Annotated in this window: 52 protein-coding genes and 1 riboswitch (2 of these 53 cut by a window edge); of the genes, 35 read left to right on the top strand and 17 right to left on the bottom strand. The window is 69.7% G+C overall.

The features are described 5' to 3' along the window. Nucleotides 1-201, top strand: partial view of a response regulator gene (locus AC068D_RS15475; RefSeq protein ID WP_478823523.1) — the 3' portion only. Its footprint begins 486 nt before the window's first position; the window shows 201 of its 687 coding nt (coding positions 487-687); its start codon lies off the left edge, out of view; the stop codon is at nt 199-201. Nucleotides 202-349: 148 nt separating this feature from the next. Beyond that, on the top strand, nt 350-3,499 hold the full coding sequence (locus AC068D_RS15470) for an efflux RND transporter permease subunit (RefSeq protein WP_478823522.1): 3,150 nt from the start codon (nt 350-352) through the stop codon (nt 3,497-3,499). A gap of 379 nt (nt 3,500-3,878) precedes the next feature. Here the strand turns inward: AC068D_RS15470 and nadA are convergent, their stop codons facing one another. Further along, nucleotides 3,879-5,099, bottom strand: a complete 1,221-nt coding sequence (gene nadA / locus AC068D_RS15465) for a quinolinate synthase NadA (RefSeq protein ID WP_478823521.1) — start codon at nt 5,097-5,099, stop codon at nt 3,879-3,881. Between the two features lie 300 nt (nt 5,100-5,399). On the opposite strand from nadA, the gene AC068D_RS15460 reads away from it, so the two are divergent. Then, entirely contained in the window at nt 5,400-5,756 is a 357-nt protein-coding gene (locus tag AC068D_RS15460) for a HesB/IscA family protein (RefSeq protein ID WP_005318559.1), read from the top strand. A 142-nt stretch (nt 5,757-5,898) separates the two neighbouring features. On the opposite strand, the gene AC068D_RS15455 is transcribed toward AC068D_RS15460, so the two are convergent. Together AC068D_RS15455 and AC068D_RS15450 are read right to left on the bottom strand one after the other, a co-directional pair. After that, the gene (locus AC068D_RS15455) at nt 5,899-7,338 is read right to left on the bottom strand and encodes a hypothetical protein (RefSeq protein WP_478823520.1); all 1,440 of its coding nucleotides are present in this window, start codon (nt 7,336-7,338) and stop codon (nt 5,899-5,901) included. Between the two features lie 96 nt (nt 7,339-7,434). After that, on the bottom strand, nt 7,435-7,641 hold the full coding sequence (locus tag AC068D_RS15450) for a hypothetical protein (RefSeq protein WP_478823519.1): 207 nt from the start codon (nt 7,639-7,641) through the stop codon (nt 7,435-7,437). A gap of 189 nt (nt 7,642-7,830) precedes the next feature. On the opposite strand from AC068D_RS15450, the gene AC068D_RS15445 reads away from it, so the two are divergent. Next, nucleotides 7,831-8,805, top strand: coding sequence for a carbohydrate kinase family protein (locus tag AC068D_RS15445; RefSeq protein ID WP_478823518.1), 975 nt, complete (start codon nt 7,831-7,833; stop codon nt 8,803-8,805). A 54-nt stretch (nt 8,806-8,859) separates the two neighbouring features. Here AC068D_RS15445 and AC068D_RS15440 read toward each other — a convergent pair whose 3' ends face one another. After that, nucleotides 8,860-10,227, bottom strand: a complete 1,368-nt coding sequence (locus AC068D_RS15440) for an aminotransferase class V-fold PLP-dependent enzyme (RefSeq protein WP_478823517.1) — start codon at nt 10,225-10,227, stop codon at nt 8,860-8,862. 271 nt (nt 10,228-10,498) lie between these two features. Here AC068D_RS15440 and ctaC point away from each other — a divergent pair, with 271 nt between their 5' ends. The 4 genes from ctaC to AC068D_RS15420 all read left to right on the top strand — a co-directional run bounded on the left by ctaC (nt 10,499) and on the right by AC068D_RS15420 (nt 14,966). Further along, nucleotides 10,499-11,470 carry an aa3-type cytochrome oxidase subunit II gene (gene ctaC / locus AC068D_RS15435; RefSeq protein WP_478823516.1) on the top strand — a complete coding sequence of 324 codons (972 nt, stop codon included), beginning with the start codon at nt 10,499-10,501 and terminating at the stop codon, nt 11,468-11,470. After that, nucleotides 11,467-13,197, top strand: coding sequence for an aa3-type cytochrome oxidase subunit I (gene ctaD / locus AC068D_RS15430; protein WP_478823515.1), 1,731 nt, complete (start codon nt 11,467-11,469; stop codon nt 13,195-13,197). Before ctaC ends, ctaD begins: the two co-directional genes overlap by 4 nt. Next, a complete protein-coding gene (locus tag AC068D_RS15425) occupies nt 13,194-13,592 on the top strand; it encodes a cytochrome c oxidase subunit 4 (RefSeq protein ID WP_478823514.1) in 399 nt (132 codons plus the stop codon). Before ctaD ends, AC068D_RS15425 begins: the two co-directional genes overlap by 4 nt. Before the next feature lie 120 nt (nt 13,593-13,712). Then, the gene (locus AC068D_RS15420) at nt 13,713-14,966 is read left to right on the top strand and encodes a L,D-transpeptidase (protein ID WP_478823513.1); all 1,254 of its coding nucleotides are present in this window, start codon (nt 13,713-13,715) and stop codon (nt 14,964-14,966) included. 23 nt (nt 14,967-14,989) lie between these two features. On the opposite strand, the gene AC068D_RS15415 is transcribed toward AC068D_RS15420, so the two are convergent. Continuing rightward, the gene (locus AC068D_RS15415; RefSeq protein ID WP_478823512.1) at nt 14,990-15,391 is read right to left on the bottom strand and encodes a response regulator transcription factor; all 402 of its coding nucleotides are present in this window, start codon (nt 15,389-15,391) and stop codon (nt 14,990-14,992) included. Nucleotides 15,392-15,583: 192 nt separating this feature from the next. Here AC068D_RS15415 and ctaE point away from each other — a divergent pair, with 192 nt between their 5' ends. From ctaE to AC068D_RS15385, 6 genes are all read left to right on the top strand, one after another. After that, the gene (gene ctaE / locus AC068D_RS15410; RefSeq protein ID WP_478823511.1) at nt 15,584-16,204 is read left to right on the top strand and encodes an aa3-type cytochrome oxidase subunit III; all 621 of its coding nucleotides are present in this window, start codon (nt 15,584-15,586) and stop codon (nt 16,202-16,204) included. Nucleotides 16,205-16,269: 65 nt separating this feature from the next. After that, entirely contained in the window at nt 16,270-17,079 is an 810-nt protein-coding gene (qcrC, locus tag AC068D_RS15405) for a cytochrome bc1 complex diheme cytochrome c subunit (protein ID WP_478823510.1), read from the top strand. Beyond that, on the top strand, nt 17,076-18,128 hold the full coding sequence (gene qcrA, locus AC068D_RS15400) for a cytochrome bc1 complex Rieske iron-sulfur subunit (RefSeq protein ID WP_478823509.1): 1,053 nt from the start codon (nt 17,076-17,078) through the stop codon (nt 18,126-18,128). Before qcrC ends, qcrA begins: the two co-directional genes overlap by 4 nt. Beyond that, a complete protein-coding gene (gene qcrB / locus AC068D_RS15395; protein ID WP_478823508.1) occupies nt 18,125-19,750 on the top strand; it encodes a cytochrome bc1 complex cytochrome b subunit in 1,626 nt (541 codons plus the stop codon). The genes qcrA and qcrB overlap by 4 nt, the downstream gene beginning before the upstream one ends. A 153-nt stretch (nt 19,751-19,903) precedes the next feature. Then, entirely contained in the window at nt 19,904-20,995 is a 1,092-nt protein-coding gene (gene trpD / locus AC068D_RS15390; protein ID WP_478823507.1) for an anthranilate phosphoribosyltransferase, read from the top strand. A gap of 97 nt (nt 20,996-21,092) precedes the next feature. Continuing rightward, a riboswitch (SAM riboswitch) is annotated at nt 21,093-21,210 on the top strand. 202 nt (nt 21,211-21,412) lie between these two features. Then, the gene (locus tag AC068D_RS15385) at nt 21,413-22,903 is read left to right on the top strand and encodes an aminotransferase class V-fold PLP-dependent enzyme (protein ID WP_478823506.1); all 1,491 of its coding nucleotides are present in this window, start codon (nt 21,413-21,415) and stop codon (nt 22,901-22,903) included. A 92-nt stretch (nt 22,904-22,995) separates the two neighbouring features. Here the strand turns inward: AC068D_RS15385 and AC068D_RS15380 are convergent, their stop codons facing one another. Both AC068D_RS15380 and AC068D_RS15375 read right to left on the bottom strand, forming a co-directional pair. After that, nucleotides 22,996-23,277 carry an Lrp/AsnC family transcriptional regulator gene (locus tag AC068D_RS15380; protein WP_478823505.1) on the bottom strand — a complete coding sequence of 94 codons (282 nt, stop codon included), beginning with the start codon at nt 23,275-23,277 and terminating at the stop codon, nt 22,996-22,998. Continuing rightward, entirely contained in the window at nt 23,274-24,011 is a 738-nt protein-coding gene (locus AC068D_RS15375) for a rhomboid family intramembrane serine protease (protein WP_478823504.1), read from the bottom strand. The genes AC068D_RS15380 and AC068D_RS15375 overlap by 4 nt, the downstream gene beginning before the upstream one ends. A gap of 114 nt (nt 24,012-24,125) precedes the next feature. On the opposite strand from AC068D_RS15375, the gene AC068D_RS15370 reads away from it, so the two are divergent. From AC068D_RS15370 to AC068D_RS15350, 5 genes are all read left to right on the top strand, one after another. Then, entirely contained in the window at nt 24,126-24,368 is a 243-nt protein-coding gene (locus AC068D_RS15370; protein ID WP_478823596.1) for a hypothetical protein, read from the top strand. Nucleotides 24,369-24,414: 46 nt separating this feature from the next. Continuing rightward, on the top strand, nt 24,415-25,776 hold the full coding sequence (locus tag AC068D_RS15365) for an NYN domain-containing protein (RefSeq protein ID WP_478823503.1): 1,362 nt from the start codon (nt 24,415-24,417) through the stop codon (nt 25,774-25,776). Between the two features lie 332 nt (nt 25,777-26,108). Further along, a complete protein-coding gene (locus AC068D_RS15360; protein WP_478823502.1) occupies nt 26,109-27,137 on the top strand; it encodes a C40 family peptidase in 1,029 nt (342 codons plus the stop codon). 211 nt (nt 27,138-27,348) lie between these two features. After that, the gene (locus AC068D_RS15355; protein WP_478823501.1) at nt 27,349-28,404 is read left to right on the top strand and encodes a C40 family peptidase; all 1,056 of its coding nucleotides are present in this window, start codon (nt 27,349-27,351) and stop codon (nt 28,402-28,404) included. Between the two features lie 23 nt (nt 28,405-28,427). Then, the gene (locus AC068D_RS15350) at nt 28,428-29,654 is read left to right on the top strand and encodes a hypothetical protein (protein WP_478823500.1); all 1,227 of its coding nucleotides are present in this window, start codon (nt 28,428-28,430) and stop codon (nt 29,652-29,654) included. 15 nt (nt 29,655-29,669) lie between these two features. Here AC068D_RS15350 and AC068D_RS15345 read toward each other — a convergent pair whose 3' ends face one another. Next, nucleotides 29,670-30,200: a PadR family transcriptional regulator gene (locus tag AC068D_RS15345; protein WP_478823499.1), complete on the bottom strand. Its 531-nt coding sequence runs from the start codon at nt 30,198-30,200 to the stop codon at nt 29,670-29,672. Between the two features lie 90 nt (nt 30,201-30,290). Here AC068D_RS15345 and AC068D_RS15340 point away from each other — a divergent pair, with 90 nt between their 5' ends. Beyond that, a complete protein-coding gene (locus AC068D_RS15340) occupies nt 30,291-31,616 on the top strand; it encodes an MATE family efflux transporter (RefSeq protein ID WP_478823498.1) in 1,326 nt (441 codons plus the stop codon). On the opposite strand, the gene AC068D_RS15335 is transcribed toward AC068D_RS15340, so the two are convergent. Next, on the bottom strand, nt 31,580-32,803 hold the full coding sequence (locus AC068D_RS15335; RefSeq protein WP_478823497.1) for a glycosyltransferase 87 family protein: 1,224 nt from the start codon (nt 32,801-32,803) through the stop codon (nt 31,580-31,582). The genes AC068D_RS15340 and AC068D_RS15335 overlap by 37 nt on opposite strands. A gap of 100 nt (nt 32,804-32,903) precedes the next feature. On the opposite strand from AC068D_RS15335, the gene AC068D_RS15330 reads away from it, so the two are divergent. Together AC068D_RS15330 and AC068D_RS15325 are read left to right on the top strand one after the other, a co-directional pair. Next, entirely contained in the window at nt 32,904-34,046 is a 1,143-nt protein-coding gene (locus tag AC068D_RS15330) for a glycosyltransferase family 4 protein (protein ID WP_478823496.1), read from the top strand. Between the two features lie 625 nt (nt 34,047-34,671). After that, nucleotides 34,672-36,306, top strand: coding sequence for a GMC oxidoreductase (locus tag AC068D_RS15325; RefSeq protein WP_478823495.1), 1,635 nt, complete (start codon nt 34,672-34,674; stop codon nt 36,304-36,306). A 210-nt stretch (nt 36,307-36,516) separates the two neighbouring features. Here the strand turns inward: AC068D_RS15325 and AC068D_RS15320 are convergent, their stop codons facing one another. Further along, complete coding sequence (locus AC068D_RS15320; protein ID WP_478823494.1) at nt 36,517-38,313, bottom strand: AMP-dependent synthetase/ligase; 1,797 nt, start codon at nt 38,311-38,313, stop codon at nt 36,517-36,519. A 237-nt stretch (nt 38,314-38,550) separates the two neighbouring features. Here AC068D_RS15320 and AC068D_RS15315 point away from each other — a divergent pair, with 237 nt between their 5' ends. From AC068D_RS15315 to AC068D_RS15290, 6 genes are all read left to right on the top strand, one after another. Further along, nucleotides 38,551-39,312, top strand: a complete 762-nt coding sequence (locus AC068D_RS15315; RefSeq protein ID WP_478823493.1) for a metallophosphoesterase family protein — start codon at nt 38,551-38,553, stop codon at nt 39,310-39,312. A 64-nt stretch (nt 39,313-39,376) separates the two neighbouring features. Beyond that, a complete protein-coding gene (locus tag AC068D_RS15310) occupies nt 39,377-39,832 on the top strand; it encodes an SRPBCC family protein (protein WP_478823492.1) in 456 nt (151 codons plus the stop codon). A gap of 13 nt (nt 39,833-39,845) precedes the next feature. Beyond that, nucleotides 39,846-41,108 carry an ArsA family ATPase gene (locus AC068D_RS15305; RefSeq protein ID WP_478823491.1) on the top strand — a complete coding sequence of 421 codons (1,263 nt, stop codon included), beginning with the start codon at nt 39,846-39,848 and terminating at the stop codon, nt 41,106-41,108. Nucleotides 41,109-41,169: 61 nt separating this feature from the next. Next, nucleotides 41,170-41,601, top strand: a complete 432-nt coding sequence (locus tag AC068D_RS15300; RefSeq protein ID WP_478823490.1) for a DUF5304 domain-containing protein — start codon at nt 41,170-41,172, stop codon at nt 41,599-41,601. Nucleotides 41,602-41,662: 61 nt separating this feature from the next. After that, a complete protein-coding gene (locus AC068D_RS15295) occupies nt 41,663-42,604 on the top strand; it encodes an ROK family glucokinase (RefSeq protein WP_478823489.1) in 942 nt (313 codons plus the stop codon). A gap of 216 nt (nt 42,605-42,820) precedes the next feature. After that, on the top strand, nt 42,821-43,582 hold the full coding sequence (locus AC068D_RS15290) for an endonuclease/exonuclease/phosphatase family protein (RefSeq protein WP_478823488.1): 762 nt from the start codon (nt 42,821-42,823) through the stop codon (nt 43,580-43,582). 182 nt (nt 43,583-43,764) lie between these two features. On the opposite strand, the gene AC068D_RS15285 is transcribed toward AC068D_RS15290, so the two are convergent. Next, a complete protein-coding gene (locus tag AC068D_RS15285; protein ID WP_478823487.1) occupies nt 43,765-44,355 on the bottom strand; it encodes a hypothetical protein in 591 nt (196 codons plus the stop codon). After that, nucleotides 44,348-45,127 (bottom strand): alpha/beta hydrolase, encoded by a 780-nt coding sequence (locus AC068D_RS15280; RefSeq protein ID WP_478823486.1) that lies wholly within the window; start codon nt 45,125-45,127, stop codon nt 44,348-44,350. The genes AC068D_RS15285 and AC068D_RS15280 overlap by 8 nt, the downstream gene beginning before the upstream one ends. A gap of 240 nt (nt 45,128-45,367) precedes the next feature. Between AC068D_RS15280 and AC068D_RS15275 the strand changes: the two genes are divergently transcribed. The 4 genes from AC068D_RS15275 (at nt 45,368) to AC068D_RS15260 (ending at nt 49,284) form a co-directional block, all read left to right on the top strand. Continuing rightward, nucleotides 45,368-46,177, top strand: coding sequence for a lysophospholipid acyltransferase family protein (locus AC068D_RS15275; protein ID WP_478823485.1), 810 nt, complete (start codon nt 45,368-45,370; stop codon nt 46,175-46,177). A 31-nt stretch (nt 46,178-46,208) separates the two neighbouring features. Then, nucleotides 46,209-47,429 carry a MacS family sensor histidine kinase gene (gene macS, locus AC068D_RS15270; protein ID WP_478823484.1) on the top strand — a complete coding sequence of 407 codons (1,221 nt, stop codon included), beginning with the start codon at nt 46,209-46,211 and terminating at the stop codon, nt 47,427-47,429. A gap of 2 nt (nt 47,430-47,431) precedes the next feature. Next, nucleotides 47,432-48,118, top strand: a complete 687-nt coding sequence (locus AC068D_RS15265; RefSeq protein ID WP_478823483.1) for a response regulator — start codon at nt 47,432-47,434, stop codon at nt 48,116-48,118. A gap of 137 nt (nt 48,119-48,255) precedes the next feature. Continuing rightward, nucleotides 48,256-49,284, top strand: a complete 1,029-nt coding sequence (locus AC068D_RS15260; RefSeq protein ID WP_478823482.1) for a 6-phosphofructokinase — start codon at nt 48,256-48,258, stop codon at nt 49,282-49,284. Nucleotides 49,285-49,402: 118 nt separating this feature from the next. On the opposite strand, the gene AC068D_RS15255 is transcribed toward AC068D_RS15260, so the two are convergent. Then, nucleotides 49,403-51,313 carry an anthranilate synthase family protein gene (locus tag AC068D_RS15255; RefSeq protein WP_478823481.1) on the bottom strand — a complete coding sequence of 637 codons (1,911 nt, stop codon included), beginning with the start codon at nt 51,311-51,313 and terminating at the stop codon, nt 49,403-49,405. Nucleotides 51,314-51,621: 308 nt separating this feature from the next. Further along, nucleotides 51,622-52,158, bottom strand: coding sequence for a hypothetical protein (locus AC068D_RS15250; protein WP_478823480.1), 537 nt, complete (start codon nt 52,156-52,158; stop codon nt 51,622-51,624). A 180-nt stretch (nt 52,159-52,338) separates the two neighbouring features. Between AC068D_RS15250 and AC068D_RS15245 the strand changes: the two genes are divergently transcribed. Together AC068D_RS15245 and AC068D_RS15240 are read left to right on the top strand one after the other, a co-directional pair. Next, a complete protein-coding gene (locus AC068D_RS15245; protein WP_478823595.1) occupies nt 52,339-53,685 on the top strand; it encodes a class II 3-deoxy-7-phosphoheptulonate synthase in 1,347 nt (448 codons plus the stop codon). A gap of 162 nt (nt 53,686-53,847) precedes the next feature. After that, complete coding sequence (locus AC068D_RS15240) at nt 53,848-54,120, top strand: (2Fe-2S)-binding protein (RefSeq protein ID WP_478823479.1); 273 nt, start codon at nt 53,848-53,850, stop codon at nt 54,118-54,120. Nucleotides 54,121-54,414: 294 nt separating this feature from the next. On the opposite strand, the gene bfr is transcribed toward AC068D_RS15240, so the two are convergent. Then, nucleotides 54,415-54,894 (bottom strand): bacterioferritin, encoded by a 480-nt coding sequence (gene bfr / locus AC068D_RS15235; RefSeq protein WP_478655279.1) that lies wholly within the window; start codon nt 54,892-54,894, stop codon nt 54,415-54,417. 156 nt (nt 54,895-55,050) lie between these two features. Between bfr and AC068D_RS15230 the strand changes: the two genes are divergently transcribed. After that, nucleotides 55,051-55,683, top strand: a complete 633-nt coding sequence (locus AC068D_RS15230; RefSeq protein ID WP_478823478.1) for a sulfite oxidase-like oxidoreductase — start codon at nt 55,051-55,053, stop codon at nt 55,681-55,683. Nucleotides 55,684-55,877: 194 nt separating this feature from the next. Here AC068D_RS15230 and AC068D_RS15225 read toward each other — a convergent pair whose 3' ends face one another. Both AC068D_RS15225 and AC068D_RS15220 read right to left on the bottom strand, forming a co-directional pair. After that, nucleotides 55,878-56,408: a DUF4396 domain-containing protein gene (locus tag AC068D_RS15225; protein ID WP_478823477.1), complete on the bottom strand. Its 531-nt coding sequence runs from the start codon at nt 56,406-56,408 to the stop codon at nt 55,878-55,880. Nucleotides 56,409-56,490: 82 nt separating this feature from the next. Continuing rightward, a protein-coding gene (locus AC068D_RS15220; RefSeq protein ID WP_478823476.1) for a deoxyribonuclease IV crosses the window boundary here: on the bottom strand, nt 56,491-56,919 show its 3' portion. The gene runs 420 nt beyond the window's last position; 429 of the gene's 849 nt are visible here — the last part of the coding sequence; its start codon lies off the right edge, out of view; it ends in the stop codon at nt 56,491-56,493.

Here is a 56,919-nt window from a genome sequence, read left to right as displayed (position 1 = left end):
CTGACCGGACGCGAGCGGGAGGTCCTCGTCCTCGTCGCGGGGGGCCACTCCAATGACGGGATCGCGGAGCGGCTGGAGGTCAGCCCGCTCACGGTCAAGACCCATGTGAACCGGGCGATGGCGAAGCTCGGTGCCCGGGACCGGGCGCAATTGGTGGTCATTGCGTACGAATCGGGCCTGGTACGTCCGCGGGTGGACTGAGTCTGCACCTCGGAGTACTCCAGTCGGAGTATGCGCGGGATAAGGATTTGGACCTGGGGGCGAGGGATTCACCCTCGCGAATGGCCGATCGTATAAGCGGGCGCCAGACGATGCCCGCCTCCTGCGTACGCCACAGAAGAGAGACCCCATGTCCTGGCTGTCCAGATTCAGCCTCGCGCAACGGGCCCTGATAGGGCTGATGTCCATCGTGGCGATCATCTTCGGAGCGATCGCCATCCCGCAGCTCAAGCAGCAGCTTCTGCCCTCAATCGAACTTCCCATGGTGTCGGTGCTGGCCCCCTACCAGGGCGCGTCCCCGGACGTGGTCGAGAAGCAGGTCGTCGAACCGCTCGAAAGCACCATCAAGGCCGTCGACGGCATCAAGGGCGTCACCTCCACGGCGAGTGAGGGCAACGCCCTGATCATGGCCACGTTCGACTACGGGGACGAGGGCACCAAGCAGCTCGTCGCCGACGTCCAGCAGGCCGTCAACCGCGCCCGGGTCCAGCTCCCCGAGGACGTCGACCCTCAGGTCGTCGCCGGTTCCACCGACGACATCCCGACCGTCGTCCTCGCCGTCAGCTCCGACAAGGACCAGCAGGCGCTCGCGGACCAGCTGGAGCGGACCGTCGTCCCGGCGCTCGAGGACATCGACGGCGTCGGCCAGGTCGCCATCGACGGCGTCCAGGACCTCCAGGTCTCGGTCACTCCGGACGACAAGAAGCTCGCCGCGGCGGGGCTGAACACCATGGCCCTCTCCGAGGCCCTCAAGGCCGGCGGCGCGACCGTGCCGGCCGGCTCCTTCTCCGAGGCGGGCAGCAGCCGCACGGTCCAGGTCGGCGGCGGCTTCACCTCGCTGAAGCAGATCGAGGACCTGCGTATCGCACCGGCGGCCGAAGCGGGGGACAAGGGCGGCAAGCCGGTCCGGCTGGGCGACATCGCCACGGTGGAGCAGGAGGAGTCCCGGCGCGTCTCCATCACCCGCACGAACGGGCGGCCCAGCCTCGCCGTCATGGCCACGATGGACAAGGACGGCAGCGCCGTCGCCATCTCCGACGCGGTCAAGGACAAGCTGCCCGAGCTCCGCAAGGACCTCGGCTCCGGTGCCGAGCTGTCCGTGGTCTCCGACCAGGGTCCTGCCGTCTCGAAGTCGATCTCGGGCCTGACCACGGAGGGCGCACTCGGTCTGCTCTTCGCAGTCGTCATCATCCTGGTCTTCCTGGCCTCGATCCGCTCGACGCTCGTCACGGCTGTCTCCATCCCGCTGTCCGTCGTGCTCGCGCTGATCGTGCTGTGGACCCGCGACCTGTCGCTCAACATGCTGACGCTGGGCGCCCTGACCATCGCCATCGGCCGTGTCGTCGACGACTCGATCGTGGTGCTGGAGAACATCAAGCGTCACCTCGGCTACGGCGAGGAGCGCCAGGCCGCGATCCTCACCGCCGTACGTGAGGTGGCGGGCGCCGTCACCTCGTCCACGCTGACCACGGTCGCCGTCTTCCTGCCGATCGGCCTGGTCGGCGGCATGGTGGGCCAGCTGTTCGGCTCCTTCTCGCTGACGGTCACCGCGGCGCTGCTGGCGTCCCTCCTGGTCTCGCTGACGGTCGTCCCCGTCCTGTCGTACTGGTTCCTGCGGGCGCCCAAGGCCGTACGGGACATCGACCCGGACGAGGCGCGCCGCAAGGCCGAGGAGAAGGAGGCGCGCAGCGCGCTGCAGCGGATGTACGTGCCGGTCCTGCGGTTCGCGACCCGCCGGCGCCTCACGAGCATCGCTCTCGCGGTCGTCGTTCTCGTCGGCACCTTCGGCATGGCCCCGCTCCTGAAGACGAACTTCTTCGACCAGGGTGACCAGGAGGTCATGTCGATCAAGCAGGAGCTGAAGCCGGGCACCAGCCTGGAGTCGGCCGACGCCGCTGCCAGGAAGGTCGAGAAGGTCCTCGACGGGGTCGACGAGATCAAGGACTACCAGGTCACCGTCGGCTCGTCCGGTTTCATGGCGGCCTTCGGCGGCGGCACCGGAGCCAACCAGGCCTCGTACCAGATGACCCTCGAGGACTCCGCGTCCTACGAGAAGGTCCGCGACCTCATCGACGAGAAGCTGGGCGAGCTCGACGGCATCGGCGACACGACCATCGCGGCGGGCGACGGCTTCGGCAACCAGGATCTGAGCGTCGTGGTGAAGGCCGCCGACCCGGACACGCTGCGCAAGGCGTCCGAGCAGGTGAGGGGACAGGTCGCGAAGCTCGACGACGTCACCGACGTCCAGAGCGATCTGTCGCAGTCCGTGCCGCGGATCTCCGTGAAGGCCAAGGCGAAGGCGGCCGAGGCAGGCTTCAACGACATGACGCTCGGCGCCGCGGTGGCGCAGGCGGTGCGTGGAACCCCTGCCGCGAAGGCGATCCTCGACGACAGCGAGCGCGATGTCGTGATCACCTCGGCCAAGCCGGCGAAGACGATGGCCGAGCTGAAGAAGCTGGCCCTCGGGCCGGTGAAGCTGGGTGACATCGCCGAGGTGAAGCTGGTGCCGGGCCCGGTCTCGATGACCCGGATCGACGGTTCGAGGGCCGCGACGATCACGGCGAAGCCGACCGGTGACAACACGGGCGCGGTGAGCGCGTCGCTCCAGTCGAAGATCAACGCGCTGGACCTGCCGGAGGGTGCGACCGCATCGATCGGCGGCGTCTCCGAGGACCAGGAAGAGGCGTTCGCCTCGCTGGCCCTGGCGATGCTGGCGGCGATCGCGATCGTCTTCATGCTGCTGGTCGCCACGTTCAAGTCGCTTGTCCAGCCGCTGATCCTGCTGGTGTCGATCCCGTTCGCGGCCACCGGTGCGATCGGTCTGCTGGTCGCGACGGGGACGCCGATGGGGGTCCCCGCGATGATCGGCATGCTGATGCTGATCGGCATCGTCGTCACCAATGCGATCGTGCTGATCGACCTCATCAACCAGTACCGGGCGCAGGGCCTGGGCGTGGTCGAGGCGGTCGTCGAGGGTGGCCGTCACCGTCTGCGCCCGATCCTGATGACGGCTCTGGCGACGATCTTCGCGCTGCTGCCGATGGCCCTGGGCGTCACGGGTCAGGGCGGCTTCATCGCCCAGCCGCTCGCGGTGGTCGTGATCGGCGGTCTGGTGACGTCCACGCTGCTCACCCTGCTGCTGGTGCCGACGCTCTACGCGATGGTCGAGCTCCGCAAGGAGCGGCGCCGGGCGAAGCGTGCCGCGAAGCGGGCGCGCAAGTCGGGCGACGCGTCGCCCGAGTCCACGCAGACGGAGGCCCCGGCCCCGGCCAACGCGTAACGCCGTTCGGCGCGGTTCGCCCACCACCCGGTACCGGTCACCCCGGTACCGGTCACCCCGGTACCGGGTGGTGGTCTTTGTGGATGGAGGGACGCTCGGGCAGGGCAGGGCAGGGCAGGGCAGGGCAGGGCAGGCCCGGTCGTGCACCGATTCCACGGCCTGCCGGCCTGCCGGGCTGCCTCCGGCCGTCCGTGGCGCCGTCGGGCGACGAGGAGAAAGCACGGCGGTCAGAGGGCGAACGATGCGGGTGCAGATCGGCTGCACACCGTGCGGAGCGGTGTTGTCGTGGGCGAACCCAGGGCGTGACACACCAGCGCCCCGGTCACGCGGAGCAACCGCGTGACCGGGGCGACGGGGGCCGACGGGGGAGTGCCCTCCGTTACGGCAGCGCCAGCATGCGCTCGAGTGCGAGCTTCGCGAAGCTCTCCGTCTCGCGGTCGACCTGGATCTGGTTGACCAGATTCCCCTCGGCCAGCGACTCCAGCGCCCACACCAGGTGCGGCAGGTCGATGCGGTTCATCGTGGAGCAGAAGCAGACCGTCCTGTCGAGGAACACGATCTCCTTGTCCTGGTCCGCGAAACGATTCGCCAGGCGCCGCACGAGGTTCAGCTCGGTGCCGATCGCCCACTTGGAGCCGGCCGGAGCCGCCTCCAGGGTCTTGATGATGTACTCCGTCGAGCCCACGTAGTCCGCCGCGGCGACGACCTCGTGCTTGCACTCGGGGTGGACCAGGACGTTCACGCCGGGGACCCGCTCGCGTACGTCGTTCACGGAGTCGAGCGAGAAACGGCCGTGCACGGAGCAGTGGCCGCGCCAAAGGATCATCTTCGCAGCGCGCAGCTCCTCGGCGGTGAGGCCGCCGTTCGGCTTGTGCGGGTTGTAGACCACGCAGTCGTCCAGGGACATCCCCATGTCCCGCACCGCGGTGTTCCGCCCGAGGTGCTGGTCGGGCAGGAAAAGGACCTTCTCACCCTGTTCGAAGGCCCAGTCGAGTGCACGCTTGGCGTTCGACGAGGTACAGATGGTGCCGCCGTGCTTGCCGGTGAACGCCTTGATGTCGGCCGAGGAGTTCATGTACGAGACCGGAACGGTCACGTCCGTGATGCCCGCCTCCGCGAGGACGTCCCAGCACTCGGCGACCTGCTCGGCGGTGGCCATGTCGGCCATCGAGCAGCCCGCCGCGAGGTCCGGCAGGACCACCTTCTGGTCGTCGGTGGTCAGGATGTCCGCCGACTCGGCCATGAAGTGCACACCGCAGAAGACGATGTACTCGGCCTCGGGACGTGCCGCAGCGTCCTTGGCGAGCTTGAAGGAGTCACCGGTGACATCCGCGAACTGGATGACCTCGTCGCGCTGGTAGTGGTGACCGAGCACGAAGACCTTGTTCCCGAGCTTCTCCTTGGCCGCACGGGCGCGCTCCACCAGGTCCGGGTCGGACGGCGAGGGGAGATCTCCGGGGCACTCGACACCGCGCTCGCTCCTCGGGTCGGCCTCGCGGCCGAGCAGCAGCAGGGCGAGCGGCGTCGGCTGGACATCCAGGGTGTCCCCTCCTGCGCCCGGCGCAGTGAGGGAGGGCTGGGCGGTGGTCACGTCACGCACCCTTTCTTCTCTTCGGTGAGCAGCGGCGAAGCCGCTCCAGTGGGGCCGGGTCTTGCACCGGGGAAACCTTTTCGTCTATTTGACGTTATCTATCATAACTGCTTCACGTCACTTTGACGACGTCCATTGCGTCGATGTGACGCAATTCCCGGATGTCCGGCTGTTCACATGCCCGTGCCCCGTCGGGAGCGCGTGTGCGAGCATGAAGGGGAAAGACTAGGGCTCACCCGGAATGAATCCGGGGCCCGGCCGGTTGCCAACGTCGGCAAGCAGTCTCCGTACAACCCGGGAGAGAAGCAGATGTCCGTATCGGACGAGACCACCACCGTGAGCGACGGCATCCTCCTGTCCGACGCCGCCGCGGCCAAGGTCAAGGCCCTGCTGGACCAGGAAGGCCGGGACGACCTGGCGCTGCGCGTCGCCGTCCAGCCCGGAGGCTGCTCCGGCCTGCGCTACCAGCTCTTCTTCGACGAGCGCTCGCTCGACGGTGATGTCGTCAAGGACTTCGACGGCGTCAAGGTCGTGACGGACCGCATGAGCGCTCCGTACCTGGGCGGCGCATCGATCGACTTCGTGGACACGATCGAGAAGCAGGGCTTCACGATCGACAACCCGAACGCGACGGGCTCCTGCGCCTGCGGCGACTCCTTCAGCTAGGCCGGAACGCCGGTGGGCGGCGGTCCCGGCCGATCGGCCGGGACCGCCGCCCACCGGCATGTCCCCAGGGTCTCCGACGAGCCGGCCCCATGGTCCGGACCGCTCGGAACACCAGCCCGTCCCGTCCCGCGTTCCTCAGCGCCTAACGGCGCGGCACGGCCTTGCTCGTGGCCGCGTCGACGACCTTCCGGTCGTCCAGCGGCCGGTCCAGCGTCACCTTCACGGTCAGCTCCTTGGCGATCAGGATGCAGACCTTCCCGGGATCGGGCCGCGACTCGGTGATCCGTACCTTCACCTCGTCACCGCTCTCTTCCGCCTGCCCCGCGTAGTCGCTGCACACGCCGCCCCAGAAGCGCAGGGAGAGGGTCCGGCCGTCGCCCGAGACGGCGTACGACTCGACCTTGCGGTCGGACGTCTCGGGGAGCTGTGTCGGATCGGCGGCCGACGGCGGCGCGGACGGTGACCGCTCGATGTGCTCGGGAGCCACCGCAGGGTGCGTGATCGTGAACGGAGCGGCGTCCCCCTCGGGATCCACCTCGAACAGCCAGGACGGCACGAGTGCCGGACGGCCGTCGACGGAGTGCATCGCGAGCCCGAAGACCGCCTTGCCGATCGTCACCGGCTCCGCGGCACGGTGATCCGGTTCGCACGGCGCGGCCGGCTTGTCCGCGGGTACGGGCGTCGCACAGCCGCCGATGCCGGCGGGGGTCCTGCTCCCGGAACCCTTGTTCAGCTGCTTCAGCGCCTCCTCCGCGCCGATCACCGGATACTCCGCGCCCTTCACGGGCTTCGCCAGCTGCCCGCTGCCACCGACCAGCCGGCCGTCGCCGCCGATCTGGATCCCGGTCGACCAGCCGTACGTCGGCAGTCCGCCGACCACCGGGTTCGCATTCACCACGCGGACCGCGCCCATGGTCTGGGTCGCATCCAGCCGGGCATCGCTCTGGTTCAGCGCCGCCAGCACCGGGGCGGCCGCCTTCCTGGCCGCCTCCTCGCTCACCGGGGGAGTGGCCGAGCCCGCGCCGGTTCCCGGTTCCCCGCCGCCGGGGCAGGGCCTGCCCTTGAGGCAGTTGTCTCCCCCGGGCGGTCCGAACCGGGCGAAGGTCCAGGTGCCCGGGGCGTTCCGCTTCACCTGGAGGAGCGCCTCGCCGGAGCCCTTGTCCGCGCCGATCTTCCATACGTCGCCCACGGCCCGCGGGGTGCCCGGCAGGCCGAGGGCAGCCGCCAGCCGGGTGACCTCCGGCGCGTCGACGGAACCGGTCGCGCGGTACACCGGGGCCGAGTCGGGGCCGTCCGGCAGCTCGCCCTTCGCGCGGTACTTCACGCCGGTCGGGTCCGGCTCGCCCGGGGCGATACCGGGGGCGGGGGCGCTCTCCGAGTGGCCGTCCAGGGCGAGCGGGGGCGGTGCCGGCGCCCGGCCAGTGCCCGACGTGCCGCCACCGTCGCCGGACGCGGTGGTGGCCCAGTACGCCCCACCACCCCCGGCGAGCAGAACCGCCGCGGCCACCGAGGCGACGACCAGCGGAGAACGCCGGGGGCGTGTGCCGTCGACGGACTTGTTGGGCCGCTCCGTGCTGTTCACCGCATCGCTCCTTATCAACCCGTAACAGGGGACACCCCTGTGACGGAGAGGGGGAGCGCGCGGTTCCCTCGGGCGGCGCGGGGGGCGCGCGCGGCGTCAGCCGCCGTACACGGACATGGCCCCCACCAGTCGCGCGGAGGCCGCGGAGACGACCACGCCGTGGATCAGCGACGGCGGTACCGGCGCGGACGCCGCCGCCGGCGGCACCGTCCAGTGGGGGGCCATGCGCGCACTGTCCCCGCGCAGCTCGGCGAGGCTGATTTCGGTGTCCCGCATCTCGCGCGGGGCGATGTGCTTCGGCATACGGGCACCGTACGCATGCCGACGTGACGGAAAAAGACCTACTATCGGGTAGTTTTCGCACTTCAGAACGGCCTCGGCGACCCGGTAGCGTTAACTGTCAACCCCCGACCGGTCATCCACCGCTGCCCTCAGCCGTCCGTGCGGGAGCGCATCACGCGCCCCATTGAACTCTTCTTGGAGCACTTCGCCGTGCGAATCGCAGTCACCGGCTCCATCGCCACCGACCACCTGATGACCTTTCCCGGCCGCTTCGCCGACCAGCTGGTCGCGGACCAGCTGCACACGGTCTCCCTCTCCTTCCTCGTCGACAACCTCGACGTGCGCAGAGGCGGGGTCGGCGCCAACATCTGCTTCGGAATGGGCCAGCTCGGCACCCGTCCGATCCTGGTCGGAGCGGCCGGCTCCGACTTCGACGAGTACCGCGCCTGGCTGGACAGGCACGGAGTCGACACGGCATCCGTGCGGATCTCCGAGGTGCTGCACACCGCGCGCTTCGTGTGCACGACCGACGCGGACCACAACCAGATCGGGTCCTTCTACACCGGCGCGATGAGCGAGGCGCGCCAGATCGAGCTCAAGTCGGTCGCGGACCGGGTCGGCGGCCTGGACCTGGTGCTCATCGGCGCCGACGACCCCGAGGCGATGCTGCGGCACACCGAGGAGTGCCGCTCGCGCGGGATCCCGTTCGCGGCGGACTTCTCGCAGCAGATCGCGCGGATGAACGGGGAGGAGATCCGGATACTGCTGGACGGGGCGACCTACCTCTTCTCCAACGAGTACGAGAAGGGGCTCATCGAGTCGAAGACGGGATGGACGGACGAGGAGATCCTGGGCCGCGTCGGCCACCGGGTCACCACGCTCGGCTCGCGCGGGGTCCGCATCGAGCGCGCAGGTGAGCCCACCATCGAGGTCGGCTGCCCGGAGGAGGAGTCCAAGGTCGACCCGACGGGCGTCGGCGACGCCTTCCGTGCGGGCTTCCTGTCGGGCCTGTCCTGGGGGGTGGACCTCGAGCGCGCCGCCCAGGTCGGCTGCATGCTCGCGACCCTGGTGATCGAAACCCTGGGCACCCAGGAGTACACCCTGCGCCGGGCCCACTTCATGGACCGTTTCACCAAGGCCTACGGCCACGAAGCGGCCTCCGACGTCCGCGCGCATCTGTCCTGAGGCCCCGGGGGCGGTGGGGGAGACCTCCCACTGCCCCCGGCCCCGGGGCAATGGTCAGTCGCGCCGGCGCACCACGTAGGCGGTGCCCTGCTCCGCCTGCTCCTCGCCCAGGTACTCCTGCCCCCGCATCTCGCACCACGCCGGGATGTCCAGGCGGGCCGCCTCGTCGTCCGACAGCACGGTGACCGTGGCACCCACGGGGACATTGCCGATGACCTTGGCCAGCTCGATGACGGGAATGGGGCAGCGCTTGCCCAGGGCATCCACGACGAGCGGAGCCGACGGCGCCGCGGAAGGCTCCGCGGCGACCGGGGCGCCGAGGCGGCGGCGGACGTCGGCGACGACGCCCGGCAGGACCTCCAGGAAGCGGTCGACGTCCTCCTCCGCCGTGCCCGTCGGCAGGGACACCCGCACATTGCCCTCGCTCAGCACCCCCATCGCCCGCAGGACATGGCTCGGAGTGAGCGTGGAACTCGTGCACGACGAACCCGACGACACGGAGAACCCGGCGCGGTCCAGTTCGTGCAACACCGTCTCTCCGTCGACATAGAGACAGGAGAAGGTGACGAGGTGGGGAAGCCGGCGCACCGGGTCACCGACCACCTCGACGTCCGGGACCACCTCCGGCACCCGGGCCCGGATCCGCTCCACCAGTACGTGCAGCCGCCGGGCCTCCGCCGTCGCCTCCTCCCGCACCGCCCGCAGTGACGCCGCGGCCGCCACGATCGCGGGGATGTTCTCGAAACCGGGCGCCCGCCCCGACTCCCGTTCGTCCGCGGGGTCCTGGGAGGCGAAGCGAACACCCTTGCGGACCACGAGCAGGCCGACGCCGGCAGGGCCGCCCCACTTGTGGGCGCTCGCCGTCAGCAGTGACCAGTCCCCGGCGACCGGGCCCCATGCCAGCGACTGCGCCGCGTCGACGAGCAACGGCACTCCGGCGGTCCGGCACAGCGAGGCGACCTCGGCGACGGGCTGCTCCGTACCCACCTCGTGGTTCGCCGACTGGAGGCAGGCCAGTGCGGTGTCCTCCCGGAGCGTGGCGCCGAAGGTCTCGGGCGACACCGCGCCCCAGCGGTCGACCGGGACCTCCGCGACCTCCCTGCCCTCCGCGGCGTGGAGCACCGCGGAGTGTTCCACCGCCGACACCACCAGATGGCTCCCGGTACGCCGGCGGCCCGCCATGGCCCCCGCCACTCCCGTATGAATGGCGCGTGTACCCGAAGAGGTGAAAACCAGCTCGTCCGGGCGGCACCCGACGGCCTCGGCCGCCGCCTGCCGCGCCGAGTCCAGCAGCAGCCGCGCCCGCCGTCCCTCGCGGTAGAGCCGGGCGGGGTCGGCCCACCCTTCGTCGAGGGCGGCCTGGAGAGCCTGCCGGGCGATCGGGTGCAGCGGAGCGGACGAAGCGGCGTCGAAGTAGGGCACGTCGCCACGCTAACGCGCAGCCGCGAAGAAGGCGTCAGAAGACGGTGGCAGGCAGGTGGTCAGGGCCCTGGAGCAGGCCCCGGAACGGGACAGTCCACCCCTTCGGGTCGTCGGACGGCGCGTTGGGCACCCTCCCCGCGCGACCCCAAATAGCGTCCAGTAGGGTTTGGTCCGCATAAACATCCAAACCCCTGCCCGCGTCAGGGCCGGCGACCGACCAGCGAGACGGCCGCAGCCGGCCGCGCGGGCGAGACTCTCGGGAAGGCGCTACGTGAGTCCCAACGGCTCCGACCGCTCGTCGCGGCGCCCGATGCGGCGGAAGCTGCCGCAGGTGCTGACTGCGGGCTTGATCGTGGCAACCGCCACTGGTTGCTCCCCCACTTGGAGGGACTTCCCCCGCCTTGGAATGCCCACCCCCGTCACGGAGGAGGCTCCCAGGATCCTCTCCCTCTGGCAGGGATCCTGGGCGGCCGCCCTCGCCGTGGGCGTGCTGGTATGGGGTCTGATCCTGTGGAGTGTCATCTTCCACCGGCGCAGCCGGACCAAGGTCGAGGTTCCCCCGCAGACCCGGTACAACATGCCCATCGAGGCGCTGTACACCGTGGTCCCGCTCATCATCGTCTCGGTGCTCTTCTACTTCACCGCGCGTGATGAGTCGAAGCTCCTCAGCCTCTCCGCCAAGCCGGCCCACACCATCAATGTGGTCGGCTACCAGTGGAGCTGGGGCTTCAACTACGTCGAGGACGTGGACCGCAACGCCGGTACCGGCGAGGCGAAGGCCGACAAGAACCTGAAGGCCGTTCCGGACAAGTACACGAAGGACTTCCCCGCCGGTGCCGAAGGCGTCTACGACGCCGGTATCCCCGGTGACCGGAACCCGCAGACCGGCAACCCCGGTCCGACCCTGTGGCTGCCGAAGGGTGAAAAGGTCCGCTTCGTGCTGACCTCCCGTGACGTCATCCACTCGTTCTGGGTCGTCCCCTTCCTGTTCAAGCAGGACGTCATCCCCGGTCACACCAATGTCTTCGAGGTGACGCCGTCTCAGGAGGGCACCTTCATGGGCAAGTGTGCGGAGCTCTGCGGTGTCGACCACTCCCGGATGCTCTTCAACGTCAAGGTCGTCTCCCCGGAGCGCTACCAGCAGCACCTGAAGGAGCTGGCCGAGAAGGGGCAGACCGGCTTCATCCCGTCGGGCATCGAGCAGTCTGACCCGGCCCGGAATGCGGAGAAGAACCAACTGTGAGCATCCTCAACGAATCCCAGGGTGCCGCCGCGGCCGACGACTCGTACGAGAACGAGCTCCCGGTCCGGCGCAGGCAGCCCGGCAATGTGGTGGTGAAGTGGCTGACCACCACCGACCACAAGACCATCGGTACGCTCTACCTGGTCACGTCGTTCGTCTTCTTCTGCATCGGCGGCCTCCTGGCGCTCTTCATGCGCGCCGAACTGGCCCGTCCGGGCACGCAGATCATGTCGAACGAGCAGTTCAACCAGGCGTTCACGATGCACGGCACGATCATGCTGCTGATGTTCGCGACGCCGCTGTTCGCCGGATTCGCCAACTGGATCATGCCGCTGCAGATCGGCGCGCCCGACGTGGCGTTCCCGCGGCTGAACATGTTCGCGTACTGGCTGTACCTCTTCGGCTCGATCATCGCGGTGGCCGGCTTCCTCACCCCGCAGGGTGCGGCAGACTTCGGCTGGTTCGCCTACTCGCCGCTGTCGGACGCGGTCCGCTCGCCGGGTGTCGGCGCCGACATGTGGATCATGGGTCTGGCCTTCTCCGGCTTCGGCACGATCCTCGGTTCGGTCAACTTCATCACCACGATCATCTGCATGCGCGCCCCGGGCATGACGATGTTCCGCATGCCGATCTTCACCTGGAACGTTCTGCTGACCGGTGTGCTGGTCCTGCTCGCCTTCCCGGTGCTGGCTGCTGCCCTGTTCGCCCTGGAGGCGGACCGGAAGTTCGGCGCCCACATCTTCGACTCGGCCAACGGCGGCGCGTTGCTGTGGCAACACCTCTTCTGGTTCTTCGGCCATCCAGAGGTGTACATCATCGCCCTGCCGTTCTTCGGAATCGTCTCGGAGATCATTCCGGTCTTCAGCCGCAAGCCGATGTTCGGTTACATCGGCCTGGTGGCCGCGACCATCTCGATCGCCGGTCTGTCCGTGACCGTGTGGGCCCACCACATGTATGTCACCGGCGGAGTGCTGCTGCCGTTCTTCTCCTTCATGACCTTCCTGATTGCGGTACCGACCGGTGTGAAGTTCTTCAACTGGATCGGCACCATGTGGAAGGGGTCGCTGTCCTTCGAGACACCGATGCTCTGGACCATCGGCTTCCTGATCACCTTCACCTTCGGTGGTCTGACCGGTGTCATCCTGGCCTCGCCCCCGATGGACTTCCACGTCTCCGACTCGTACTTCGTCGTCGCGCACTTCCACTACGTCGTCTTCGGCACCGTGGTCTTTGCGATGTTCGCCGGATTCCACTTCTGGTGGCCGAAGTTCACCGGCAAGATGCTGGACGAGCGGCTCGGCAAGATGACCTTCTGGACGCTGTTCATCGGCTTCCACGGCACGTTCCTCGTCCAGCACTGGCTGGGTGCCGAGGGCATGCCGCGTCGCTACGCGGACTACCTGGCCGCCGACGGCTTCACCGCGCTGAACACCATCTCGACCATCAGCTCGTTCCTGCTGGGCCTGTCGATCCTGCCGTTCTTCTACAACGTCTGGAAGACCGCCAAGTACGGCAAGAAGATCGAGGTCGACGACCCGTGGGGCTACGGACGTTCGCTCGAATGGGCGACTTCCTGCCCGCCGCCGCGGCACAACTTCCTCACCCTGCCGCGGATCCGCTCCGAATCCCCGGCCTTCGATCTGCACCACCCGGAGATCGCGGCTCTCGACCAGCTCGACCACGCCGGTCACGGTGCCATCACCGCTGACAAGGAGGCCGGCAAGTGAAGATCCAAGGCAGGATGTTCATCTGGCTGAGCGTCTTCATCCTCGCCATGGCCATCGTCTACGGCGTGTGGTCGAAGGAGCCGGCCGGTACGACGGCGCTCTTCCTGGCCTTCGGCCTGAGCATCATGATCGGCTACTACCTGGCCTTCACGGCCAGGCGTGTCGACGCCATGGCCCAGGACAACAAGGAGGCCGATGTCGCGGACGAGGCCGGTGAGGTCGGCTTCTTCTCGCCGCACAGCTGGCAGCCGCTGTCGCTGGCCATCGGCGGTGCCCTCGCCTTCCTCGCGATCGCGATCGGCTGGTGGCTGCTCTACTTCTCGGCTCCGCTGATCCTGGTGGGCATCTGGGGCTGGGTCTTCGAGTACTACCGCGGAGAGAACCAGAACCAGTAGCTCCCGAGCTGCTCCGCACTGCGCAGGGGCCCGGACACTCACCCGAACGGGTGGTGTCCGGGCCCCTCGTTTGCAGTCGTCCGGCGCGCCGTCGACGGCTGTTCTTCTTAGCGTGTGGTCATGAACGACATATCGCGCATGCCCGCCATAGCCGGCGGCACCGTGCTGGTCCTCACCCTGGGGGTGGGCATGACCGCGTGCGGCGGACCGGACAGCCACCCGCTGGCGGCGAGGCCCTACGACGCGGCTCGGCAGGTCGCTCTCAACGCTCCCTCCGGAAACGCCAAGGCGGACCCGGAGAAGGCCGTGGAAGTCACCGCCAAGGGCAAGGACGGCCGAATAACCGATGTCACCGCCACCGACACGGCCGGCCGTCATCTGGCGGGTGAACTCTCGGCGGACGGCAGCAGATGGCGCTCCACGGGCCCTCTCGCGGCCGGCACGCGCTACACCGTCAAGGTGGCCACGGAGGACAGGAACGGCGCCCCGGGAGCCCGTACCCAGACCTTCGAGACGGCGCCCGCCAAGAACCTCCTCAAGCTCGAACTGGGCCCGAAGCCCGGCACCTACGGAGTCGGTCAGCCCATAACGGTCCAGCTCAGCGCCCCGGTGAAGGGCAAGGAGGCCAGGAGCGCCGTCGAGCGCTCACTGAGCGTCCGCTCCACGCCCGCGGTGGACGGTGCCTGGCACTGGGTGGACGACAAGCAGCTGCACTACCGCCCGAAGGAGTACTGGCCTGCGGGCGCCACCGTGCGGGTGCGCAGCAATCTGGCGGGCATCAGGATGGGCGACAAGCTGTACGCAGGCGCCGTGAAGCCGCTCGATCTGACCATAGGGGACCGAATAGAGGCGATAACCGACGCGAGCACGCACCAGATGACGGTCCTGCGCAACGGAGAAGTGATCAACACCATCCCGGTGACCACCGGCAAACCGGGCTTCTCCACCCGCAACGGCATCAAGGTGGTCCTCGGCAAGGAGTACTTCGTCCGGATGCGCGGCACCAGCATCGGGATTCCCGAGGGCACCTCCGACTCCTACGACCTGCCCGTCTACTACGCGACGCGGGTCACCTGGAGTGGTGAATACGTCCACGCCGCGCCCTGGTCCGTCGGCTCCCAGGGGTACGCCAACGTCAGCCACGGATGCACCGGGATGTCCATGAGCAACGCGGCCTGGTTCTTCAATGCCGTCCGCGAGGGCGACATAGTGAAGGTCGTCAACAGCCTGGGCAACACCATGGAATCGTTCGGCAACGGCTTCGGTGACTGGAACCTTCCATGGGAGAAGTGGCGGGTCGGCAGCGCCCTTCTGGAGGGGACCCGGGACGGGAGCGGTCCCGCCGACGCGGCCCGCCTCCAGCCCCGGTTCTGAACCGGTGCCAGGCAGCCGGTCTCTCAGTGATTCGCGCCGAGCCTCGTACGCAGCAGCGCCGCGAGCGCCTCCGCGAACTCCACCGGCTCGACCGGGAGGGTCACCGCGGCGTCGGCGCGGCTCCAGGTGGCCAGCCAGGCGTCCTGTGGACGCCCCATGAGCACCAGCACCGGCGGGCAGTGGAAGATCTCGTCCTTGATCTGCCTGCAGACGCCCATGCCGCCCGCCGGCACCGCCTCGCCGTCCAGTACGCAGACGTCGACGCCGCCCTTGTCCAGCTGCGACAGAACGGCGGGGAGGGTTGCGCACTCGATGAACTCGACCGGCGGAACATCGGCGGCCGGGCGGCGGCCCGTGGCGAGCCGCACCTGTTCGCGTGTGCGGGCGTTGTCGCTGTACACCAGCACCGTGGCGGTCGACTGCATTGTTCCTCCGGTTCGTCGGGGAGATCGTCGAGGAGAACGCGGCGTGCTACCGATGCGCGGGATGCTACCCCTCCCGGTGGCTCGTCAGCACCGCAAACGACAGGCTTTCGATGGGCCGTTCGGGCAGGACACGGGCCACTGACACACCGAACGGCACCCCCCGGAGTGAGGGCTGGATAAGCGACCGACATAATGTCGGTCGTGGCGACAGCAACGACAGTAGAAACCGGGCACGCGCACCCGTCGGTCAATCGGCCGAACCTCACCAGCGTCGGAACCATCATCTGGCTGAGTTCCGAGCTGATGTTCTTCGCGGCCCTCTTCGCGATGTACTTCACCCTGCGATCGGTGATGGGTGCCGAATACTGGGAAGAGCAGGCCTCGGCCCTGAACTTCCCGTTCTCGGCCACCAACACCACGATCCTGGTGCTCTCCTCCCTCACCTGCCAGCTGGGCGTCTTCGCCGCAGAGCGCGGTGATGTGAAGAAGCTCCGCACGTGGTTCGTGATCACGTTCGTGATGGGTGCGATCTTCATCGGCGGCCAGGTGTTCGAGTACACCGAGCTGGTCAAGCACGAGGGCCTCTCGCTCTCGTCCGACCCGTACGGCTCGGTCTTCTACCTGACCACCGGCTTCCACGGTCTGCACGTGACGGGCGGTCTGATCGCCTTCCTGCTGGTTCTCGGCAGGACGTACGCGGCCAAGAGGTTCACCCACGAGCAGGCAACCGCCGCCATCGTCGTGTCCTACTACTGGCACTTCGTCGATGTCGTCTGGATCGGCCTCTTCGCCACGATCTACATGATCAAGTAGCCGGGTCCGTACCCGCACCCATTCCAGAAGCATCGACGCAGAAGATCCTGACACCGGGGTAATCCGTGAAAAAGCTCTCCGCACGACGACGCCATCCGCTGGCGGCAGTCGTCGTCCTACTCCTCGCGCTGGCGGCCACTGGGGGGCTGTACGCCGCGTTCGCGCCTGCGGACAAGGCGCAGGCCGACGAAACCGCCCAGTCCCTCGCCATCGAGGAGGGGAAGAAGCTCTACACCGTCGGCTGCGCAAGCTGCCACGGAAACGGCGGTCAGGGCACCTCTGACGGCCCATCCCTGGTCGGCGTCGGTTCCGCCGCGGTGGACTTCCAGGTCGGCACCGGCCGTATGCCCGCGCAGCAGCCGGGCGCCCAGGTGCCGAAGAAGAAGGCCATCTACACCCAGGCCGAGATCGACCTGCTCTCCGCCTATGTCGCCTCCCTCGGAGCCGGCCCGGTCACGCCGACCGAGAAGCAGTACAGCCCGGACGGCGCCGACATCGCCAACGGCGGCGACCTGTTCCGCACCAACTGCGCCCAGTGCCACAACTTCACCGGTGAGGGCGGTGCGCTGACGAACGGCAAGTACGCGCCGAACCTCGAAGGCGTGAGCCCGAAGCACATCTACGAGGCCATGCAGACCGGCCCGCAGAACATGCCCTCCTTCGGCGACGGCATCATGCCGGACAAGGAGAAGCGGGACATCATCGCGTACATCCAGACCGTCAACAGCGGTGAGACGGAGGACCCGGGCGGCCTGAGCCTGGGCAGCCTCGGTCCGGTCACCGAAGGTCTGTTCGCCTGGATCTTCGGTCTGGGCTCCCTGATCGCAGTCGCCATCTGGGTCGCGGCCCACACCGCTAAGGCCAAGAAGTCATGAGTAGCCAAGACATGCCAGAAGAGTCCCTGCCTGCTGAGCAGGAGCACGAGCGCGGAGCGGTAGCCGTCAAGGAGGATCCGCTCGCGGACCCCGGGCTGCCGCCGCACAAGCCGCGCATCCAGGACATCGACGAGCGGGCCGCCAGGCGGTCCGAGCGCACCGTCGCCATGCTGTTCACGCTCTCGATGCTCGCCACTGTCGGCTTCATCGCGTCGTACGTGATCTTCCCGGTGAACCAGATCGTCTACATCTGGCCGATCGGTCACATCAGCGCGCTGAACTTCGCGCTCGGCATGACGCTCGGCATCGCGCTGTTCTGCATCGGCGCGGGTGCGGTCCACTGGGCCCGCACCCTGATGTCCGACGTGGAGATCGCCGACGAGCGTCACCCGATCGCCGCCGAGCCCGAGGTCAGGGCCAAGGTCATGGCCGACTTCGCGGCGGGTGCGGAGGAGTCCGGCTTCGGCCGGCGCAAGCTGATCCGCAACACGATGTTCGGTGCGATGGCCATGGTGCCGCTCTCCGGCGTGATGCTGCTGCGCGACCTGGGCCCGCTGCCCGAGGAGAAGCTGCGCAAGACGCTGTGGTCCAAGGGCAAGCTGCTCATCAACATGAACACGCATGAGCCGCTCCGCCCCGAGGACATCGCCGTCGGTTCGCTGAGCTTCGCCATGCCCGACGGGCTGAGCGAGCACGACCACAACTTCCAGACGCAGATCGCCAAGGCCGCCCTGATGATCGTCCGCATCCAGCCGGACGAGATCAAGGACAAGCAAGAGCTCGAGTGGTCGGTCGACGGCATCGTGGCCTACTCGAAGATCTGCACCCATGTGGGATGCCCGATCTCGCTGTACGAGCAGCAGACGCACCACGTGCTCTGCCCGTGCCACCAGTCCACCTTCGACCTCTCCGACGGCGCCCGCGTCATCTTCGGCCCGGCCGGTCACCCGCTTCCGCAGCTGCGGATCGGCGTGAATGACGAGGGCTTCCTCGAGGCGCTCGGCGACTTCGAAGAGCCCGTCGGTCCTGCCTTCTGGGAGCGCGGATGAGTACTGCAACTGACGCCAAGCGCAAGGCACCCGCAGGTGAGCGGGTCGCCGACTGGGCTGACGGCCGGCTCGGGATCTTCTCCCTGGCCAAGAGCAACATGCGCAAGATCTTCCCGGACCACTGGTCCTTCATGCTGGGTGAGGTCGCGCTCTACAGCTTCATCATCATCATCCTCACGGGTGTGTACCTGACGCTGTTCTTCCACCCGTCCATGAACGAGGTGGAGTACCACGGCACGTACGTGCCGATGCAGGGTGTCCTGATGTCGGAGGCGTACGCCTCGACGCTGGACATCAGCTTCGACGTCCGCGGTGGTCTGCTCATCCGGCAGATCCACCACTGGGCGGCGCTGATCTTCCTCGCGGCGATGTTCGTGCACATGATGCGCGTCTTCTTCACGGGCGCCTTCCGCAAGCCGCGCGAGATCAACTGGCTGTTCGGCTTCCTGCTGTTCGTCCTGGGCATGTTCACCGGTTTCACCGGCTACTCGCTCCCGGACGACCTGCTCTCCGGCACCGGTGTTCGCTTCACCCAGGGCGCGATCCTGTCCGTGCCGGTCGTCGGCACGTACATCTCGATGTTCCTGTTCGGCGGCGAGTTCCCCGGCGGCGACTTCGTCGCCCGGTTCTACTCGATCCACATCCTGCTGCTGCCGGGCATCATGCTCGGCCTGCTGGTGGCGCACCTGATCCTGGTCTTCTACCACAAGCACACGCAGTTCGCGGGTCCCGGACGTACCAACAAGAACGTCGTCGGCATGCCGCTGCTGCCGGTCTACATGGCCAAGGCCGGAGGCTTCTTCTTCCTGGTCTTCGGTGTGATCGCGATCATCGCCGCCATCGCGCAGATCAACCCGATCTGGGCCATGGGGCCGTACCGTCCGGACCAGGTGTCCACCGGCGCCCAGCCCGACTGGTACATGGGCTTCGCCGAGGGTCTGATCCGCTTCATGCCGGGCTGGGAGATCAACCTCTGGGGCCACACCCTGGTCCTGGGCGTGTTCATCCCGCTGGTGCTGTTCCCGCTGGTGCTCGGTCTGATCGCGGTCTACCCGTTCTTCGAGTCCTGGCTCACCGGCGACAAGCGCGAGCACCACATCGCGGACCGGCCGCGCAACGCGCCGACCCGTACCGCTTTCGGTGTGGCCTGGGTGACCGCGTACATGGTCATGCTGATCGGTGGTGGAAACGACCTCTGGGCGACCCACTTCAACCTGTCGATCAACGCGATCACCTGGTTCGTCCGGATCTTCTTCATCGCCGGACCGGTCATCGCCTTCATCGTCACCAAGCGGATCTGCCTGGGTCTGCAGCGGCGCGACCGCGACAAGGTGCTGCACGGACGCGAGTCCGGCATCATCAAGCGGCTGCCGCACGGTGAGTTCGTCGAGATCCACGAGCCGCTGTCGCCGGGCGACCGGTTCAAGCTCACGGCGCACGAGCAGTACGAGCCGGTCGAGATCGGCCCGACGGTCGACGAGAACGGCGTCGAGCGCAAGGTCAAGCTCTCGGAGAAGGTCCGTTCGAAGCTGAGCAAGGGCTACTTCGGGGACGGGAACCAGATTCCCAAGGCCACTGCTGAGGAGTACAAGGAGATCACCAGCGGCCACGGCCACCACTGATCCCACCCACTGATCCCAGCTGTCGCCACAGCTGGGGGAACCCCCGGCCGTTGCCGGGAAAGAGCCCCGTCCATTCGCTGGACGGGGCTCTTTGCCGTACCCGGGGGTGGATAGGGTGGAGGCATTCCCATACGGACGGACCCAGGAGCGGCTATGAGCGCTGTGACTCCCGCAGAGGGGGGTATCCCCGGCGGAGCAAGGGGGAGTACTACCGCGGCGGGCCGTTCCTGGCCCGAGGTGCTGGACTCCCTCCTTTACGGCCGCGACCAGAGCGCGGATGCCACGGCATGGGCCATGGACCGGATCCTGCGCGGTGAGGCCACCAATGCGCAGATCGCCGGGTTCGCCGTCGCCCTGCGGGCCAAGGGCGAGACCGTCGAGGAGATCGCCGGTCTGGTGCGGACCATGTACGAGCACGCCCGGGTGATCGACGTTCCGGGGCCCAGCGTCGACATCGTGGGCACCGGCGGCGACGGTGCCAAGACCGTCAACATCTCGACGATGTCCGCGATCGTCGTGGCCGGCGCCGGTGCGAAGGTGGTCAAGCACGGCAACCGGGCCGCGTCCAGCGCGAGCGGCGCCTCGGACGTCCTGGAGAAGCTCGGCGTCAATCTGGAGCTGACGCCCGAGCGGGTGGCGGAGGTCGCCGAGGAAGCGGGAATCACCTTCTGCTTCGCGGTGAAGTTCCACCCCGCCCTGCGGCATGTGGCGGCGGCACGCAAGGAACTCGGAATCCGTACGACCTTCAACTTCCTGGGTCCGCTCACCAACCCTGCCCGGGTGAAGGCCCAGGCCACGGGGGTCGCCGATGCCCGGATGGCGCCGATCATGGCCGGGGTGCTGGCCGAGCGCGGATCCAGCGCACTGGTCTTCCGCGGTGACGACGGGCTGGACGAGCTCACGACGACCGCGACCTCCCGGGTCTGGGTCGTGCGGGACGGCTCGGTGCGCGAGGAGGCCTTCGACCCCCGGGACGTGGGCATCGAAACGGTGCCGGTGGAGGCCCTGCGCGGCGCGGACGCCTCGTACAACGCGGATGTCGCCCGACGGCTGCTGGCCGGCGAGACCGGCCCGGTCCGGGACGCCGTCCTGCTGAACTCGGCGGCCGCGCTGACCGCCCTCGACCCCGGCGCCGGCACTCTGGTGGAGCAGCTGCGGGCAGGCATGGCGCGGGCCGCCGAGTCCATCGACTCCGGCGCGGCGAGGCAGGCACTGGAGCGGTGGGTGGCGGCCAGCAACCGCTGACGGCCGGAACAACGCCCACGGGTGGTGACGCAAGGCGCAGTCCAGATTGCGGACTGCGCCTTGCGCGTTACCGGTCGTATGGCAGGATGCTTTCCAAGGTCATGAGTGACAGCGATTACGGCCCCGGCCCGCTGTCCGGCAACCCTCCGTCCGTGGCGGGGTGCCCCGGGTGAAGACCAGGCCGTGGGCAGCGAGGTCCGTGGCAAGCGCGGACCCCTTGCAACCCCTGGGGTCCAGGTCCTCAAGGGAGCAGTTCTCGTGAGCAAGCGAATGCGCTAGGGCCCCTCGGCCCCTCTTCCCACACCTCCGTGCGGCGCCGCCGCGCGTTGAGGGCAACACCCGTATGCCGAGCGGCAGTTGTGCCGCCGCGCGGGTTCTTCACAGCCAATTCGCCTTTGTCTGCCGGGAGATGCTGCCATGTCCGCACGCCTGAACACCGCCACGACCGTCACCGCCCCCATCTCGGCCGGAACGGCGGACGAGACCGCCGCCACCGCCACCGCCACCGCCACCGCCACGGCCGTCGGCGCCGCCGATACCGACCCCTGCTGTGAGGCTCCGCTGCCGGTGCTCGGCCGCGATGTCACCGTCCCGCTCGTGACCGGCGGCGAGGTCACCTACGCCGCCCTCGACTACGCGGCGAGCGCACCCGCCCTGCAGCGGGTGTGGGACGACGTGGCCGCCTACGCCCCGTACTACGGCAGCGTGCATCGCGGCGCCGGCTATCTCTCGCAGCTGTCCACGGACCTGTTCGAGAACAGCCGGGTGACGGTCCATGAGTTCCTCGACTGCCGGGACGACGACCAGGTCGTCTTCACCCGTTCGACGACGGACTCGCTGAATCTGCTCGCCGCCGCCCTCCCGGCCGGCTGCCAGGTCTTCGTCTTCGAGACCGAGCACCACGCCTCGCTGCTGCCGTGGAAGGACGCCGACGTCACCTACCTGGACGCGCCGCGCACCCCGGGGGAGGCGGTGCGGACCCTGGAGCGGGCGCTCGCCGGCCGTGCCCCTTCCTCCGGTTCGTCGAACGGGCAGGACCCCCTCTGCCCCGCGCTGGTCTGCGTCACCGGTGCGTCCAATGTGACCGGTGAGCTGTGGCCGGTACGGGAACTCGCGGCCGCAGCGCACGCCCATGGCGCACGGATCGTGCTGGACGCCGCCCAACTCGCGCCGCACCACCCCGTCTCCGTGCGCGACCTCGACGTCGACTGGGTCGCCTTCTCCGGGCACAAGCTGTACGCGCCGTTCGGCTCCGGTGTGCTCGCCGGTCGCGCGGACTGGCTGCAGGAGGCGGAGCCGTACCTCGCGGGCGGTGGCGCCTCGCGCAGGGTCACGCGGCGCTCCGACGGCGGCGTGGACGTCGACTGGCACACCACCGCGGCCCGCCACGAGGCCGGTTCGCCGAACGTCATCGGCGTCCACTCGATCGCCTCGGCCTGCAGGGCGCTGACGGAGGCCGGGTTCGGCACGCTCGTCGAGCGCGAGCAGCACCTCGTCGCGAAGGTCCGCGCAGGGCTCGCCGAGGTCCCGGAGGTCAGGGTGCTTTCGCTGTTCGGCGACGCGGCCCCCCGCGTCGGTGTCATTTCCTTCGTGGTGGAGGGCTGGAACAGCTCGCACTTCGCCGCCGCGCTCTCGGCCGAGTACGGCATCGGTGTGCGGGACGGGCTCTTCTGCGCCCACCCCCTGGTGCGCACGCTGCTCGGCAGCGACCCGCAGGAGGTGGGGGAGTGCGGTGCGCCGGAGGCCGAGCCCGGCGAGAGGTCCCTCAATGCGATCCGGGTCAGCTTCGGGGCCGGTACTCCGGACGAGCACATCGACCGGTTCGTACGGGCCGTGAAGGAACTGGTGCGCGACGGCGCGAAGTGGAACTACCGCACCGAGGACGGCAGGTGTGTGCCCGCGGTCTGAGCCGGACGACGGTGTGCGGGTCCCGTGCGGGAGAGAGCCCGGGACTCCACCGGCGGACGCCGGACGTGCTCGCCGCGCGTCCGGCCGAGGTGCTACGCGTCGAGACCGATCGCGAACGCCGCCTCGAGGTCGTGCTGGGAGTAGGTACGGAACGCCACATGCGTGTCCGTCCCCTCGACACCCGGGATCTTGCTGATACGCCCCGGGATGACGTCCGCGAGATCGTCGTGCTTGGCGACCCGGACCATCGCGATGAGGTCGTACGTACCGGTGACCGAGAAGACCTCGCTGACGCTGTCCAGCGAGGCGATCGACTCGGCGATCTCCGGGATGCGGTCCACGCTGGTCTTGATGAGCACGATCGCGGTGATCACGGCTGGTTGTCTCCCTCGGTGGCCGTGGCTTGGGCCTTCACTCTAGCTCCCTGCCGGAAGCGGCCCCATGCGTAGAGGAAGCCGACCACGAAGCCCACCAGATGCGCCAGATAGGCCACACCCGGTCCCGACGACGTGCTCTGCGCCTCCGCCAGCCACTGCAGGACGAACCAGAAGATCAGCACGATCCACGCGGGGAACCGCAGGGGCAGGAAGAAGAGGAAGGGGAAGAGGCTCGTCACCCGTGCTCGCGGGAAGAGGCAGAGGAAGGCACCGAGCACCCCCGAGATCGCCCCGGAACCCCCCACCAGGGTCTGTGCGGACTCCGCGTTCGCCGCGGCGTAGGCGAGGAGCGCCAGATATCCGCAGCCGATGTAGAACAGCGCGAACTGCAGATGCCCCATCCGCTCCTCCGCCATCGCGCCGAAGACATAGAGGAACAGCATGTTGCCCAGCAGGTGAAGCCAGCTGCCGTGCACGAACAGCGCGGTCAGGGGGGTGAGCAGCGCACGCGGGGAGCTGCGCATCAGTTCGCTCGGGATGACGCCCCAGCGCTCGAAGTAGGTGGTCGTCGTGACCAGCAGGGTGTCGCCCGTGCCGTACGAGGGGTTGAGTCCGGAGACCGGACCGGTGACGAACACCAGACAGCACAGGCCGATGACTCCGTAGGTCACTGCGGGGCCGTTCGCCGCGCCCCGGACCGTGCCTCTGACCGCCGTCCACCACTCGATCATGTCCAGAGCATGGCGTACCGGGACCGATGGGGAAGGACCGCCTCGCCGTGTCATGGCATGCCCCCGAGGTCGTAGGGTTACGGGCAGTACGCGCGACGAGACGAGGACGGCATGATGACGACGGTCCCCACACCGACTGCCACCACCCGGTGGCGATGCACGCTCTGCGGTAATCTCACCCGCTTCGATGTGACCCGTTCGTCCAAGGTCGTCGAGTATGTCCATCTGGACCTCGCGGGAGAGCCCACGGTGGAGGAGCGCGAGGTGCTCAGTGAGACCATCGAGTCGGTCCGCTGCCGCTGGTGCAACGCGGTGGACCAGATCGAACTGGTGGACAGGCCGGGCGCCGACTCCTGAACCGGAGCCGCCCGGGACGACAAGGAAACAGTAGGGGTGACGGATCGTGGAGCAGCCTGACAGCGGCGCCGGACCGGCCGGTGCGGCCGGTGGCGCGGCCGAGGCGCTCGACCGCCCGCTTCCCGAAGGCGTACGGCGGAGGGTCGTCGCCCTGGTGTCCGACGCGTTCGGTGGGCTGACCGTCAGCGACCTGCCCGCCCAGTTGCGGCAGTACGCCAGGTTCACTCCTACGCGTCGCGCCAAGTTCGCGGGCAACGCCATGGCGTCCGCCCTCGAGGGCGATCCGGTGTTCCGGCAGCGCATCGGCGAACGGCTGCGCGAGTCGCAGCCGGAGCTGGCGGAGGCGCTGGAGTCCGGGGCGCCGCCCCCGGCCGCCGATCCCGTCGACGTGGCGGCGGCCGCCTATGTGCTGCGCCCGGCCGGCTGGGTGAAGCTGGTGGCCGCCGCGGGCGAGGAGGCGCAGCGTGCGGACGCCGAGCGCGCCGACGAGGAGTCCCGGCGTGAGTTGGAGCGGCTGCGCGAGGAGAACGACCGGCTCAGGACGCAGATCCGGACCGAGACCGAGCGGCTGCGCACCGAGCTGGACGCCGCCCGCAAGGAAGCCGAATCGCTTCATCGCAAGCTGCGCAGTGCCCAGAGCGATGTGAAGCGCGGTGAGGCCGCACTGCGCCGCACCACGGCCGAGGCCGAGGCGGCCAGGGCGGAGGCACAGGCCCAGGTCTCCGCGGCCGAGAGCGAGGCCCGCCGGCTCAAGGCCCGGCTCGGCGAGGCCGAGTCGGTCGTCGAGGCGAGCCGCAGGGCTGCCCGCGAAGGCCGTTCGATCGAGGACATGCGGTTGCGGCTGCTGCTGGACACCCTGCTGGACGCGTCCCAGGGGCTGCGCCGGGAACTGGCCCTGCCACCGGCTTCGCTCCATCCCGCCGACACCGTCGACGCGGTCGAGCCGGGTCGTATGACGCCGAAGGACATCGCGGCGCGGGCGCTCTCGGAGACCGATCCCGCGCTCCTCGACCAGTTGCTCTCGCTGCCCCAGGTTCATCTCCTCGTGGACGGCTACAACGTCACCAAGACCGGCTATCCGACGATGCCGCTCGAGAAGCAGCGGCTGCGGCTGCTCGGCGGTCTCGCCATGCTGGCCGCCCAGACGGGGGCCGAGATCACCTGTGTCTTCGACGGGGCCGAACTTGCCGCTCCCGTGCTGCTCGCGCCGCCGCGCGGGGTGCGCGTGCTGTTCTCCAAGCCGGGTGTGACCGCGGACGAACTCATCCGGCAGCTGGTACGGGCCGAGCCGCCCGGCCGCCCGGTCGTCGTGGTCTCCACCGACCGTGAAGTCGCCGACGGTGTTGCGAAGGCGGGCGCCAGGCCGGTCGCGTCCACCATGCTGCTGAAGCGGCTTTCGCGCGTCTAAGGCGATTGGACCGGCTCGTAACTAGTGCGAGCAATGCCCGATTTCACGGAACGTACCGTCAAGTGGCCACTACTACGTGTGTGATGACTGTAAAAAATGTGCTGCGAGCGACAGTTTTTTCTGATGAGGATTTGAAGTGATCACGGGCAGGTCACTAGGGTCAGGCCTCGAACCTTCGCACGGTTGATCATCCATCCGGGATGGCAGCGAAGAAACCGCCGTTTTCGTGCAGTTCAGCCCAATTTTTGCGGGGGAGCTGAACAGTGCGCGGAGCCGGGGAATCAACCCCCCACTGCCCGGTAGGCGGCTCGAGGAAGAAGGAGCTCGCCTTCGTGGCGTCCCACCGTCGACCCAAGCAGCCGAGCCGCGCCCGTGTGTCCGTGCTCACCGCGACCGCCGCCGCGGCCGTCGCCCTGACCTCCCAGGCCGCCCAGGCCGCCCCGGCGAAGCCGAGCAAGGACGAGGTCAAGGCGAAGGTCGACGCGCTCTACCACGAGGCGGAGAAGGCCACCGAGGAGTACAACGGGGCCAAGGAGCTGCAGACCAAGCTGCAGAAGCAGGTCGACGGGATCCAGGACAAGGTCGCCCGCGGCCAGGACGAGGTCAACGCCCTGCGCGACAGCCTGGGTTCGGTCGCCAGCGCCCAGTACCGCTCCGGCGGTATCGACCCCGCCGTCCAGCTCTTCCTCTCCTCCGACCCGGACACCTACCTCGACAAGGCGTCCGCGATCGACCAGCTCGGGGCCAAGCAGACCGGGGCCCTGGAGAACATCCAGTCGAAGCAGCGCGTTCTGGCCCAGCAGCGTGCCGAGGCGGCGAAGAAGCTCGCCGATCTCGAGGACGTCCGCAAGACGCTGGGCGAGAAGAAGAAGACCTTCCAGGGCAAGCTCGCCGACGCGCAGAAGCTCCTCAACACCCTGACCGCCGCAGAGCGGGCGAAGCTCCAGCAGGAGGAGCAGCGCGCCAGCCGTGCCGCCGGTGAGCGCGTGGACCTCGGCAACGAGGTGCCGGCCTCGCAGCGCGGTGCCGCCGCACTCAACGCCGCCGCCACCCAGCTCGGGAAGCCCTACATGTCCGGCGCCGAAGGCCCCCACTCGTACGACTGCTCGGGTCTGACGCAGTGGTCCTACCGTCAGGCGGGTGTGAGCATCACGCGCACCACCTACACCCAGCAGAACGACGGTGTGAAGATCGGCCGCAGCCAGCTCAAGCCGGGCGACCTGGTCTTCTTCAACAGCCTTTCCCATGTCGGTCTTTACGCGGGCAACAACCAGATCCTGCACGCCCCGAAGCCGGGTGCGGTGGTCCGCTACGAGTCGATGGACTACATGGGTACGTTCCAGTTCGGGGTCCGTATCTGAATCCCGGTCCAAAGGACACCCCGCGGCGCCCAATCGGGCGAATTGCGGGATCCGTGGCTGACGGCACGCCCCGCCGGTGACCTCGCGGTCTCCGGCGGGGCGTCACTGTTCCCGCCCGGTACGGCTTTTGGCCGCCCCGTGTTCACACGGTTACTCTCTGCGGCGCATGGCTGACAGGCCATCGTGTCCAGCGGAAGGGAGTGCGGCTCCTGTGGCGTCCCATCGCCGACCCACCCCGTCATCGGGGTTCTCCGGTTTCCACCGAGGTGCCCGGGGCACCTTCCTGTCGGCCGCGGCGGCCACCGCGGCCGCTGCGCTCGGAGCGGCACCGGTCGGAGCCGCTCCGAACGACGACCCCGGCAGCCCCGGGACCACGCGCGCGGACGTCGACCGGCTGTACGAAGAGGCCGAGAAGGCCACGGAGCGGTACAACGAGGCCGACGAGCGTGCCGACCGGCTGCGTGCGGAGGTCACCGCCGTGAGGGACAGCGCGGCGCGCGGCCAGGAGCGCATCAACCGCATGCGGGAATCGCTCGGTTCGGTGGCCGGAGCCCAGTACCGCTCGGGCGGCATCGATCCTGCCCTGGCGCTGCTGCTGTCCGGCACCCCGGACACCTACCTCGAGCGGGCCGCCGTACTCGACCGGCTCAGCGACCGCCAGGCGCTGGCGTTGCGCGACCTGCAGCGTGCCCAGCACGGTCTGGGGCAGGAACGTGCGGAGGCCTCGCGCAAGCTGGGCGAGCTGGAGCTCGCCCGGTCCGCCGTCGCCCGCCACAAGCGCACCGTCGAGCGGAAGCTGGCAGCGGCGCGGCGCCTGCTGAGTGCGCTGCCCTCCGCCGAGCGCGATGCCTTCGGCCGGGCCTCCCGCTCGGGTCGTGGCCTTCCGGTGCCCGACCTCTCCACGGGTCCCGGTCCGGCGTCGTCGCGGGCAGCAGCCGCGGTCATGGCGGCGAGGAGTGCGGTCGGACGTCCGTACATCTGGGGTGCCAACGGCCCCAGCGGCTTCGACTGCTCCGGGCTCACCCAGTGGTCCTACGCACAGGCGGGCGTCGGGCTGCCGCGCACCTCCCAGGCGCAGCGGTACGCGGGACGGCAGGTGTCCCTGTCCGAGGCCAGGCCGGGAGACCTGGTGACCTATCGGTCCGACGCCAGTCATGTCGCGATGTATGTCGGCAACGGGCAGGTGGTGCATGCGCCCTACCCCGGGGCCTCGGTGCGCTACGACCCCGTGCGGATGATGCCGATCGCCTCCGTGACGCGCCCCTGACGAAGGGCCGTACGATCGGCAGGGTGGCTGGTCAGGGGTTTCATGAGCGCGGGACGACACGGCGGCGGGCGTTGGCGCTCGTCGCCGCCGGGCTGCTCCTGGCGGGCGGCGGCTGCGCCGAGCCCGTTTCACCCGACACGGCGACCCGGGCCATCCAGCGCACGCTGGACGGCAGGGCGGCCGCGGTGCTGGGTCATGACGAGGCGGGCTATCTGGCCGCCCTCGACGGGAAGCTGCGCCCGGCGGGCCGCGAGGAGTTCGCGAACCTCGCGGATGTGCCGCTGAGGTCGTGGGAGTACCGGCTGACCGATGTGCGCCGTTCCGATGACCGGGCCAGGGCCGAGGCCCAGCTGCGCTACCGGCTCGACGGCTACGACAGCGCGCCGGTGACCACCGAACGCACCCTTGAACTGGTCGAACGTGATGGCCGCTGGTACGTCGTCGACGACCGGCCCGGCCGCGGCGCGGCCCAGCAGCTCTGGCAGCAGGGCGACGTCGACGTCGTACGCGGCAGCCGCAGCCTGGTCCTCGGAGTGGGTCAGGGCCGGGCGCGGCTCAGGGAGATCGCGGCGGACGCCGACCGCGCCGTGCCCGCGGTCTCGGCCGCCTGGCCGGCGAAGTGGGCGGGGCGCGTGGTGGTCCTGGTGCCGGGCTCTCTCGAGGCGATGGGCAGGCTGCTGGGCGAGCCGTCCGCGGGGTACCGGGGAATCGCGGCGGTGACCACGGGCGAGACCGGTGGGAACGCTGCGGCGCCGGCGGACCGGGTGATCGTGAACCCCGAGGCGTACGGGGTGCTGGGCGAGCTCGGCCGCCGCATCGTGCTCACCCATGAGACCGCTCATGTCGCCACCCGGGCGCACACCTCGCAGGCGACCCCGATGTGGCTCTCCGAAGGCTTCGCCGACTGGGCCGCCTACCGCACCGCCGGACGCACGGCTGCCGAGACAGCCCCCGAACTGCGGCGATCGGTGCGCGCCGGTGATGTGCCGGCCGGGCTCCCGACCGACGACGCCTTCCGCTTCGGCACCGACGCGGATGCCCTCGGCCGCGCCTACGAAGGCGGCTGGCTGGCGTGCGAGCTGATCGCCGAGCGCTGGGGGCCCGCGGCCCTGACCGACCTCTATCGCGCAGCCGGCGCGGCGAAGAACCGCGAGGACGGGCTGGAGCAGGCGATGCGCGATGTCCTGCACACCTCACCCGAGGCCTTCACGGCGGACTGGCGGGAGTACGTGCGGGCCAGGCTGGCCTGAGCCGGGCGGGCGCAGTCAGCCGGTGCCGGTCAGCTCCCTGATCGCCTCCGCCAGCCAGCGCTTCTCCTCCGTGCCCGTCGCGCGGGCGATGCGCAGCATTCCCCGGCGGAACGGGTCGTCCGCGTCCTCCGCCCGTACCGGCGCGCCGTCTCGGTAGAAGAAGCTCGCAGGGGTCTCCAGGAAGGTCTGGCGGCGACGGAGAACGGCCGCCTGCTCATGGGGGTCGGGGAGCAGGCGCAGGAACGCGAGAAGCGTGAAGAAGCGCTGGCCGTCGGTGATCTCGGCGTCCTTGGGGTTCCGGAGGTGCTCGAGGAGGCCGGCGCGGCCCTTGTCGGTGAGGGAGAGGATGCGGCGCGGTGCGCCGCCCGTGCCGGGCTCGGTGTGTTCCGCGAGCTTGCCCGCCTTCAGCAGACGGGCGATGGCCGGGTAGAGCGCACCGTCGCTCACCGGGCGGACATGGCCGCTCAGGGCCCGGATGCGTTCCTTCAGCTCGTACCCGTGCAGGGGCTGTTCGGCGAGGAAACCCAGGATCGTCAGCTCGAGCACTCGTGCTCCTCACGGTTGTCGGACGGTGTGCCGCCATGCTACCTCTATTCGCTATACCTCGAATCGAGGTGCAGCAATGGAGAGGCTCCCATGAGGCATCGGAAACGGATCGTCGCGCTGGCCTGCCCCGTCTACTTCGAGCTGCTCGCCGGCGTCACGGCCGGGATCATCAACACGGTCTGGGTGGCCGGGATCTCGGGCACGGCCGTCGCCGCCGTCGCGGTCGCCACCCACGTCGAGAACCTGCTCCTCGGAGTGGCGCTCATGGCGGGTTCCGGAACCACGGTGCTCGTCGCCCGCGCCCGGGGCGCCAAGGACCCCGGGGCGGTCCGCGCCGCGGTCCGCGGCGGCCTGCTGCTGTGTGCGCTGGCCGTCCCGCCCGTCGTGATCGGCGGGTATGCCCTGCGAGAACCTCTCGCCCGGCTACTGCTCGGTGGTGACGGCGCGGCTGCCGGGCTCGCCGCCGGCTACTTCGCGATCTCGCTCCCCGGCACGGCCTTCCTCTTCATGACGAACGTCGTGGACGGCATCCTCAAGGGCGCCGGTGACACCCGCACCCCCATGCGCCTCGCCTTCCTCGCCAATGCCCTGATCCTGGTCCTCGACCCGCTGCTGATCGACCGGTACGGCGTCCAGGGCGCAGCCGTCGCCACGGTTGCCGGCCGTTCGGCCGCTCTTGCCGCCGGGCTTCTCGCCCTGCGTCGCAACCCGGTCCTGCGGGCCGCCCGGGGCGCACGGCCCGCCCGGCGGCTTCCCGCCGCGCTCGCCGCGACCGTCCGCACCGGGTTGCCCATCTCCGCCGACTTCGTCGTCCGGATGGCGAGCGCGCTCGCGCTCGTCGCGGTCGTCGCGCGCCTGGGCGTGGCCGAGGTCGCGGCGTACGGCATCGCCACCAAGGCCATGTACGTCGTGACGATGGCCTTCTACGCGGTGCGCCAGGCGTCCTCGATCCACACCGCCCGGCTGCTCGGCGCCGGGCGGGACGAGAGGCGGGCCGTGGGGCGTGAGGCGCTGTTCGTCTCCGGGGCGCTGGGGCTGGTCGCCGCGCTCCTTCTGGCGGCCGTTGCCCCGTGGGTGATGCGGGCATTCGGCGCGGGTTCCGGGGTGGTGACGGACGCCGGAGTGCTGTTCCTTCGCTGTGTCGGCCCCTACCTCGTGCTCCTCGGTTGCTTCATCGCGCTCGGCGGGGTCTTCGAGGGCGGAGGCGGAGCCTCCCGGACCCTGCGCATCACGACGGCCGGATCGCTCCTCCAGCTGCCCCTCGCCCATGGGCTGTCCGCCCTCGGGCTCACGGGTGTCTGCCTCGCGATGGCCCTGGCCATGGTGGTGCAGTGCGCGGCACTCGCCCGACTGTTCCGGCGCACCGCCCCCGTGCCCGCTCATGAACCGAGCAGCTCCCTGTCGCCCACCGGCTGAACCGGACGCTCGCGGCGCCGTGGACCGGACACCGTTGCCGTCCACAGCCGTCGGCAGGCGAGCAGGGACGCCGCCACCAGCAGTCCGTTGCGCAGCGCGAGCAGTGCGATGCCCAGCGGATGGCTCGTGACCACGTACGAGAACCAGACCGGAAACTCCAGGAAGGTGACGCCGGTGGCGGTCAGCACCAGGCAACCCGGCGCCGCCATCCGGCTCGACCGGAACACGAGACAGACCGCGGCGAGACCGACCAGCCAGATCATGTACTGCGGGCTGATCACCCGGCTGGTCGTCGTGAACAGCAGCACGGCCGTGAAGGCGGCGTCCGGCGCGGTGCTCGCCGTGAACTCCGTGGCCCGCAGCCGCCACCACAGCAGCCAGCCCAGCGCGAGCACGGTCAGCGCCATCGCGGCAGCGCTGACCAGTGGGACGTACGGACCCAGGAACTCCACCGATCCGTAGTTCAGGAGCACCTGCCCGTCCCACCCCGCGTGCCGCCCGACATGGAAGACGAGTGCACCCAGTGACTCGACCTCCGTGCCGCGGTCCCGCTGGGAGGTGAGAAACCCCAGGGCTCCCGGCATCGCCGCGGTGAAGAGCAGCAGCAGCCCGCCGACCGTGACGAGCGCGGTGGAACAGGCCTGCCTTCCCCGCAGCCCTGCCAGCAGCAGTACCGGCCACACCTTCAGCAGCGCGCCGAAGCCGGCCAGTGTGCCCGCGAGGCCGGGTCGGCGCGCCGCGGCCAGCAGGGCCGCCACCGCGACCGCCGTCACCATCAGGTCGTAACGGGCATAGGCGGTCGGCCCGAGCAGCGGCACCCCCGCGATCCAGGTCCACGCCCCCTTCAACGACTTCCCGGGCCGCCTGCCCGCGTACAGCAGAAGTCCGAAAACCGTCGCATCACAGACCAGTGAGAGCACGAAGAAGGCCGTGACGTAACCGAGGAACGGGAGGACGGCGGGCGAGAGGATCGCGAGCGCGGCAGCCGGCGGGTACTGCCAGGTGACGTCGTCCATCGGGTACGTGCCGGTCCTCAGCACTTCGTACCAGCCCTGGTAGATCACCGAGACATCGCTGGTCACATCGGGGCCGCGGACGTGGAGGACCTTCAGGACGCAGAGCAGCAGGACGGTCCTGGTGAGCATCCACACCACGAAGGAGAGGGCTGGACCGGCCGCGCTCTTCATGTCCACCTCGTATGCTTTTGCTCCGTTCCGGCCTGACATGATGCCCGGCGAGGTGCGCACTGGCGAAGAGGCGTGGCCGCCATTGGTACTGTCGGCCGCGATGGACAAGACCCTCATCGTGACCAACGATTTTCCGCCACGTCCCGGTGGCATCCAGGCGTTCCTGCACAACATGGCACTGCGTCTGGACCCCGGGCGGTTCGTCGTCTATGCCTCTACCTGGAAGGGCGGCAGGGAAGGCGTCAATGCGACGGCGAGGTTCGACGCCGAGCAGCCGTTCACGGTGGTCAGGGACCGTACGGCCATGCTGCTGCCGACCCCGCGCGTCACCCGGCGGGCCGCGGGTCTGCTGCGGGAGCACGGCTGTACGTCGGTGTGGTTCGGGGCCGCCGCACCGCTCGGCCTGATGGCGCCCGCGCTGCGCAGGGCGGGCGCCCGGCGGCTCGTCGCCACGACGCACGGCCACGAGGCGGGCTGGGCTCAGCTGCCCGTGGCCCGGCAGCTGCTGCACAGGATCGGCGAGGGCACGGACACCGTCACCTATCTCGGCGAGTACACGCGCTCGCGCATCGCCGCCGCGATGACGCCCGAGGCGGCCGGCAGGATGGTGCAGCTGCCGCCGGGCGTCGACGAGAAGGTCTTCCATCCGGGCTCGGGCGGCGAGGCCGTACGGGAGAGTCTCGGGCTCACCGACCGCCCGGTGGTCGTCTGTGTCTCCCGGCTCGTGCCGCGCAAGGGCCAGGACACGCTGATCCTCGCCATGCCGTCGATTCTGGCGAAGGTGCCGGACGCCGTGCTCCTGATCGTCGGCGGCGGGCCGTACGAGAGCGAACTGCGGTCGCTCGCGCGGTCGACGGGCGTGGCCGCCTCCGTGCGCTTCACGGGTTCCGTCCCCTGGGGGGAACTGCCCGCGCACTACGGTGCCGGTGATGTCTTCGCGATGCCGTGCCGTACACGGCGCGGAGGACTGGATGTCGAGGGGCTCGGCATCGTCTATCTCGAGGCGTCGGCGACCGGCCTCCCGGTCGTGGCTGGCGACTCGGGCGGGGCGCCGGACGCCGTCCTCGACGGAGAGACGGGCTGGGTGGTCCGCGGCGGCGCCCCGGAGGATTCGGCGGAGCGCATCGTGACGCTCCTCCAGGATCCGGAGCTGCGCCGACGGATGGGCGAGCGCGGCCGCGAGTGGGTGGAGGAGAAATGGCGCTGGGACCTCCTCGCGGACAGGCTCAGGACCCTGCTCTAGCGCGGTGACCGCAGGTTCACCGGCCTCGCGGCGCCCCTGCTCGCGGCGCCCCTGCTCGCGTCGCCCCTGCTTGCGGCGCCTCGTCGCTCGGCGGAGCAGTCCGGGTGCTCCCCTGGGGGCCGCGCCCGGGAAGTGCCCTCGTCCGTGGTGAGGGCCGTCTGCCCCGGTCGCCGGCCGGCCGGGTGGGGGCACCCCCGGCGGACCCGGAGGGAGCGCCCCGACCGCCCGGTGTCCTTCCCTCCCGGTCCTGGCGGGCCCGGGGAGGCCCGGTGCTCCTGACACCACGGGCTTCCCCGTGAACCGTCCGGCCTCAGCGCCGGCCGTTCGGCGCGTCGGGTCGGTCCGTCCGGCAGCGTCCGGGGCGGCGGTGGCGGCGCCCCGTGGTCCGGGTTCGGACGTGGACGACCGTCACGGTCCGTCCGCAGTCCACGGACGGCCCCCGGCCCGCCGTGCGCTGCGGAACACCCCCGGCCCCTCCGTCCCGTGGGCATCGCACGGGCGGGCCCATCCCGTATGCCTCGGAACGCCCCCGCACGCGCCTGGCGCAAACGGCACTCTTGCGGTCCACGAAAAAAGCTCTGCACGGCAGATAGGCGGAACCGAATAATCCGCCCATGCTGCGCGCATGACACCAAATCTGACGCGCCGTCACCTCCTTGGTCTCGGCGCCCTCCAGACCGCCGCAGCGCTCGGCCTGACCCGTATCACGGTCGCCCCGGCCCGGGCGGCGGCCCGGTCCGCGGAAGCGGCCGACCCGTACAGCCCGGCTCTCGTCATCGGCTCCGGTTACGGCGCCGCCGTCACCGCCCTACGCCTCGGTGAGGCCGGAATCCGCACCCTCGTCCTCGAGATGGGCCGTCTGTGGGACACCCCAGGACCCGACGGAAAGGTCTTCTGCACCACCAGCACCCCTGATCAGCGCTCCATGTGGTTCCGCACCCGCACCGAGGCGCCGCTCGCGCAGTTCCTCTGGCTCGACGTCGTCAACAAGAACATCAGCCCCTACCCCGGCGTCCTCGACCGCGTCCACTTCGACAACATGTCCGTGTACGTGGGGCGTGGCGTGGGGGGCGGATCGCTCGTGAACGGCGGTATGGCGGTCACCCCGCAGCGCGCGTACTTCTCCGAGATGCTCCCGGGCGTCGACGCGTCCGAGATGTACGAGACCTACTTCCCGCGGGCCCGCGGGATGCTGGGCGTCAACACCGTCAATCCGGCCTGGTTCGAGGCGACCGAGTGGTACCGCTTCAGTCGCATCTCGAGGAAGCACGCCGCCAAAGCCGGGCTGAAGACCACCTTCGTACCCAATGTGTACGACTTCGGGTACATGGAACGCGAAGCCGCCGGCCAGGCCACCAGGTCCGCCCTCGCGGGAGAGGTCATCTACGGCAACAACCACGGCAAGCGCAGCCTCGATCGGACCTATCTCGCCGCCGCGCTCGGCACCGGCAACGTCACCGTCGAGACCCTGCACCGGGCCCGTGCGATCCGCAGACAGCCCGACGGCACATATGTCGTCACCGCCGACCGGATCGATCAGACCGGCAAGGTCGTCGCCACTCGTGAAATCGGCTGTGACCGTCTCTTCCTCGGCGCCGGCAGTCTCGGCACCACCGAACTCCTGCTGCGTGCCCGTGAGTCGGGCGCACTGCCCGATGTCAGCGCCGATGTCGGCACGGGCTGGGGCACCAACGGCAATGTCATGACCGCCCGCGCCAACCACCTGTGGGACACCGTCGGCGCCAACCAGGCGACCATGCCCGTCATGGGCATCGACGACTGGAACAACACGGCCAACCCGGTCTTCGCGGAGATCGCCCCGCTGCCCATGGGTTTCGAGCACTGGATCAGCCTCTATCTGGCGATCACCAAGAACCCGGAGCGTGGCACGTTCACCTACGACCGTGCGACGGACTCGGCACGCCTCAACTGGACGCGCGCACAGAGCAGGCCGTCGGTCGACGCGGCCAAGAGCCTCTTCGACCGCATCAACAGGGCCAACGTCACGATCTACCGCTACGACCTCTTCGGCGGCAACAGGACCTTCGCCGACGACTTCACGTACCACCCGCTCGGCGGTTGTGTCCTCGGCAGGGCCACCGACAACTACGGCCGGGTCAGAGGCGCACCGGGCGTCTACGTCACCGATGGAGCCCTCGTCCCGGGCTCCATCGGTGTCAATCCGTTCGTCACCATCACCGCGCTCGCCGAGCGCAACATCGAACGCATCCTCGCCGAGGACTACGACCGGGCGGCCTGACCGACCCGTCGGCCTGACCCACCCGGGCGGCCCGGGCGCTCCGGTGCCTGGGGCCTCTCGTTCGGATCTTGCCGGGCTCGTGTGCCCCGGCACGCACCCTCGCCGCGTTGTCGTCGGTCGCCCACGCTCCGCGTGGGCCCCTTCCTCCGCCTTGCGATCGCACGCACCGGACCCCGCTCACCGATCCAGCCCGACCCCAAACGAAAGGCTCTAGCCCCGGTAGATCGCCTCGATCTCATCGGCGAAGTCCTTCGCCACCACATTCCGCTTCAGCTTCAGCGACGGCGTGATGTGGCCGGCCTCCTCCGTGAACTGGGAGTCCAGGATCCTGAACTTCCGCACCGATTCAGCCTTGGAAACCGCGGCATTGCCCTCGTCCACCGCCCGCTGGACCTCCGCCAGCAGATCCGTGTCCTCGCGCAGCGAAGCCGCCGTCGAACCGGCCGGCTTGCCGTGGTCGGCGGCCCAGCGGGCCAGAAACTCCTCGTCGATGGTGACCAGCGCGCCCACGAACGGCCGCCCGTCACCGACGACCATGCACTCCGCGATCAGCGCGTGCGCCCGGATGCGGTCCTCGATGACCGCCGGGGCGACGTTCTTGCCGCCCGCGGTCACCAGGATCTCCTTCTTCCGGCCCGTGATCGCGAGGTATCCGTCCTCGTCGAGCGTGCCGATGTCACCGGTGTGGAACCAGCCGTCGGCCAGCGCCTCCGCGGTCGCCGCCTCGTTGTTCCAGTAGCCCGAGAAGACATGCTCGCCGTGCACCAGGACCTCGCCGTCGTCGGCGATCCGGACCACCGAGCCGGGCAGCGGCTGCCCGACCGTGCCGATCTTCTGGCGGTCCCACGGGTTGAAGGCCGTGGCGGCACAGGTCTCGGTCAGGCCGTACCCCTCGAGCACCGTGAAGCCGATGCCGCGGTAGAAGTGGCCGAGACGCTCGCCCAGCGGCGCGCCACCGGAGATGGCGAACTCGCCACGGCCGCCCAGCACCGCACGCAGCTTGCTGTAGACGAGCTTGTCGAACACCTTGTGCTTGAGCTTCAGCCCGAGCGATGCGCCCTGCGGGGTGTCGAGGGCCCGGCTGTAGGCGATCGCCGTGTCCGACGCCTTGTCGAAGATCTTGCCCTTTCCGTCCGCCTGGGCCTTCGCCCGCGCGGAGTTGTAGACCTTCTCGAAGACACGTGGCACACCGAGGATGAGTGTCGGCCGGAAGGAGGCGAGTTCATCGGTGAGGTTCTTGATGTCCGGCACGCAGCCGAGCTTGATCGGTGCCATGGCGGGCGCGAGCGCGACCATGCGTCCGAAGACGTGTGCGGCGGGGAGGAAGAGCAGCACGGAGCTGTGGCCCGTGCGGAAGAGCGGCTTGAGACGCTCGACCAGATTGCCGCACTCCGCGAAGAACGCGCGGTGGGTGAGCACACAGCCCTTGGGGCGGCCGGTGGTGCCCGATGTGTAGACGATCGTCGCCGGGTCGTCGGCCTTGGCGACCGCGCTGCGCTCGTCCACCGTCTCGTCGGTGATCTCCGCACCAGCGGCGGTCAGCTCCTCGATGGCGCCGCGCTCGATCTGCCAGACCTGCTTGAGGGCCGGCAGTCCCGCCCGCACCGACTCCACTGCGGCGGCGTGCGCATCGCTCTCCACGACGACCGCGACCGCGCCGGAGTCGCCGAGGATCCACTGCACCTGCTCGGGCGAACTGGTCTCGTACACCGGCACGGTCACCGCGCCGGTGCTCCAGATCGCGAAGTCCAGCTGCACCCACTCGTAGCGGGTGCGGGACATCAGGGCGACCCGGTCGCCGGGCTGCACGCCGGCGGCGATCAGACCCTTGGCGGCGGCCCGTACCTCGGCCAGGAACTGGGTGGCGGTCACGTCCGTCCAGACGCCCGCGACCTTTCTCCCCATGACGGCCACGTCCGGATGCTGCGTGGCATTGCGGCGGATGAGATCCGTCAGATTGCCGTCCGTAGGGACCTCGTACAGGGCCGGAAGGCTGAACTCGCGCAAGACTGCTGCTCCTCATCGGGCGCCGGCGCCACGGCTCTGTGTGAACGCACCGGGGACTGCCCGGACGTTACCCATCAGTACTTGGTTCCGGATAGGGGGTCCCGGCCAGATGTTCTGTGCGTCACACCGGTGTGGCGCTGCACCGGGAACCCTATTCCACCCGTGCGACCACCTGGAAGTAACCGCAGGTCCAGCCCCGTCTACCCACGTGCCTTCGGCGAGCCTAGGGTGATCGGCATGCGAGTTCATGTGGTCAGCGACGTACACGGGAACGCACAGGATCTGGCCAGAGCCGGCGACGGGGCCGACGCCCTGATCTGCCTGGGTGACCTGGTGCTCTTCCTCGACTACGCGGATCACTCGCGCGGCATCTTCCCCGATCTCTTCGGTGTCGAGAACGCCGATCTGATCGTCGAGCTGCGCACCGCCCGCCGCTTCGACGAGGCCCGCGCACTCGGGCAACGGCTGTGGGCCGGGCTCGACCGGGACGCGGCGATCCTCTCGGCGGTGCGCAAGCAGTACGCCGAGATGTTCGCGGCCTTCCCCACCCCTACGTACGCGACCTACGGCAATGTCGACATTCCTTCCCTCTGGCCCGAGTACGCGGGTCCGGGCACCACCGTTCTCGACGGGCAGCGCATCGAGCTGGACGGACGCGTCTTCGGCTTCGTCGGCGGCGGCCTGCGCACCCCGATGCGCACGCCGTTCGAGATCTCGGACGAGGAGTACGCCGCGAAGGTCGAGGCCCTCGGCGAGGTCGACGTCCTGTGCTCGCACATCCCGCCCGATGTGCCGGAGCTGACCTATGACGTCGTTCCGCGCCGCTTCGAGCGCGGCAGCCGGGCCCTGCTCGACGCCATCCGGCGGACCCGGCCGCGGTATGCACTCTTCGGGCACGTCCATCAACCCCTGGCGCGCCGGATGCGGATCGGCTCCACCGAGTGCGTGAACGTCGGGCACTTCGCGGCGACGGGAAGGCCGTGGGCCCTGGAATGGTGACCGGTCCGGTCACGGTAGATTGCACACCGCAACCCCGTCCGGATAGCACTGGAGGAGCCCGGCGATGGCGGAACACACCAGCTCGAGCATCACCATCGACGCGGCACCGACCGATGTGATGGGGGTGATCTCCGACTTCGCGCGCTACCCGGAGTGGACGGGTGAGGTGAAGGAGACCGAGGTCCTGGAGAAGGACGACCAGGGACGTGCGTTGCAGGTCCGGCTGGTGCTCGACGCCGGAGCCATCAAGGACGACCACACGCTCGCGTACACCTGGACCGGCGCGAACCAGGTCTCCTGGACCCTGGTCAAGTCGCAGATGCTCCGCTCCCTGGACGGTTCGTACACGCTGGCGCCGATCGCCGGCGGCGAGCGCACCGAAGTCACCTACCAGCTGACCGTCGACGTCAAGATCCCGATGCTCGGCATGATCAAGCGCAAGGCGGAGAAGGTCATCATCGACCGTGCCCTCGCCGGTCTGAAGAAGCGCGTCGAGTCCGGCGCCGGGCCGAAGGCCTGACTCCATCCCTCCCATGCGCATCGTCCTCGTCACCGGGCCCGGGGGTTCGGGCCGTACCACCGTCGCCGCGGCCACCGCGCTCGCCGCTGCGCGGCGCGGAAAGCGGACCCTGCTGCTCTCGGGAGAAGCCGATGCCGTGCTCGGGGCCAGGGTCGGCACCGGACCGGACGAGGTGACTGAGGGGCTCTGGGCCGCGCGGATCGACTCCGGTGCGCACTTCCGTGCCGAACTGCTCGCCTTCCAGGAGCGCAGTACGACGGCGCTCGGTCTGCTGGGCGCGCACAGGCTGGAGGACGAGGAGCTCACCGAGCTCCCCGGCAGTGAGCAGTTCGCGCTGCTGCGTGCGCTGCGGGATCTGCGCGGCGGCGACTGGGACGTGGTCGTCGTCGACATGCCCCCGGTGCGCGAGACCATCGCCCTGCTCGGCCTGCCCGAACAGCTCCGCCGTTATCTGCGCCGGCTGCTCCCGCCCGAGCGGCAGGCGGCCCGGGCACTGCGTCCGGTGCTGGCCCAGCTCGCGGGTGTGCCGATGCCTGCCCAGTGGCTGTACGAGACCGCCGCACGCTGGGAGGCGGAACTCTCCGCCGTGCAGGACCTGATCGAGGACCGGAACACGACGGTACGGCTCGTCGCCGAGCCCGGGCCCGCCGCCGAGGACGCCCTGCGCACCGCCCGGCTGGGCCTTGCGCTGTACGGGATGCACATCGACGCCCTCGTACCGAACCGGACCCTGCCGCCCGCATCCTCCGACCCCTGGCTCGCCGGGCTCCAGGCGCAGCAGGAGAAGACCCTGCGGGAGTGGTACGCGGACGTGCCGTCCGCCTCCTCGCTCTGCGAGGTCCGGCACCTCGGCCGTGATGCCCGGGGACAGGACGATCTGACCGCGCTGGACACCGGGGCGTCCTGCTCCACCTTCGACGGGGCAAGCACCGGCGGCGGTCACCTTCACGGTGACGGCCTCGCCACCGGGCTCGAGCCCCGGGAGGCCGGGCCGACCGAGCCCTGGGAGATCCTGGGCCCGGGCGCCCTCCAGGGGGAGCCCGGGGCCGCGGGCGACGAGTTCCACTGGGTGCTGCCGCTGCCAGGAGCGGTCAGGGAACAGGTGCAGCTGGTCCGCCGGGGCGACGAACTGCTCCTCACGGTCGGAGATTTCCGGCGGATCGTGCCCCTGGCGTCCGTCCTGCGCCGCTGCACCGTCTCGGGCGCGGGCCTCAAGGACGGTGAGCTGAGGGTCAGATTCACGCCGGACCCCGGTCTGTGGCCGCGGGGGCGCTGAACGGCAACGGCCCGTTCGGGTACCGTCGACGGTACGCAGTCCCGTTCTCCAGGAGTACGCCATGAGCGATGCCACCGAGCGTCCCGTCGACCCCGACGCCTGGGCCGATGCGTGTGCCGAGGACCTGGAGGCCGAGCGGGCCCGCCGCCGCGAGCAGCACGGTCCGGGGCCCGGTTCCGCGGCCGAGGAGCTGCGCAGGCTGATGGACGCCGTTACCGAGAAGATGTCCTCGCTGCAGAACCCGCTCTTCGGCGTGGCGGCCCAGGGAGCCGTGCAGCAGCTGATCAGCCAGGCCAAGGCGGCCGTCGAGCCGGTTATCGAGCGAAACCCGCAGGTCTTCGACCACCTGGCGGCCGCAGGCAACGAGCTGCTGGCGGCCTACCGCTCGGCCGTCGAGGGCCATGAGCGGCGCTGGACGCGTGACGAGCCGACGACCCGTGACGGGCGGGACGGACGCGACGACGGTCCGAGCGAGAAGATCGACCTGGACTGAGGTCGGGAGTCCCTCCGGTACCGTTGCCCTTAGCGGGGCTCGACCGAAAACTGAGGGACACATGGGACTCACCATCGGCGTCGACATCGGCGGCACCAAGATTGCGGCCGGCGTGGTCGACGACGCGGGCACCATTCTCGAGACGCACACGGTGCCCACTCCGCCGACCGCAGATGCCATCGTCGACGCGATCTCCTCGGCCGTCACCGGGGCCGGTAAGGGCCACAGCATCGAAGCGGTCGGCATCGGCGCCGCCGGCTACGTCGACGAGAAGCGGGCCACCGTCCTCTTCGCGCCGAACATCGACTGGCGGCACGAGCCGCTCAAGGACAAGGTCGAGCAGCGGGTCGGCCTCCCCGTCGTGGTGGAGAACGACGCCAACGCCGCGGCGTGGGGGGAATACCGCTTCGGTGCGGGCCAGGGCCACGAGGACGTCATCTGCATCACGCTCGGCACCGGTCTCGGCGGCGGCATCATCATCGGCAACAAGCTGCGACGCGGGCGCTTCGGTGTGGCCGCGGAGTTCGGCCACATCCGGATGGTCCCCGACGGTCTGCTGTGCGGCTGCGGCAGCCAGGGCTGCTGGGAGCAGTACGCGTCGGGGCGGGCGCTCGTCCGTTACGCCCGGCAGCGCGCCCGGGCGACCCCCGAGAACGCGGCGATCCTGCTCGGTCTCGGCGACGGCACGCCCGAAGGCGTCGAGGGCAGGCACGTCAGCGATGCGGCCCGGCAGGGCGACAAGGTCGCGATCGACTCCTTCCGCGAGCTGGCCCGCTGGGCGGGCGCGGGTCTGGCCGATCTCGCCTCGCTCTTCGACCCGTCCGCGTTCATCGTCGGCGGCGGTGTCTCGGACGAGGGCGAGCTCGTTCTGGATCCGATCCGCAAGTCCTTCCGCCGCTGGCTGATCGGCGCCCAGTGGCGCCCGCACGCCCAGGTCCTCGCCGCCCAGCTGGGGAACAAGGCCGGCCTCGTCGGTGCGGCCGACCTGGCCAGGCAGGGCTGAAGGCCGGGCAGGGCTGACGGCCGGGCCGACGGCACGCGTTCTCGAGCGTGCCCGCCGGGCCCCTTCACCGGGGCCGGCGGGCACGCGCGTGTCCCCGGCGGCCCGCCGGGTTGCCGTACCCCGTCGCTCCTGCGCCGCCCTGCCGCCGGGCCGGGAGGCGCGGCACGCCCGCGGCACAGGCCGGGCAACAGGGCCTGAGCCCGTTATCTTGACCGCATGGCGACGTCCGAGACGCAACCGCTGCCCAACTCCCGCACCGAGCCCGACGGTTCGGCCGTCGTCAGGGTGCTCAGCTACAACATCCGGTCGATGCGGGACGACGAGGACGCCCTCGCCCGGGTGATCCGGGCCTGCCGGCCCGATCTTGTGTTCGTCCAGGAGGCGCCGCGATTCTTCCGGTGGCGCAAGCACGCGGCGCGGCTGGCCGCCAAGAGCGAACTGGTGATGCTGAGCGGGGGAGCGACCTCCGCCGGGCCGCTCCTGCTCTGCTCACTGCGGGCGACCGTGGAGCACACCGAGGACGTGCTGCTGCCGCTCACCCCCGGACTGCACCGCCGCGGCTTCGCCACTGCCGTCGTACGGTTCGGCCGGGCCAGGGTCGGGGTGCTCAGCTGTCATCTGAGCCTTCAGAGCGACGAGCGCTACGCCCAGGCAGGGATGCTGCTCGACCGCCTCGCGACCATGGACGTGCCGCACGCGATCGCTGCCGGTGACATCAACGAACGCCCCAAGGGCCCCGCGTTCCGGCGGCTCGCGGCCGAGCTGCAGGACTGCTGGACCGTCGGCCCCTGGGGCGGTGAGTACACCTTCCCGCCCGCCGATCCGCACCAGCGCATCGACGCGGTCTTCGCCACCCGTGGCATCGAAGTGCTCGGCTGCGGCGTGCCGTCCCGCCTCCCCGGTGTCACGGCGCACGACCTGAGGGCCGCGACCGACCATCTGCCGGTGCTGGCCGCCCTGCGGCTGCCCGCGGTCTGACGCATGCCGGACTCCACACCGGTCCTTCCCGGGTGGCGCGCCCTGGTGTGGGGATGTGAGGAGGGCCCGGCCGGAGGGAAGGCCCGGCCGGGCCCACGTGTGTTCCCGCTCCCCGGTCCGACGCCCGTTCGCCACCGGTGGGCTCTGCATCCCCCGGGGCGTCGGTGCCGACGGGGGCCTGCTCAGACCACGGCGCCCCGGCCGGGGTCGTCGTCGTCCTCGTCGTCACCGTGGGCCATGCGGGCCACCAGCGTGGCAAAGCCGCCGAGGAAGCCACCGACGCCCAGCGTGGTGAGCCACCACGTCATGTCCCACTGGAGGAGAACGGCGAGCAGCAGCAGCACCGGGCCGCCGATCACCGCGAGCCATGCGAACTTCGCGGTCGTGTCGGCCTCCGGCAGCGGCGGCGGCTCCGGCGGTACGAAGTGGCCTTCGTCGGTCTCGTCGAGGTCGTCGTCGCCCGCCTCGGCGACCTCGTAGTCACGCGGGCCGCCCGCGCCGGGGCCCACGCCCGGTGCGAAGACGATCGAGCTGCCCAGGGGCCTGTCCGGCCCGGCGTCCTCAGTCCCGTCGTCCCCGGCCGCGGGTGTGCCGCCCTTCACCGCCTTGTCCAGGCCGGCCAGGTCCTCCACGGACTTGAACGGTCTGGCGCCCGGCGGGTCCGCGGGCTCCGTGCCGTAGCCCGCGACGATGGCCGCCCAGGCGGCGTCCTCGTCGATCGGCTGCGGCTCCCGGTCCCGGTCGTCCCGGTCCGCGTCGTGCTGCTCAGCCACCGGTGGTGCTCCCCTTCTTCCCGACACTCGGAGCGAGGCGGCCGACGAATGCGTAACTCTCCTCGAAAATCCGCTCCGCGTCGTGGTCCAACGTCGCCACGTGGTAGCTCTGTTCCAGCAGGATCTCCTGCACGTCCACCGAGGACACACGGCTGAGGATCCGGGCCGAGTCGACGGGCGGAACGACATGGTCCTGGGGGCTGTGCAGCAGCACCATCGGCTGGGTGACCTGCGGCAGCTCGCCGTCGACCAGCCGGAGGAAGTTCCGCAGGGAGTGCGCGGCGTGCAGCGGCACCCGGTCGTAGCCGAGCTCCTCCACGCCCTCCTTGGCGATATCGCTGGTCAGGCCCTTCGTGGTGCGGACGAGGTGGCGGGCCACCGGAAGGGCGTGCGCCGAGAGGCCGTGCACCTTGTTGGCCGGGTTGACGACCACGATGCCGCTGATCGCGTCGCCGTGCTTGGCGGCGAGCCTCAGGGTCAGCGCGCCGCCCATGGACAGGCCGAACACGAACACGTGGCTGCAGCGCTCCTTCAGCGCGCGCAGTTCCCTGTCCACCTCGGCGTACCAGTCCTGCCAGCCGGTCAGCTGCATGTCCTGCCAGCGGGTGCCGTGTCCGGGCAGCAGCGGCAGTGACACCGTCAGACCGCGCTCCGCCAGATACTCCGCCCATGGACGGAGCGACTGCGGGCAACCGGTGAATCCGTGACAGAGAAGGACGCCGACCTCGCCACCCTCGTGGCGGTACGGCTCGGCTCCAGGAAGGACCGGCACCGGAGTCTCCTGTTCATGAGGACGAGAAGGAACGAAGGGACAAAGGGGCAAAGAGGAAGGAGAAGGGGACGTCATCGGAAGAGGTTCGATCCGAAGGTGCCTTCACCGTACGCGACCGCGCTGACACCGACCAGGGTCGACGGTGCCCGAGCATGGCCCGGGGGAGAGCATGCAGGCCCCGCAGGGTTAAGGTCTTCCCGACGGACAGGCAGGAAGGCACGCGAGTTGATCTACGGCGCAATGAAGTTCTCCATCGGAGGGTCACTGAAGCTTGCCTTCAGGCCGTGGGTGGAGGGCCTCGAGAACATTCCCGCCGAGGGGCCGGCGATCCTTGCGAGCAACCACCTCTCCTTCTCGGACTCCTTCTTCCTCCCGGCGGTCCTCGACCGCAAGGTCACCTTCATCGCCAAGGCCGAGTACTTCACCTCGCCGGGTCTGAAGGGCAAGCTCACCGCCGCCTTCTTCAAGGGTGTGGGCCAGCTGCCGGTGGACCGCTCGGGTGCGCGCGGCGCGGGCGAGGCAGCCATCAAGAGCGGCATAGAGGTCATCGAGCGCGGTGAACTGTTCGGCATCTACCCGGAGGGCACCCGCTCGCCCGACGGCCGGCTGTACCGGGGGAAGCCTGGCGGCCTCGCGCGGGTGGCGCTCGCGACGGGCGCACCCGTCATCCCGGTCGCGATGATCGACACCGAGAAGATCCAGCCGCCCGGCAAGGTCGTCCCCAAGCTGATGCGCCCGGGCATCCGCATCGGCAAGCCGCTCGACTTCAGCCGCTACCACGGCATGGACCACGACCGCTTCATCCTGCGCTCGGTGACCGACGAGGTCATGTACGAGATCATGAAGCTCTCCGGGCAGGAGTACGTGGACATCTACGCCACGGCCGCCAAGCGGCAGATCGCCGACGCGGAGAAGGCGGCCAGGGAAGCGGCCAAGGAGGCGGCGAAGGAAGCCGACAGGGCCGCGAAGCAGGCGGAGAAGGCAGAGAAGGCGAAGCGGGCCGAGCCGGAGCCGAAGGGCGAAGGGGCGGAGCGGAACGGCGCCCAGTAGCGTCGTCCGGCAGGGGCGGGACGGGGGAATCATGGCCAGACGCGAGCGTGTCGTGCGCATGTCGGTCGAGCTGCCGCTGTGGCGCGCGCTGACCGCGTACCGCGTATTGACGATGGTCTACGCCGTGCTGCTCTTCGTCTTCGCGCGGGACAAGTTCGAGCATCCCTGGGTGGCCATCGGCTACCTCGCAGTCCTGGCCGTCTGGACCCTCGCCACGCTTCCCAGGGTGGCCAACGCCGCCGCCTGCACCAAGCGTTTCCTCGTCGCAGACCTCACCGTGGCCCTCACGGGCGTTCTGCTCACTCCGCTGGCCGACGACCAGGCCCAGCAGATCGACGGCCCCACCCTGCCGTCGATCTGGACGGCGGGGGCGGTCCTCGCCTACGCGATCAGGGGCGGCTGGCGCTGGGCGGGCTTCGCCTCCTCCCTCGTCGCGGTCGCCAACATCATCGAGCGCGGCGAGCCCAGCCGGGACACGTTCCACAACGTCCTGTTGGTCTGGGTCGCCTCCATCGGCATCGGCTACGTGGTCGAGATCGCCCGTGCCTCCGAGCGCACCCTGGCCCGCGCCCTGGAGATCGAGGCGGCGACCCGGGAGCGGGAGCGGCTGGCCCGTGACATCCACGACAGCGTGCTCCAGGTGCTGGCCATGGTGCAGCGGCGTGGCACGGCGATCGGCGGCGAGGCGGCGGAGCTGGGCAGGATGGCGGGCGAGCAGGAGGTCGCCCTGCGCACCCTCGTCGCCGGGGGCCTGGTGCCCGCATCGAGGGTGTCGGAGGACGAGGCGGAGGGCGCGGTCGTACGCCTCGTCGACGAACCCGATGACGGGCAGGACGGGCAGGACGGCGCCGGTGAACGGCCGTGCGATGTGCGCACGCTGCTGGCGGCGCACGCCGGCTGTCGGGTCACCCTCTCCGAGCCCGGCGCCCCGGTGCTGCTTCCGGAGCACCCGGCCAAGGAGCTCGCGGCCGCTGTCGGTGCCGCGCTGGACAATGTCCGCAGGCACGCCGGAGACGATGCACAGGCCTGGATCCTGGTCGAGGACTGGCCGCACGAGGTGATCGTGACGGTCAGGGATGACGGGCCGGGCATCCCGGAGGGAAGGCTCGCCCAGGCCGAGGGGGAGGGGCGGCTCGGCGTCGCACTCTCGATCCGCGGTCGGCTGCGGGACATCGGTGGCACGTCCGAGCTGGTCTCGGTGCCGGGACAGGGCACGGAAGTCGAGTTGAAGGTCCCACGGGGGAAGGCGTGACGATGGCGGAGACGACGACGGAGCAGAAGCCGGTGCGGGTCATGGTGGTCGACGACCACCCGATGTGGCGCGATGCGGTCGCACGCGATCTGGCCGAGGCCGGCTGCGACGTGGTCGCGACCGCGGGCGACGGACCGCAGGCGGTGCGCCGCGCCCTCGCCACGGCACCCGATGTGCTCGTTCTCGATCTGAATCTGCCCGGGATGCCCGGCGTGCGCGTCTGCAAGGAACTCGTCGGGTCGAACCCCGCGCTGCGGGTGCTGGTGCTCTCCGCGAGCGGTGAGCACGCCGACGTGCTGGAGGCGGTGAAGTCGGGTGCGACCGGCTATCTGCTGAAGTCGGCCAGCACGGAGGAGCTGATCGACGCCGTGCGGCGGACCGCCGTCGGTGACCCGGTGTTCACACCGGGCCTGGCGGGGCTGGTGCTCGGGGAGTACCGGCGGCTGGCCACCGAGCCCGCTCCGGCAGCCGGGCCCGACGAGCCGAAGGCGCCGCGCCTGACCGAGCGCGAGACCGAAGTGCTTCGGCTGGTGGCCAAGGGCCTCTCGTACAAGCAGATCGCCGAGCGTCTCGTCATCTCGCACCGCACGGTCCAGAACCATGTGCAGAACACCCTGGGCAAGCTCCAGCTGCACAATCGCGTGGAGCTCGTCCGATATGCGATCGAGCGCGGCCTCGACGACGCCTGATCACTCGTGCGAGTGAACGGATGGGTGTCAACGTGCGCCTGCCGTACGGGAATTCACCTTTCGTACCGTCCCGGAGTGACACAGGTCACTACTAGCGTGGTTCCCCTATGCCACCACCGACGGCGAAGGGAACTTCCATGCGGGTCGGAGTACTGACCGGGGGCGGCGACTGCCCCGGCCTCAATGCGGTCATCCGCGGCATCGTCCGCAAGGGTGTCCAGGAGTACGGCTACGAGTTCACCGGCTACCGGGACGGCTGGCGCGGGCCGCTGGAGGGCGACACCGTGCGCCTGGACATCCCCGCCGTGCGGGGCATCCTGCCACGCGGCGGCACGGTCCTCGGCTCATCGCGCACCAATCCCTTCAAGCAGGAGAACGGCATCCGCCGTATCAAGGAGAACCTCGCCAAGCACGAGGTGGAGGCGCTCATCGCGATCGGTGGCGAGGACACCCTTGGGGTCGCCGCCCGCCTCGCCGACGAGCACGGCGTCAACTGCGTGGGCGTGCCCAAGACGATCGACAACGATCTCTCCGCCACGGACTACACCTTCGGCTTCGACACGGCGGTCGGTATCGCGACCGAGGCCATCGACCGGCTGCACACCACGGCCGAGTCGCACATGAGGGTCCTGGTCGTGGAGGTGATGGGCCGTCACGCGGGCTGGATCGCACTGCACTCGGGGCTTGCCGGAGGTGCCAATGCCATCCTCATCCCGGAGCAGCGCTTCGACGTGGCCCAGGTGTGCGCCTGGGTCACCTCGCGCTTCCGTGCCTCGTACGCGCCGATCGTGGTCGTCGCCGAGGGGGCGATGCCCAAGGACGGTGACATGGTCCTCAAGGACGGCACGCTCGACTCCTTCGGGCATGTCCGGCTCTCGGGCGTGGGCGAGTGGCTGGCCAAGGAGATCGAGAAGCGCACCGGCAAGGAGGCCAGGACGACGGTCCTCGGCCATGTCCAGCGCGGTGGCACCCCCAGCGCCTTCGACCGCTGGCTGGCCACCCGGTTCGGCCTCCACGCCGTCGACGCGGTGCACGACGGCGACTACGGGAAGATGGTGGCGCTGCGCGGCACCGACATCGTGCGCGTACCCATCTCCGAGGCGACATCGAAACTGAAGACGGTCGATCCCGCGCTGTACGCGGAGGTCGGCGTCTTCTTCGGCTGAACGTGCCCTCGGCTCCCGGTCCCCCGCCCCCTTGCCCGGGAAGAGGGGGACCGGTCCTGCCGCAGGTGTCATGCCAGGCGCGGCCCCCGGGCGGCAAGGGCCCGGTCCGCGGCCGGGTCTACGCCGAGGGCTGCGGAACCACGTCCTTCAGCAGTGCCCGCACGACCTCCGGGCCGCGCAGCGTCAGGACCGACTCCGGGTGGAACTGGATGCCGGCGAATCCGGGGCCCCGCACCGCGTGGACCTCGTCCGTCGAAGGATCACGCCCCACCTCGACCCCCCGCAGCGCCAGCTCCGCCGCGGTCGCCGTGTCGCACACGGCCGTGAAGCTGTTGTAGAAGCCCACCGTCTCCTCCGTGCCGAAGAGATCGATCCGCATCTGGGCACCCTGGAAGGGCGACTCCTTGCGGGCGATGTCCAGGCCCAGCTCCGCGGCGATGAGTTCATGCCCCAGGCACACACCCAGCAGTCCGCCCCGGTGCCCGCGCAGCAGCGCCGCGGCAAGGGAGCGCAGGAAGCGCATCCTCGGGTCGGTGGGATCGGCGGGATCGCCCGGCCCCGGACCGAGGACCACGGGCCCTTCGTGGGCCAGCGCCGCCTCCCGTACGCCCGGCTCGTCGTAGCGGCGTACGGTCACCTCCAGGCCCGAGCTGCGCAGCAGGTGCGCGAGCATCGCGGTGAAGGTGTCCTCACCGTCCACCACCAGGGCGTGACCCGTCACCTCCGCAGGGCGTGACTGCATCCTCAGCCAGAACGGCGCCAGACCTGCCCGCCGGGCGTCCAGTGCCGCACGCACCTGGGGATCGTCGGCCGGCCGTGCCCCGACCGGCTCTCCGAGGGGCCGCACGGGACGGGCCCTCCCCCCGCCCGCCGCGTGTGCCGGGACCCCCAGCGCGGCCAGTACCCCTGCCGCCTTGGCGTGGGTCTCGGCCACCTCGGACAGCGGGTCCGAATGCCGGACCAGTGTGGCGCCCACCGGGACGCGCACCTCGCCGGTGGCCGAGATGTCGGCAGTACGGATCATGATCGGTGAGTCCAGGGTCTGGGCCCCGCCCGCATCGTGCCCGAGCAGCGCAAGCGCTCCGGCGTAGTAGCCGCGCCCGCCGTGCTCGTACCGTTCGATGACCCGGCACGCGTTCTGGACCGGCGACCCGGTGACCGTTGCCGCGAACATGGTCTCGCGCAGCACGTCCCGTACGTCCAGCGACGAACGTCCGCGCAGCTCGTACTCGGTGTGCGCGAGATGGGCCATTTCCCTGAGCCGGGGTCCGACGACCACCCCGCCCATGTCGCCGACGGTGCACATCATCTTCAGCTCCTCGTCGACGACCATGGAGAGCTCGTCGGTCTCCTTGCGGTCGCCGAGGAAGTCCAGCAGACCTTCGGGGGACGGCCCGGTGGCCGGATAGCGGTAGGTGCCGCTGATCGGGTTCATCACGACGGTCCCTCCCGACATCCGGACGTGCACCTCGGGGCTGGCCCCCACGAGCGTCCGTTCCCCGGTGTGGACGACGAACGTCCAGTACGCGCCCCGCTCACCCGCGAGCAGCCGACGGAAGAGGGCGAGCGCATCGGCCCGGCCGAAGCCGGGGATCCCACCCGTGAAGGTCCTCCGGATGACGAAGTTCGCCCCCTCGCCCCTTCCGATCTCGTCCTCGACGACGCGCCGGACCGTCTCCGCGTAGTCCTGGTCGGTGACGTCGAAACCGCCGCCCTCCACCCGCACCTCGTGACCGGGGAGCAGCTCGAGCACATCCGCCACGGGCAGCTCGTGCGTCTCGTCCGCGACCAGTACCGTCAGCGGCGTTCCGTCGTCCCGGACGTCGAATCCGCGCTCCCTGATCTGCCGGAACGGCACCAGCGCGAGCGAGGGGCGGTCACCCACCGGGATGTCGGCGAGCAGTTCGGCCTCATGGACGCGGCCCGTGAGCACCTCGACGATGTCCTGGTCGTGGCCCGGTGTGCGCCTGTGGAGCAGGGCGAACGGGAGACGGCAGGCGTCGTCCAGCAGTCTGCTGATGATGTCCATCCGTGTTCCTTTCCATCGTGGAGAGGAACGGCCCTGGAAACGGAGAAAAGGCCGCCCCTCGGGCGGCCTTCGCGGTGATCGTTCAGTGGGTACGCGCGAATGGGTGGGCCGCCGGTCCAGCGGGCCACCACCAGTTCTGGTTGGTCAGCGCGTACATGCGAGGCACCTTAACCGAAACGGACCGGAGGCGCCGCGTCCGTCCATGGCCGCAGAGAGGCCGCCGACGCGGAGGGCGAGGCGACTGCCGCATGCCGACGGCCGCGGCACACGCCGTGCCGCGGCACGGTCGCGGCACGGTCGCGGCACGTTCAGAGAAGCCGGACCGCGACGGCCGCCAGCAGCTGGATGCCGATGCCCAGCACAAGGATGCCGATCGATCCCGCGAACAGCACCAGGACGTAGCCGTCCGGAGCCGGCGCCGTCCCGCGCCACGCGAGGGTGGACAGCCACAGGCACGCCATCGCTCCCGGGATGACGAGCAGTGCCGCCCACGTCGCGTACTTCACGAACTCCACGGCCGACGGCTCGTAGCCCATGCTGCCGATCAGCCGCACCTCGACCCGGGTGCCCGCCGGATATCTGTCGTCGGCCCCGCGGAGGAACACGTCGTCGCGGGTCCGCAGGCTTTCCGCGGGTGCGTAGACGCCCTCGCAGTCGACGCCGATCACACTGCCCTCGAGGTCGTAGTTGTCGTAGCACTCGGCGACCGTGAGGACGCCGTCGGCCGGACCCGCTCCCGTGACTGCGGCCAGCCGCGGCCCGAAGAGGAGCCAGACGCCCCACAACGACGCCCCGAGGCAGACCAGTGCCGCCGATACCGCCGCGGCCGCCCGCACTGCCCGCACAGCGTCAGCCGTTCTGCTCGGTGTTCATGACAGCCCCCATCCCGCGGAGAGCGTAACGGAATGATCCCGGCGACGGTCCCCCGCCTGCCTCAGGTGATCACGGGTAGGGGGTGGTTCGTCTCAAAAAGTGAGCAGGAGGCTGGACGGCACGTGCGACCACGTAATGTTGTCGGGGTGACCGTGAACGCTAAGACCACCGCAACCGGTGGCAACACCTGGCGAAACCTGCCCGCGGCGCAGCAGCCCGAGTACCCCGATGCCGAGGCTCTGCGCGATGTGATCGCGGACCTCGAGTCGTATCCGCCGCTCGTCTTTGCGGGCGAGTGCGACCAGCTGCGCGCCCGGATGGGAGCCGTCGCCAGGGGCGAGGCGTTCCTGCTCCAGGGCGGCGACTGCGCCGAGGCATTCGACGCCGTGTCCGCCGAGCACATCCGTAACAAGCTCAAGACCCTGCTCCAGATGGGTGCGGTGCTGACGTACGCCGCGTCCGTGCCGGTCGTCAAGGTCGGCCGGATCGCCGGTCAGTACTCCAAGCCGCGCTCCAAGCCGACCGAGACCCGGGACGGTGTGACACTGCCGACCTACCGGGGCGACTCCGTCAACGGCTTCGAGTTCACCGAGGAGGCCCGCGTCCCGGACCCCGAGCGGCTGAAGCGGATGTACCACGCGTCCGCGTCGACGCTCAACCTCGTGCGCGCCTTCACCACCGGTGGCTACGCGGACCTGCGCCAGGTGCACGCCTGGAACCAGGACTTCGTGAAGTCGTCCCCGTCCGGGCAGCGCTACGAGCAGCTGGCGCGCGAGATCGACAACGCGCTGAACTTCATGAAGGCCTGCGGCACCGACCCGGCCGAGTTCCGCACGGTGGAGTTCTTCGCCTCGCACGAGGCCCTGCTGCTGGACTACGAGACGGCGCTGACCCGTGTGGACTCGCGTACCGGGCAGCTGTACGACGTCTCCGGCCACATGGTCTGGATCGGTGAGCGCACCCGGCAGATGGACGGTGCGCACATCGAGTTCGCGTCGAAGATCCGCAACCCGATCGGTGTGAAGCTCGGTCCGACCACGACGGTCGACGAGGCGTTGCAGTACATCGACAAGCTGGATCCGGAGCGGGAGCCCGGCCGGCTGACCTTCGTCGTCCGTATGGGCGCCGACAAGGTCCGGGACAAGCTCCCGGAGCTCGTCGAGAAGGTCACGGCGTCCGGCGCCACGGTGGCCTGGGTGACCGACCCGATGCACGGCAACACCTTCGAGGCGGCGTCCGGCCACAAGACACGCCGTTTCGACGATGTGCTCGACGAGGTCAAGGGCTTCTTCGAGGTGCACAAGGCGCTCGGCACCCACCCGGGCGGCATCCATGTCGAGCTGACCGGTGACGATGTCACCGAGTGCGTGGGCGGCGGCGACGAGATCTTCGTCGACGATCTGCACCAGCGCTACGAGACGGCCTGCGACCCCCGGCTGAACCGCAGCCAGTCGCTGGACCTGGCGTTCCTGGTGGCGGAGATGTACCGCGACCAGTGACCCGGCCGGTGTCCACGCGACACGCGCCCGTGGGGCGCGGATCCATGTGATCCGCGCCCCACAGTCGTCTCCGGGGCTTTTGCGTCCCGGGGGTGGCGGGTAAGGTTAGGTTAGCCTCACCGATCAATCGGGACGGGCACTGCTTATCGATCCCGCCGGGAGGTGAACCGCGTGTACGTCTGCTCATGCTTCGGCATCACGGAGAAGCAGGTCAAGGAGCACGCGGAGGCCGGTGCCTGCACCCCCCGCCAGATCGCGTCCGTCTCCAAGGCAGGCACTGACTGCGGATCGTGCGTCCGCAGGATCCAGGGCATCCTCGGCCGTGGCGCCTGCCCCCGCCGGGAGCTGCTCGACCAGGGCAACGGCGCCGCCGTCCTGGCCGCCGACCCGGAGACCGTCGCAGACGCACCAGGCGAGCTTCCCGAAGCGGCCTAGGCCCTGTCCGGGCGACCTTCAGCGGCGCTTCGCCCTCGATGCCGTCGGGCGAGCCCGCCCGCGCAGCGTGCGAGTGGCCAGGCGTCGCGGGCCGGGGCACGCGAGCTCGGCAAGATCCAAACGAGAGGCCCTAGTGCCGCGTCAGGCAAGATTTGCCCGTCAAGGAGCGGCGTCCGGTGCGGTGGATCGCAAGGCACTGGATCGACCTCGTAGTGGGCCTACTCGGTTGATTCGGCAACGCAGCGAGGTGCCGTGCCGGGCGTCGCGACGGGGCAAACCTTGGCTGACGCGGCACTAGCTCTCCGGCTGCTCGATCAGCTGCGCGATGTAGAGGGCTTCACCGAGCTTCTCGACCAGCTCCAGCTGGGTGTCGAGGTAGTCGATGTGGTGCTCCTCGTCCGCCAGGATCGACTCGAAGATGTTCGCCGACGTGATGTCGCCCTTGTTCCGCATGACCTCGATGCCGCGCCGCAGCCTGTCGATGGCCTCGACCTCGACCTGCCGGTCGGCCTGGAACATCTCCGTGACGGTCTGCCCGATCCGGACGTGGAAGAGCCGCTGGTAGTTCGGGAGGCCCTCCAGGAAGAGGATCCGGTCGGTCAGGACCTCCGCGTGCTTCATCTCGTCGAACGACTCCGCCCGCGTGTACTTGGCGAGCTTCGTCCAGCCGAAGTTCTCCTGCATCTTCGCGTGCAGGAAGTACTGGTTGATCGCGGTCAATTCGGCAGTCAGCTGCTCATTGAGGAACTCGATGACCTCGGGGTCGCCCTGCATCGCAGAGGCTCCTTCCGCGCGTGTGACTGGGGCAGGATGCGCGCATCCTCGCATCGTGATCGTGGACCGTCCAGTAAGTGCATGCTTAGTAGGAGTTGCCCGAATCGGCGCAGACCTGGTCATGACCACCCCTCCCCGTCTGTCACCATTGAAGGCATGGGTCAGCCGGAGAGCCGGGAATTTCGCGAGGCGGAGCAGTCCGGGCTCCCTCCGGGGCAGCGGCTGCAGCGAGGCTGGCCCGTCACCCACTACGGGCCGGTGCCCAAGTTCAAGCCGGACCGCTGGGAGTTCCGCGTCTTCGGGGCCACGGTCGACGGGGACAAGCGCTGCTGGAACCACGAGGAGTTCTCGGCCCTGCCGTTCGCCACGGTCGTCGCCGATCTGCACTGCGTGACGAAATTCAGCATGCTGGGGGCCGAATGGGGCGGTGTCCCCGCCCGGACGGTCGTCGAGCTCGCCCCGCCGTCGCCGGCGGTCACCCATGTCATGGTCTGGGCCGAGTACGGATACAGCGCCAACATGCGGCTCTCCGACTTCCTCTCCGAGCGCACGATCTTCGCCACGCACAAGGACGGCGAGCTGCTCACCGCCGAGCACGGTTTTCCGCTGCGGCTGGTGGTGCCGCATCTGTATGCCTGGAAGGGCCCGAAGTGGGTGCGGGGCATCGAGTACATGAGCGCCGACCGCCGGGGCTTCTGGGAGGAGCGGGGCTATCACAACCTCGGCGACCCCTGGCGCCAGCAGCGCTACTCCTATCAGGAGGGGCCGGGGGACGGACCCGAGCTCTAGGGCCTCTCGTTTGGATCTGGCCGGGCTCGCGTGCCCCGGCCACTGATCCAGCCCGATCCGAACGAAAGACCCTGGTCCGGGGGACGGACCTGAGCTCTGGTGCGGTGACCGGGGGGCTTCCCCGGTTCGCCACGCCCCGCAATCGGCATTCCGCGCGGCACGGTCCGCCGGGGTAGCCGGCGGGCCGCCCGCCCTCAGTTGTCCGGGTGGTGGTAGCGGTGGGCCACGGCGTGGCCCTTGCCGCGGCCGATCATCCACTTGTTGACCGGAGTGGTGATCGCGAAGGCGACGAGGAAGGCGAAGGCCAGTGCGCCCCAGAACAGCCCGTCGGTGAGGTGGGCGTCCATCGCGCCGGGTACGAGCAGCAGTACGCCGTTGTCGACCGCCTCCATCACGACGATGGACACGGTGTCCGCGGCCAGTGCGACGCCGATGGCCGCTTTCAGGGGCAGTCCCGCACGCATGACGGGCGAGACGGTGAGCGAGTAGCCGAAGACGAACGCCAGCACGATGGCGAGGGCCATCGTCGAGGTGTTGCCCCAGCCGAGTGCGGTGCCGATGACCATGCCGAGAACCTCACCGATGGCGCAGCCGGTGAGGCAGTGCAGCGTTGCCCGGGCAGCCATGGGCCAGCTCGTTCCGTGACCTCCGCCTGCGTGACCTCCGTGGCCCGCTTCGTCGCGACCGTGGTGTGCGGCGTGGTGCGTATGGATGTCGTGGTGCATGAGAGGCCCCCATCGTGAAGTGGCGGTTCCTGTCGATCGTAGGAACCGTATACCCCCCAGGGGTATTCCGTCATGGGGTGGATCAGCGCAGATTCTTCAGCCGAGCCACATCCGCCGCGTACGCCTCCTTGGGTCCAGGAGTCTCGATGATCAGTGGCACGCCCGTGGTGGCCGGATGTGTCATCAGCGCACGGAACGGATCCTCACCGATGTGACCTGCACCGATGTTCGCGTGCCGGTCCTTGTGGGCCCCCACCGTGTCCTTGGAGTCATTGGCGTGGATCAGTTTCAGCCGGTCCTCGCCGACCGTGTCGACGAGCAGATCAAGGGTCTCCTTCACCCCGCCCGGCGCCGCCAGGTCGTGACCGGCCGCGAAGACATGGCAGGTGTCCAGGCAGACGCCCAGCTTCGGATGGGCGTCCAGGGCCTCGAAGTACGGGCCGAAGTCCCAGGTCCTGGAGCAGAGCGAGAACCCCTGCCCGGCCGTGGACTCCAGCAGCAGGAAGGGATC

This window comes from Streptomyces sp. NPDC043861, from assembly GCF_056435905.1.
Note: the sequence above shows the minus strand (reverse complement) of the source record. Positions and strands in the feature narration are given on the sequence as shown.

Excerpts from the sequence above, each read along its gene's own strand:
- AC068D_RS15470 (WP_478823522.1), top strand. The coding sequence starts at position 350 with ATGTCCTGGCTGTCCAGATTCAGCCTCGCGCAACGGGCCCTGATAGGG.
- AC068D_RS15460 (WP_005318559.1), top strand. The coding sequence starts at position 5,400 with ATGTCCGTATCGGACGAGACCACCACCGTGAGCGACGGCATCCTCCTG.
- AC068D_RS15450 (WP_478823519.1), bottom strand. The coding sequence starts at position 7,641 with ATGCCGAAGCACATCGCCCCGCGCGAGATGCGGGACACCGAAATCAGC.
- AC068D_RS15420 (WP_478823513.1), top strand. The coding sequence starts at position 13,713 with ATGAACGACATATCGCGCATGCCCGCCATAGCCGGCGGCACCGTGCTG.
- AC068D_RS15415 (WP_478823512.1), bottom strand. The coding sequence starts at position 15,391 with ATGCAGTCGACCGCCACGGTGCTGGTGTACAGCGACAACGCCCGCACA.
- ctaE (WP_478823511.1), top strand. The coding sequence starts at position 15,584 with ATGTCGGTCGTGGCGACAGCAACGACAGTAGAAACCGGGCACGCGCAC.
- qcrA (WP_478823509.1), top strand. The coding sequence starts at position 17,076 with ATGAGTAGCCAAGACATGCCAGAAGAGTCCCTGCCTGCTGAGCAGGAG.
- qcrB (WP_478823508.1), top strand. The coding sequence starts at position 18,125 with ATGAGTACTGCAACTGACGCCAAGCGCAAGGCACCCGCAGGTGAGCGG.
- trpD (WP_478823507.1), top strand. The coding sequence starts at position 19,904 with ATGAGCGCTGTGACTCCCGCAGAGGGGGGTATCCCCGGCGGAGCAAGG.
- AC068D_RS15385 (WP_478823506.1), top strand. The coding sequence starts at position 21,413 with ATGTCCGCACGCCTGAACACCGCCACGACCGTCACCGCCCCCATCTCG.
- AC068D_RS15375 (WP_478823504.1), bottom strand. The coding sequence starts at position 24,011 with ATGATCGAGTGGTGGACGGCGGTCAGAGGCACGGTCCGGGGCGCGGCG.
- AC068D_RS15370 (WP_478823596.1), top strand. The coding sequence starts at position 24,126 with ATGACGACGGTCCCCACACCGACTGCCACCACCCGGTGGCGATGCACG.
- AC068D_RS15340 (WP_478823498.1), top strand. The coding sequence starts at position 30,291 with ATGAGGCATCGGAAACGGATCGTCGCGCTGGCCTGCCCCGTCTACTTC.
- AC068D_RS15335 (WP_478823497.1), bottom strand. The coding sequence starts at position 32,803 with ATGAAGAGCGCGGCCGGTCCAGCCCTCTCCTTCGTGGTGTGGATGCTC.
- AC068D_RS15330 (WP_478823496.1), top strand. The coding sequence starts at position 32,904 with ATGGACAAGACCCTCATCGTGACCAACGATTTTCCGCCACGTCCCGGT.
- AC068D_RS15325 (WP_478823495.1), top strand. The coding sequence starts at position 34,672 with ATGACACCAAATCTGACGCGCCGTCACCTCCTTGGTCTCGGCGCCCTC.
- AC068D_RS15315 (WP_478823493.1), top strand. The coding sequence starts at position 38,551 with ATGCGAGTTCATGTGGTCAGCGACGTACACGGGAACGCACAGGATCTG.
- AC068D_RS15310 (WP_478823492.1), top strand. The coding sequence starts at position 39,377 with ATGGCGGAACACACCAGCTCGAGCATCACCATCGACGCGGCACCGACC.
- AC068D_RS15305 (WP_478823491.1), top strand. The coding sequence starts at position 39,846 with ATGCGCATCGTCCTCGTCACCGGGCCCGGGGGTTCGGGCCGTACCACC.
- AC068D_RS15300 (WP_478823490.1), top strand. The coding sequence starts at position 41,170 with ATGAGCGATGCCACCGAGCGTCCCGTCGACCCCGACGCCTGGGCCGAT.
- AC068D_RS15295 (WP_478823489.1), top strand. The coding sequence starts at position 41,663 with ATGGGACTCACCATCGGCGTCGACATCGGCGGCACCAAGATTGCGGCC.
- AC068D_RS15290 (WP_478823488.1), top strand. The coding sequence starts at position 42,821 with ATGGCGACGTCCGAGACGCAACCGCTGCCCAACTCCCGCACCGAGCCC.
- AC068D_RS15275 (WP_478823485.1), top strand. The coding sequence starts at position 45,368 with ATGAAGTTCTCCATCGGAGGGTCACTGAAGCTTGCCTTCAGGCCGTGG.
- macS (WP_478823484.1), top strand. The coding sequence starts at position 46,209 with ATGGCCAGACGCGAGCGTGTCGTGCGCATGTCGGTCGAGCTGCCGCTG.
- AC068D_RS15265 (WP_478823483.1), top strand. The coding sequence starts at position 47,432 with ATGGCGGAGACGACGACGGAGCAGAAGCCGGTGCGGGTCATGGTGGTC.
- AC068D_RS15260 (WP_478823482.1), top strand. The coding sequence starts at position 48,256 with ATGCGGGTCGGAGTACTGACCGGGGGCGGCGACTGCCCCGGCCTCAAT.
- AC068D_RS15255 (WP_478823481.1), bottom strand. The coding sequence starts at position 51,313 with ATGGACATCATCAGCAGACTGCTGGACGACGCCTGCCGTCTCCCGTTC.
- bfr (WP_478655279.1), bottom strand. The coding sequence starts at position 54,894 with ATGCAGGGCGACCCCGAGGTCATCGAGTTCCTCAATGAGCAGCTGACT.
- AC068D_RS15230 (WP_478823478.1), top strand. The coding sequence starts at position 55,051 with ATGGGTCAGCCGGAGAGCCGGGAATTTCGCGAGGCGGAGCAGTCCGGG.
- AC068D_RS15225 (WP_478823477.1), bottom strand. The coding sequence starts at position 56,408 with ATGCACCACGACATCCATACGCACCACGCCGCACACCACGGTCGCGAC.